Raw genomic sequence first — 57,671 nt, 5'->3', positions numbered from 1 at the left:
GCGCAGCGGTAAGGGTGAACTCGACTGAGGCGTCATCGGTGATCGCTGCCGCAGGGTTAGAGCCTGCGCCATCGGAGTCGAGAGTCCCGGTCAGCACCGCAATTTCGGCGGCGTTGGAAGACTGCAACTGTTGGGTATACGTGCCGTCTCCGTTGTCGATCAGTGTTCCGATCAGCGTTCCGGCAGAGGTGGCCAGCGTCACCGGGAAACCGCCGGTTGTTATGTTGTTGCCGTTAATATCCTTCAACTGAACCGTCACCAGCGTCGTCGTCGTGCCATCGGCGTCGATGGACACATCTGCGGCGGTGATCGTCGCCGTCAGGGGCGAGGGTTTGGTGCCGGGCGTGGACGAAGCGAGGTAGTTATTCAGCGCGTCAAGCAAACCGGACGTCGCGGCGTTGCCGCTGACGCTCGGCTCCTGAACGCCGACGCCCGTATCCTGGTAGGTCCGAGGGGAACCGACGAATTGCAGCGCGTAGCTTTTCTCGAAACCGGTGCTGAGCACGTAACTTGACCCATCGACCGGGTCGGCGACGGGATTGCCGGACGCGTCGGCCCCGATCAGGCCGATGGCGTACGCCGTGCTGCCCTGCGTGTCGCGCCAGTTCACTGCGGCCTTGAATGTCGTGGCCGTGCCGTTGGTGTAAAGGAATGTGACATCGACCACGTAGTCGTTGCCCTGAGAGCCGCCGAACTGACCATTATCACTGATCTGCGAAATCACCGCCGAGTCGATGCCAAGCGTTGCAAAGGTCTGCGCCTGAGTCGGAGCATGGGCCTGATTGCTGTATTCGCCGATAAAGCCGTCTTCGAACCCCACGCTGACACGGTTTTGAGCCTGGGCAGAGAGGGCCGTCACCATCAGAATAACGGCGGCCATAAGCCAGGACAAAACCCTAAAAATGGTGCGAGATCCGTTCAGGCGAGCACTGCAATACATACGTCTTTTCCTTTTTCGGGACTTCGCGCCCGATTGTCATTTCAAGGGGCCACCGGATCGGCGGGCCCAGCATTTGATACGCCCGTGCCAAGACACGCGGCTGCGCACCGGTCGTGCAGGTAGCCACCGTCACGACACGACAAAGACGCCGCCCCCGAAGGGACTGCTGCTGAGACGCTATTGGTTTGGAAATTACTGCCCTGCCCTGCGGATGACGGACGTCACCGCGACGCGCACTCCAGAGCGTAAATTTCGCCTAACACTGCCTCAATTCGCATCGCTAAGCGCGACGTCATTTTAGTTGCGGGAATAAGCCCAATCGCGGTCAAATCGTGGGTGCGAAGAGACTCAAAAATCCTGTATACCTGTGCGGAGATAATCTCGATTTCTTTGCAAAAGGTAAATCGCAGCGGATTCTTTTATGGTTTCATGATTGTTTTTATAATGTTACGTGTCCGGTAGCGTTTGCAGAACTTTAGAAGAACAGACATGCAGGATTTGGAACTTCCGACAAAGCTACGCGGGATCCGCCAGCAATTCGGCTGGTCGCAGGACGAGCTTGCCGATGCCTTGTCGATCGCCAAATCGACGCTGGTGCGATGGGAGAATACTCAACGTCCACTGGCCGAACGGGCCATTTCGCGACACCACCCGAACCGCGCCTTGTCCTACTTGCTCGCCATGGTCGACGAGGACATCCTGTCCAACATTCGCGAATCCGACGGGCTGGGTGGTCTGTTCTACGGCGAGGATTACCGTTTGGTCGCCCTGACCTCCGGAATGGTGCGGCGCTATCCCCTGACGCGCGCGGTGGTGGGTTTTTCATCCTTGCCCTTCGTCCGCGGGCGGGCCGCGCAGTTCGTCACCGAGAACATCGACAAGATCAGGCAGATCCCATCCGTGCCCGGCTCCGGCGCTGTCTGGCGCATACCGAAAGACTTCTCGATGATCGTGCAGGATGGCTGGACGATTTCCTTCAACGCGATCGGCAACCAGCTGGTGTTGGCGGACGTCGAGGTGATGAAAGAGGGAGAAGAGCATCTTCACGAAGAAGCGCCCGGCGAGTTCTTCAGTTTGCCCGAACTGAGGCCGGCTGTTTGAAGACTGCTGTCCGATGGCGAAAGCTGACGACCTGTTTGATGGTGTTACTGAAGTTTCCCCGAAAGAAAGTTAATGACTCCATTTTGACCTAATAGCGGACCTTGGCAGCAGACTGAGCCAAGGTCCGCTTAGGGCCGAACGCGACAGACCGGCCCTTGGCGCTCGCATATCTACCGACTCTACAATCGCGAGCGCATCTCCAGTTCGACGTCGAGGTAACGCTCGGTGCTGTCCACCTTCGTATGGCCAAGCAATAGCTGCACTGCTTTAAGATTGCCGCTCTTCCGGCAAATCTGCGCAACTTTGGTGCGGCGCATGGAATGGGTGCCGTAGCCGCTCAGCTCAATACCGATGGAGACCACCTAGTCGTGGACGAGGCGAGCATATTGCCGCGTCGCAATGTGGAGCCGTTCGTGAAACCGATCAGACCCAAAATGCTCCGACCCGACCATCGCCGGGAATTCGAGCCAAGCTTCGATTGCCTTTTGGGTCCCTTCGGCGATCTCGAAGCTGACGGGCCTGTTTGTCTTTCTCTGAACGATCGCAGCGCGGTGCTTGACCCGCCCGCCGCGTGGACGTCGGCGACCTTGAGCCGCACCAAGTCGCAGCCAAGCATTTTGCTGTCGATGACGAGATTAGAGAGCGCCAGTTCTCGAGTCCGATGGGCAATCTCCAGCCAAACCCTGATAGCCCAACCCTGCTTCGGTTGCAGCGGACGGTTCTGGCCGACGCTGCCCCCTTGCTCCAAGCGCGACGGCAGGCACGGATTGCTGGTAGGTTGGCGGTAAGCATGGCGGTTCCCCCACTCCACCGGTCCCACCACGTCTTCGGAAGGTCACCGACGCCCAACGATACCATCGATTAGCGGCTAAGGTCCGCTTCGAGCCCAAACTGTCAGCTTCGAGCGCAGGTGACTGCGCAGTTGCGGCACCGGCAAACCAGTCGTTCACGGCACTCACCGGACATCAGGAAAAAGCGCCAATGTCGCACCGCAGCTTCATCCGGCTTCCGCTCGCCTGACATTATCACTTTCTAGCGCGCCATTTAAATGAATTCGAAAACTTGGAAGGGCCATGCAAGCTCGCATTCCACCCGATATCGCCTAATCAGGGTGTCAATTGCGAACGACATCTCCTCCGACATTCGCAATGAACCTATTGTTCTCTCCCGGCACAAAGAATGCGCCGTCGACCCGAACGCCGGCACCCTCGTTGTTCTGTATCACATTGCCCTCAAAGCGGGACAATTTGCTTCCGGTATGCAGCTCAATGCCGTGCGCGCCGCTTTGACGGATTTCGACCTGTTCAAAACCGCCTTGCGCGCCGCCTGAGAACACGGCGCCGGATTTGGCGGCATTCACGATTTCGACGGCCGCCAGTGCGACGTCAACACCGGGGCCAACCGCCATCATCCCATGATCTGCGGTTGTATCGATACGGCTGTCGCGCAGGTCAAAGGCGCTGGTGTCGCTCAGCACGATCGCCGGGCCGGCCGCATCAACCATTTCAAGACCCGATCCCACGGCGTGCGCCGCCCCGTTCATAAAGATATGCGAGCCGTTTTGTTCAAACCGCCCGCCTTCGATCCGCAGCCTATGTTGATCCATCGCGGTTTCGGACCCGACAATGGCCAAACCAAACTTGCCACAATCACGAAAACTGTTGTTGGTCACCTCGGCCGATGCAGCGCGCGGCTGAAAATTGTAAAACAGCAGGCAGGCCTCGCCGACATCGGCAATGCCGTTCTCTGTCACAACAAGTGCGCCGTCCTGCACCAGACCTTCGATCCAGATGGCATGAGTCCCAATCTCGGTGAACAGATTTTGATTCAATTCTAGGCCACCGGCATTGGTCTGATGAAACCCGACGCGCACATCGCTGATCTGGTTCTCGGACAGGCGGGCGACGACGCCATCAACAAGCCGGAACGCGTTTGACGAGCTTCCGCTTAGCGTGTTTTGGGTGAACTCTACTGTGGCCTTGCCCTGAGACGCGCCAGACACAGAAACAATGGATTTTTCGGTGTCGGACAACACGCTGTTCGACACGCGCAACAGGCCGGTAAACCCATCCGCCACGATGCCATGCTGTCCGCCGCGCAGAGTTGTGTCCGCGATTTCGAGCCGCGCTGATCCGCCTAAAACAACGCCGCGCCCCTTTGCTGTTTCGATCAAACTGTCCCTGACCACCAGCGCCCCGCCTTGCATGTCCAGCGCAGTGCCCGCCTCGGCCATTCGCAGGCTCACCCCTGCCAACACTCCCCCATCCGCAGACCAAACCATTCCGGCTTCACCGTCCGATGTAATAACCACCTTTTCTGGCGCGCCGCCGAGGCCAACAATCTCGACCGGCTTAGAGATGTCCCAAGACCCGGCATATTGGCCGGGCTCCAATGTGATCCGCCCACCGGGTTCAACCTCGGCCAAGGCGGCTTCAAGGCTGGGCACGTCCGCGGTCGGGGATGCGCCAACAATGATAGGCAAGGGCAGTGCTTCGACCGCGCCGAAAAACCCCGGCATTTCCAAGTAATATGCGCTGTTTGTGGGTTCATAGACCACACTTGCAGGACCTTCTGAAAACATTACCCGCAGGCCCAGCCGCTGGCCTTGCCAGTTCTCCTGCACGCCGCTGTCATCCGTGAAGACGGCTTGCACCGCGCCGTCCCTGATACGCAGGCTCAACGATCCGAAATCACCTTCAAACCGCGCGCGAAAACTGGGCAAGGCCGTGCGCTTCATCGCCACAGGTGCGGCCTCGCCAGTGAACTCTACCTGCGCCAAGCCCCTCTCAGGCGGCAAAAAGGCAAACCGCTGTACAGCGCCCTCGGCCTCAAAGATGCCCCGCAATGCGGCCCCGTCACGTTCAGCATAAAGCGGGTAGCGGGCACCTGAAATGGTCACGCTGCCCCCAAAGCCATCGCTTTGTTCGTCCGGCCAGATCACCATTTGCACGGGGAAATCGAAATCTTCCCCGGCCGTGTAAATCCCGCTCATCCGCGCCTCGAACTCCTGAGCGATCCCCGGCACCGCGGACCACAACACCAGCCCAAGACCTAAAGCACAGCGTAGAAAGCCCATCACGGTTGCTCCTCCAGCATATCGCGCACTTCTTTCAGGGCGCTGTTCTCATAAAGTTCAAACGGGGCGCCGCTTAGATCGGGCAGCGGTCCGCCAGATGCGGCGAACCGGCCTTCCAGTCGGTCAGGATTGGCGGCTATGCGCACCTCTGCGTCCGACCGCAAAGCCGAACGCGCCCAATTGCGTACATCTTCACCGCTGCCGCCGTCGGTTGCGAAGACCACGTGCACCGGCTCTCCCAACCTCACGAATTCAAGCCCGGGTTCTTCACCGCATTGGTACCGGCTGTAGGTATCCTCTTTGATCTTAGCCAACTCGTTCCAGTGCCACTTCGAATACTCTCTCTGGCCGCTGTTTTCAGGATAACGGTCCGAACCGATCCAGACATAAAAGTCACCTGAACAACGCACGGTCAGCTGACTGTAAAGCTCATAGGGAGAAGAGCTCGCCTCTTTCATTCGACGGTAGCCTGAGTCGTAGCTCGCCGGGCAGCGCGCCTTTAACGCATCGATCTGGCCATTTTGGTACGTATTGCGCTCACTCTCGCAGCTTGCCCAAGCCTCTTGTTCGGCACCGTTACTCAGGTATCCAAACAGAACATAGGCTTCCTGCGCGCCAGCCTCTTCCTCAGCCACGAACTCCTCGACAATGCTGCGTAAATTCGCATCCGCACGCGCCGTCAGATTGATCGAGGCACTGCGCGCCTTGCGCTCTTCGGCCATGCGTTTGTCTTGTCTTAGCTTGGCAAAGGGCGTCTTGGGCGTTTCGACCTTCGGCGCGGTTTCACGGCGCGGTAGGTTCGCCCGATCTCCCATGGGATTATCCGCATCAATACTGCGCGTGTCACTCGTTTCGGCTCGTGCTGCTACGCGCAGGCGGGACGGTTCCTTTGCCACCGCCGCGCGCCGCAAGGGTGCCACAGGCGTAGCGCCATCCTCTGACGCCTCGGCGTCCTGTGGCGCGTCGATTTTCTCTTTCAAAGTCTCTTCCGGCGTTTTGCCCTGCAACGCCTGTTTCAAATGCGCTGTGTCGTCCTGCACCTCGCCCGCGGCGCTGTCCTGAACCTGATCGTCTGCTATTGGTTCGTCGTCCCGAGAGTAGCGCGCCATGATGGCCTCTTTTTGCAGGTCTTTGCGCTTTTCCTCGCGTTTGAAGAACCGCGTCGTGCGGTGCATCTGCTCCTGAAAAATCTGGTGATCATAGGTGACCGCCTGTTTTTCCGCGTCCCCCACCGCCTTATGCAGCGCATCGCGCGCCTGCCAAAAGGCCTGAAGGTCTGGGTCCGGCCGTCCATAGCGGCTTGGATACGTATCCCAGTTCAGTCCCCCTGTTTCCAAATCGTCCAACTCCCTCATGAAGTCGTCAAAAATCGAACTGGTTTTGCGCCACGCATGATCCTGTAAGCCTGTCACGCTCTGCCGTGCAGCCTCCACACGCGCGGCCATCGCTTCCAGCCGCGAGACATAGCGCTCCGCCGTCAGCCCGCCGCGCCACAGCCCAAGCGCAGCCCCCTTGCTGCCCAGCCGCACCAGCACGCCCACCAGCGCGTTCTGCATCACGTCGACATCGTTGATCTTAGACATCAAATCGCCTACGGCAGCCTCTACCACCGCATCGCTTAGCGCCTCATCCTCCGCTTCAAGCTGGGCCATCTTCGCCTCCAGCTCATCGGTGATCGGCGCCTTTCCGTCAGCCTCGGCCAGCGCCTTGTTGCGTGCGGCGGCAAGGTTCAGCTCATAAGGCAGCAACTTGATCTCAACCTTGGCCCGCGCCCGGTACTGATACTTCTTTGATCCCTCGACCTGTTTGAACTCGACGCTGAGAATGCGATAACTTTCTTCCTTACCATCGAACTCCAACGCCGCTTCGGTGGCCTGCTCGCCCCCATAGACACCTTTATATTCGCGCAAATGCGCCTCGGCTTTTTCAGCCGTGGGAAAGCGTAAGGTCCAGTCGGTATAGCGAGTCACCGTGGTCGGCTCTAAAATCGGCGCGCCGGGCGCATTCACCTCGGGGTTGGTTTGTGCGGCCACCGGGAAGGCGAACCAAAGCACCAAAAGCCAAAGTGCTACCCGCATGTTATTCCATCGCCTCGATCGTGATACCGTGATCAAAAGACGGCACGGTTGGCGCGGTCGCCTCTGGTGCGGCGGCACCATCTCCCAAGGTCAATCCTGCCTCGGGCGTGCTCAACACCGGGGTGGCCAAGTCAGTGCCCTGACCGCGCAACCGCTTGGCCTCGGCAAGTGCAGCTTCTTCTGCACCACCTGCAAGGATCGCGCGCACGATATCTGGGCGGTGAAACGCAGGCATCGCGTCAATCACCGACCGAGCCCGACCATCTTCCACTGCAGACAGCGCCCGGATGCCCGCCAAAGTTCCGTCATAGAACCCGGCCGTCGTGGCAACGACCCAGTTCTGCCCTTCAAGCAGCGTCATCTCTGCCAATTTCGCCCCGGTTTCAGTGCTGTAAAACGCATGTACGCCCGATCCACGCCCCAGAAACAAAACCTTTCCCCCAGACAATAGCGCGACGCGCGTGCCACTGAATGGCAGACTCAGATTCCCGATGAGTGCGCGCAAATCCTGCGGCACTTCGGCCTGCAGGATACCCTCTTCGTTCGCCCCTTTTGGCCGGATGGCCAAGCTACGCGCATCAATGGCGATGCTGCCCTCTTCACCGTCGAAATATACCGTGTCCGCGCCATCGGAAGATATCTGTATCGCCTCTGCAAACTCTTCCGGTAGGGGCAGCTTGGCCGGGTCTATCTGCGAAACACCCATCGTCGCGGGGTCAAATACATAAAGCGCCGTGTCCGAGGTGGCGATAAACACCTTGTCCCCTGCGGCTAACGCGGCCACGCTCCAATATTCCCGCTCTGGGTTGACGCCAAATCGTTTTATCTCGCGCCCGGCCTCAGGGTCATAGATCATCACCGGCGTGCCTTCGCTGCCGATGATCGCCAGATGCCGCGTGCCGCGGACGAAGGCCAGCTTGTCGATGGGTGGAAAACTTTGCCCCTGCATTTCGGCGCTTTGCACCTGTTCATGCACCATATTGCCCGTCGCCCGGTCATAGACCCGCATTCCGGCATCCTGCACCAGCGCCATGAGAGCCCCGTCATCGCTGAACGCGACCGAGCTTGGCGCCGTCCAATCACCGGGCAGAGACGCGCCGGAGGTGCCCGAAAACAGCACGGCGGCCTGCTCTACATTGTCGGGGTTCCACCATCTGTAAGCCCCGAAATAGGCGGTCCCATTCGGGCCAATCTCAACCCGCTTACGTCCGGGCACGACCTCCGCCTTCTCTTGGCTCAAAAACGTGCCAGTCTGCCCCGGCGCAAATGATATCACATCGCCATCCTGATGCGCGCCCCAGACCCGGTCGCCCAACGCTGCCAAAGCGTGAAAGCCCTGATCCTTGCGGCTCACGACCTTACCCGTCACCACGTCCCAGACCAAGGTTCGCTTGGCCGTGCTGACCACCAGATGCTTTTGCTCAGCGTCCAATACCATTGCCGTGACCGGGCCAAAGCCAATCCGCTTGCGCAGCAGTTCTTGGCCCGTGGCGACCTCATAAAAGGCTACCGATCCGTCAAGAGTTCCCACCGCCAGCACCGCACCACCCGGCAAAAACGCTGCGCGCTGCAAATCGGGCACTCGCATCTGGCCCATGAAGCCACCCGTTTCGATATCCCACACCGTAACACCACTGAGCGGACTGGCCTTGCCGTCTTCGCTTTCGTCAATCCACGTGGCCATCAGCCCCGCCTCGGGCTCGAACGCAAAGCCCCCGACCGTTGCGAAATCTTGCCGGAAATAGCTTTGCGGCACCCCGATCTTCACCATCGGGTCCCGCGGCGCAGGCTTTAGCACCGCCATATCCAGGCTCAGATCTACCGGCACGGAGGTGCCATTCAACGCGATGACCCCCCATTTTCCACCTAGCTTCACCGGGGCCAAGCCTTTGGCGTGACGCCAGAAATCCTCGAACTGAGGCTCTGCCGCATAGCTGCCATCGCGCAGCACAAAGCCGCGCTTCTCTCCCACTTTCACACCCGCCGCGCCATCTGAAAAGCTATAGGCCTGATCATACTCTCCTACGAACCGCTGCCTGCCCTCGGCATCAACAAACACCCATTTGCCTTGTGCATTGCGCACCGGGGCCAATCCCTCAGTGAAATCCCTCATCGCCTCGTAGGACGGCCACATGACCTCATCGAACCGGTGGGTTTCCACATGATAAAGGCCCCAACGCCCATCCTTTTTGCCTGCCGCGAGTTGGTCTTCGGAAACTTTGCGCACCGCCTCGAACTGCTCTTTCACCGCGACCAGACGCTCTGAGCAGCTTAGGTATCCGAATTGGCCATCGCGTTGAAACGCCGCCATCCCGTTGCTTGGCCCATAGACCCGCATAGCGCCGTCGCTGCTGGCATAGACTGTGTCACCTGCGGGAAATTCATCGTCGAAAATATAAGGTCGATCGCCGATCTGGCCGGTAATGCAATGACCTTCATTGCCGCGCAGCGTATCAATAGGCAAAGGGCCGTAAACCCGCGCGCCAAAGCGATCCAGCACCATCCAACCATCCGAAGTTTTTGCCGGAATTCGCTCTGCCCAACGTCCAATTGCCTGATAGCCAATCGCAATCGCCTCGCGCCCGTCCAAATCGATGATCCCCCAGCGCCCGTCACGTTTGACCGCGATATGCCCATCACTGGCCGCGCCGAGCGCTTCGAACTGCGGTGCCACACGCCATTGGCCGTCAGCGCCCATCAGCCCCCATTTATCGCCCTGCCTCAGCGGCACGGCCCCGTCAAAGGCAGCGCCTGCATCATCATAGGCAGGGTCCACAACCCAGCGAAATCCGGACTGTGCATGAGCTTCGGTCGTCATCAGCATCACCGCCGCGAAGACACCCCAGACGGCTTGGCAAAGGCTATTGCCCCAAGACCAACCGGACATCCGTCTCTTGTTTTTCAAGATGCAAACCTTTCGTCTGTCCAAGCAATCCGGGTTCCAGTCTTGGCATTCTGAACCTCAGCGCAACCCTACGGAAGCATATCCTCGAGTCTGAAAGGCATGTCTGATTGCTCCAAGATTACCGAAATTTTAGGATTGCGGCCGGGGCGTCGGTTAGGCATTGGCCCAGCAATTTCAAAGCAATAGGCGGCAAAAATAGTGTCGTTCTGGAACAGGTCGTGGATCTGCGAGTATCCATCTGAATGACAGCGCATGAGCACATGACCTGACTGGTTCGCGCTTGCAGCGAAGGTCCGCTTCCCGGCCATTTCGACCAAGTCCGCTTCCGGCTAACAAGTAATTCAATAAGAATTAAGGCCGTTGCCCGCACAACAGCAACTGCATACCCGAAACCTGGACGGACAACACAAATATAACTTTCAAGACACACAGCAATTCGGCAAATCGCTGGGCGCCGCGCGATATTTCACGTGTTGAACCCAGATGAACACAAACCTCGATCCTTGAGGATCAGAAGGTATTAAAGCCATAGCGAACCAGTCAACGAACTGATGCGGCTGAAATGGCTGTTGCAAAAAATCGCAATCAATCGCGCCTCTTATTGGCTGGAAGGATGGTGGGTAAGCCCCAAAAACAACTTCAAATAGTTGTTTTTAAAAGCATAGTGGCGGAGACGAAGGGATTCGAACCCTCGAGACGGTTTCCCGCCTACTCCCTTAGCAGGGGAGCGCCTTCGACCACTCGGCCACGTCTCCGCCGACCCGTTTAGAGAAGGGGGCCTTGGGGAACAAGGGCTTTTATGCGCGACACGCTGGATTTACGCGAAACGCGGCTTCGACCCGGCAACGCAGGCATCGAACGAAAATTATACCAGAAAGCCCTGTATATCTGTCCGCCGACCCGCCAGTATCGGACCCGGGCAATACAATAAGGGGCAAAGACAATATGATCGTAGCGGAATCCATTGGCTTCGCGGCCACGCACAGCATCACCGAAATATTGGGAGAGCTGCCGGACTACGAAGTCTCTCATGGATCGCAGCATTTTGAGCTGAAACACCCGGTCGGTCACCCGCCTCAGTCACCTGAAGACTTCGTCGCCAGCATGGTGGCCGCAGAGGCTGCAGGGCGCACGCCTGTGGCCGTTCACACGCTGATCTCTCCGCAGTTGTTGAAACCCGCCTGTGACGCGGCGGGGGTCGATTACTGGTTGCTGGTGCGGGAACCCCTGGCCCAGATCGAAAGCTGCTATGCATGGATCGCCCGATCTGTGCTGAATGGTCAGGCTGGGCATTTCCAGCAGGTTCTTCAGCAATCCCTAGGAGAACTGACGCAAAGAAAAATTCAGGCCAACCTGCCGAACTGCCTCTTCTTCTTCGCTTGCCACCATGTGCTGAGCTTTAATTTCATCGCGCTCGGCATGGGGGCCAGCCCGCAGAAGATGGAAACGCTGATGTCGGACGAGGCCCAGTTCCGCACAGCCTTTTCCGTGCCCGAAGACGTGGCCATCCCACATTTTGATGATGCATCGGTCCACAGCGCCTCGCATCGTGCGGCGGCAGATCTGGGCGCTTTGGCAGAGCCTGAGCGTGAGACGATCCGCGACACCTACACGCTGAATCTGGGCGGCAAGACCTATCGCCTGACCGATATGATCAAGCTGTTAGGCTACTGACCGCCCGGGCGTTGCGTCAGGCGTTGAACAGGAAATGCAGGACGTCGCCGTCCTTGACGACATACGCCTTACCTTCCGCACGCAGCTTACCAGCATCTCGCGCGCCCGCTTCACCATTGTGCGTGATGAAATCGTCGTAGGCGACGGTTTCGGCCCGGATGAACCCCTTTTCGAAGTCCCCGTGGATCACACCCGCAGCCTGAGGCGCGGCGGTGCCATGACGGATCGTCCAGGCCCGTGCTTCTTTCGGGCCGACGGTGAAATAGGTTTCCAGATGCAGCAGCTCGTACCCGGCCCGGATCAAGCGATCCAGACCCGGCTCTTCCAGCCCCATCTCGTCCAAGAACATCTCGGCCTCGTCCGCATCCAGCTGGCTAATCTCTTCTTCGATCTTGGCGCTGATGATGACGTGGGAATTGCCCTGTGCGGCGGCCATTTCGGCGACAGCGGTCGAATGCGCATTGCCCGAGGCGCTCTCATCCTCGGCCACGTTGCACACGTATAGCACGGGCTTCGTAGACAACAGTTGCAGCATCTTCCACGCCTTGGCGTCTTCGGCGTCCACCTCGACGACACGGGCGGGTTTGCCGGCTTCCAGCGCCTCTTGCGCGGCGGCCAGAAGGCGATCCTGCTGCAGGGCTTCCTTGTCGTTCCCCTTCAGCTTGCGCACCAGATTGGCGCGGCGCTTCTCGATGCTTTCCAGATCGGCCAGCATCAGCTCCATCTCGATCGTTTCGGCGTCAGAGACAGGGTCTACGCGGCCTTCGACATGGGTGACGTCGCCATCTTCGAAACAGCGCAGCACATGGGCGATGGCATCCACTTCGCGGATGTTGGCCAGAAACTGGTTGCCCAGACCTTCGCCCTTGGACGCGCCTTTCACCAGACCGGCGATATCCACAAACGTCATGCGGGTTGGGATGATCTCTTTCGATCCGGCGATGGCGGCCAGCTTGTCCAGCCGCGCGTCCGGTACGGCCACTTCGCCGACGTTCGGTTCGATCGTACAGAACGGAAAGTTGGCGGCCTGAGCGGCAGCCGTCTTGGTCAGTGCGTTGAAGAGAGTGGATTTGCCGACGTTCGGCAGCCCCACGATACCCATCTTAAAGCCCATGAGGCCCCCCGGAACTTGCGTGTCCCGCGCTAATTACGCGCGGAGCGCCAAGGGTGCAAGCGGTGGCTCAGACGTCCCAGTCTTCGGGATCACGCAATTCGCCGATCGCCATCCAACCGACCCGCGCCCGTGCGATCCGTGTATCGCCCCACGTGCGGAACACGATGTCAAAGCCTTCGTCATCAATGCAATCGGCGGTTACGTCCGCGCGCACGTTGGCGGAATTGTCGACGTCCCACATCGACAGGGAACAATGCACGACAGGACGACGGTTGAACCGTTCAGAGAAAATAACCCTCTGGCGGCGTTCACGGTGTCCGTCGCCCGTCCACATCTGTCCGCCATGCTGAAAATCGGAAAACAGAACGGAATCGCCCTGATCTACGCCTATCCGGTTGTTGTTCAGCTTTTCCATCACTGTCGCCCTGTGTTGACCTGAAAAGGTTAACGCAACAATTCCGGCAACAATCGGGCGTAGATTAAGGAAATATCCGGGCGACAGAGACAATCCGCAGGGATGGGGGCTCTGCCCCCAAACCCCCGAGGGTATTTGCCGACCAGAAGAACAGGGGCGCGCGACGCTGCTTTTTCTGGTTCAAAATACTTCTGCCAGCGGCATTCGCCGTCAGGCGAACGAAAAAGGCCCCAAGCAGTGCTCGGGGCCTTTTGAAATCGATCGGAACTGATCAGAGGTTGGCTTGGTTCGGGTCCAGCCCAATGTGGCCGCCCACGGCAACCATGTCCGCCAGAAGCTTGGCCGCGCTATCCGCTGCGTCACCCGACGCGTTGGCATGCGCTTCTTTCGCTTCCTTGACCCAATCGTTGTAAACGTCCTGGGTCATTTCCTTCTGATGCAGCGCGCGTTCGGCGAGAACGGTGACGCCCTCGGCCGAAATCTCGGCGAAGCCGCCGGTGACGACATAGTCGTCATCACCGTCAGGGCCCGACACGTGCAGAACGCCGGGACGCAGCGTGGTGATCAGCGGGGCGTGACCTGCCATCGCTGTCAGATCACCATCCGCGCCGGGGATCTGCACCTGTGCCGCGGTACCGGAGGCAAGGCTCCGTTCCGGGGACACGAGGCTGAAGTTGAGGGTATCTGCCATCTGTCAGACCCTTACGCTGCTTCCGCCGCCAGACGCTCGGCCTTGGCTTTCACTTCGTCGATGCCGCCAACCATGTAGAAGGCCGCTTCGGGCAGGTGGTCGTATTCGCCGGCCACAACTGCTTTGAAGGATGCGATCGTGTCTTCCAGCGGAACCTGAACACCGTCAGAGCCGGTGAACACCTTCGCAACGTCGAACGGCTGGGACAGGAAACGCTGGATTTTACGCGCACGCGCAACGGTCAGCTTATCCTCTTCCGACAGTTCGTCCATCCCGAGGATGGCGATGATGTCCTGCAGCGACTTGTAGCGCTGAAGGATACCCTGAACGTCACGGGCAACCTGGTAGTGTTCTTCGCCGATCACCTGCGGGTCCATCAGACGCGAGGTAGAGTCGAGCGGGTCCACAGCCGGGTAGATACCCAGTTCCGAAATGGCACGGTTAAGAACGGTCGTTGCGTCAAGGTGCGCAAAGGTCGTTGCAGGTGCCGGGTCGGTAAGGTCGTCCGCGGGAACGTACACAGCCTGGATCGAGGTGATCGAGCCGTTCTTGGTCGAGGTAATTCGTTCCTGCATCGCACCCATGTCGGTGGCCAGCGTCGGCTGGTAGCCCACGGCCGAAGGAATACGGCCCAGCAGAGCGGACATTTCCGAACCTGCCTGAGTGAAGCGGAAGATGTTGTCGACGAAGAACAGAACGTCGGTACCGGTGGCGTCGCGGAACTGTTCCGCCAGCGTCAGACCGGTCAGAGCCACACGTGCACGTGCTCCCGGCGGTTCGTTCATCTGACCAAAGACCAGCGCGATTTTGGAGTCGGGCAGGTTGTCGGGCGTCAGAACGCCGGATTCGATCATTTCGTGATACAGGTCGTTCCCTTCACGGGTCCGCTCACCCACACCGGCGAACACGGACAGACCCGAGTGCACCTTTGCGATGTTGTTGATGAGTTCCTGAATAAGAACGGTCTTGCCCACGCCGGCACCGCCGAAGAGACCAATTTTACCGCCCTTGGAGTAAGGAGCCAGCAGGTCGATCACCTTGATGCCGGTCACCAGCACCTCTGCCTCGGTCGCCTGATCGGCGAAATCGGGGGCCGGTGCGTGGATCGGGCGATGCTCATCCGCGTCGACCGGGCCTTTTTCGTCAACCGGCTCACCGATCACGTTCAGGATGCGGCCAAGCGTTGCGGTGCCAACGGGAACCGAGATCGGGCCGTCGGTGTCGGTCACTTCCTGACCGCGAACCAGACCTTCGGTTGCGTTCATTGCGATGGTACGCACGGTGTTTTCACCGAGGTGCTGTGCCACTTCAAGAACCAGTTTCGTGCCGTTGTTGTCGGTGGTCAGTGCGTTCAAGATCGCCGGCAGGTGATCGTCGAACTGCACGTCCACAACGGCGCCGATGACCTGGGTCACTTTGCCTTTTGCGTTTGCCATGTTTCGTCTCCGGTTCCGTTAAAGCGCTTCCGCGCCCGAGATAATTTCAATCAGTTCGTTGGTGATGACGGCCTGACGCGACCGGTTGAACTCGATCGTCAGCTTGTCGATCATGTCACCTGCGTTACGCGTCGCGTTATCCATCGCCGACATCCGGGCACCCTGTTCGGACGCGCCATTTTCCAGCAGAGCTGCAAAGATCTGGGTCGCCACGCCGCGGGGCAGCAGGTCGGCCAGAATGGTTTCTTCGTCAGGCTCGTAGTCGTACTGCGTGCCTTCGTCCGCATCCTCTGCCGCCTCGAAAGACGCAGGGATGATCTGCTGTGCAGTCGGCTTCTGGGTCACGACGTTTTCGAACTCTGCGAAGAAGATCGTTGCGACGTCGAACTCGCCTTCGTCGAAACGGTTCAGCAGGTCCTTCGCGATGTCTTGTGCATTGCCATAGCCAATGCGTTTGACTTCGCTCAGGTCGACATGACCGACAAGCAGATCAGCGTAGTCACGCTTCAGCTGTTCGCGGCCTTTTTTGCCGACCGTCAGGATTTTGACCGTCTTGCCCTCAGCCTTCAGGCTTTGGATCTTCTGTTTGGCCAGTTTGACGATGTTCGTGTTGAAGCCGCCGCAAAGACCGCGTTCGGCCGTCATGACGACCAGCAGATGCACATCATCTTTGCCCGTGCCGCGCAGCAGCAAGGGCGCAGAGTCAGACCCACCGACAGACGCAGCCAGCTGACCCAGAACGGCGTTGAACCGTTCTGCGTAAGGGCGTGCGTTTTCGGCAGCTTCCTGTGCCCGCCGCAGTTTTGCGGCGGCCACCATCTGCATGGCCTTGGTGATCTTACGAGTCGATTTGATCGACTCGATCCTGATCTTTAGGTCCTTCAGAGAAGGCATAAGCGTTCCCCCTTAGGCGAAGTCTTTGGCGAAGTCTTCGATTGCGGCCTTCAACTTGTCAGCAGCGTCGCCTTTGATTTTCGGATCTTCGTTGGTGATCCAGTCCAGAACGTCTTTTTTCTCGTTCCGCATGTACTTCAGCAGGTCCGCTTCAAAGCGGGCCACTTCGGACACATCCAGTTTGTCGAGGAAGCCGTTCGTACCGGCAAAGATCACCGTCACGATTTCAGCGTTGGTCAGCGGTGCGTACTGCGGCTGCTTCATCAGCTCGGTCAGACGCGCACCACGGGCCAGCAGACGCTGGGTCGAGGCGTCGAGGTCAGAACCGAACTGAGCGAACGCTGCCATTTCGCGGTACTGCGCCAGCGACAGTTTCACCGGGCCAGCCACGGACGACATTGCAGACGTCTGAGCGGACGAACCCACACGAGACACCGACAGACCGGTGTTCACGGCCGGGCGGATACCTTGGTAGAACAGTTCCGTTTCCAAGAAGATCTGACCGTCGGTGATCGAGATCACGTTGGTCGGAATAAACGCGGACACGTCGCCACCCTGGGTTTCAATGACGGGCAGAGCCGTCAGAGAGCCGGAGCCGAAGTCTTCGTTCAGCTTGGCCGAACGTTCCAGCAGGCGCGAGTGGAGGTAGAAAACGTCACCCGGGTATGCTTCACGGCCCGGCGGGCGACGCAGCAGCAGGGACATCTGACGATACGCAACAGCCTGCTTGGACAGGTCATCATAGATGATCAGCGCGTGCTTGCCGTTGTCGCGGAAATATTCGGCCATTGCGGTCGCGGCATAGGGTGCCAGGAACTGCATCGGTGCCGGGTCGGACGCGGTTGCGGCCACGACGATCGAGTATTCGATCGCGCCGGTTTCTTCCAGCTTCTTCACCAGCTGCGCCACGGTCGAACGCTTCTGACCGACAGCGACGTACACACAATACAGCTTCTTCGACTCGTCGTCGCCAGCTGCGTCGTTGTAGGACTTCTGGTTCAGGATCGAGTCGAGCGCCACAGCGGTTTTACCCGTCTGACGGTCGCCAATGATAAGTTCACGCTGGCCACGGCCAATCGGGATCATGGCGTCGATGGCTTTCAGGCCGGTCGCCATCGGTTCATGAACCGATTTACGCGGGATGATGCCCGGCGCTTTGACGTCGGCGATGCGGCGCTCTTTCGCTTCGATCGGGCCCTTGCCGTCCAGCGGGTTGCCCAGACCGTCAACGACGCGGCCCAGCAGTGCTTCACCAGCGGGAACGTCCACGATGGAGTTCGTACGCTTAACGGTGTCGCCTTCTTTAATATCGCGGTCGGAACCGAAGATCACGACGCCGACGTTGTCGGCTTCGAGGTTCAGCGCCATACCCTGGATACCACCAGGGAATTCGACCATTTCACCGGCCTGCACGCTGTCCAGCCCGTGCACACGGGCAATCCCGTCACCGACGCTGAGCACACGGCCCACTTCTGCAACTTCGGCTTCCTGACCGAAGTTCGAAATCTGCTCCTTGAGGATTGCAGAGATTTCGGCTGCTTGGATTCCCATTATCCGACCTCTTTCATGACATTCTGGAGAGAAGCGAGTTTCGATTTGACCGACGTGTCGATCATTTTCGAACCCACCTTTACGATAAGACCGCCGATGAGCGTTTCATCAACGGAAGTATTCAGTTTCACATCTTTCCCAACCTGAGCCGAAAGAACTTTGGCCAGTTTGGTTTCCTGCGTCTTGGTCAGGGCTTTCGCGCTGACGACTTCTGCAGTGACTTCACCTTTGTGTTCGGCGATCAGCGCGGTCAGTTGATCGACCAGCTGGGGCAGAACGAAAAGGCGACGCTTCTCGGCCATCAGGCCCAGAGTGTTCTTAAGCACGACCGGCAGCTGCATCTTGTCAGCCAGCGCGGCAACCGCTTTGCCCTGCGCCTCACGGGAATACACCGGAGAGGAGATCAGGTCGCGAAGGTCTGCGCTGTCATCAAGGGCGGCACTCAAATCAGAGACACCGGTTTCGAGCTGGGAAAGCTCATTATTATCGCGGGCAATTTCGAAAATCGCGGTGGCATAGCGTTGCGCGATGCCGGAGGAGATCGAAGCTGGTTCGGACACGTCCACCCTTCCGATATCTTGGCCCCGTTCTGCGCAAGGTTTGCGGAGGCAGGGGGCGTTAAGCCCGGGCCGAGGCCTGAGCGGTAAAATCGGCGTGGGTTTAGCAGAGCCCTTCGGACCTAGCAACCCGCTATACGGCACCTTCTGAAGCCGATGAAAAAACAGGCTATTCAGGGGGCTGCGGATGGGTCGCCGGGCATATTACGACCCGCGCCCTGCCCCTTGGGAAAGGGCTAAAGGTTTCCGATTCCTTTATCTTTTTCACGTTTCCGGCACCTGTTGCCAAATGATGGGCGCGCAGTTCACGCGGCCAGTTACCGCAAACAGCATACGCTAACATTTCGCGACTGCGTCATTTCGCACCACAAAGCCTTGGTCACGGCCTGTGATGTCAGTTCTAATTTTTGCCATATTCCCCTGCCCCACCGGATAAAGTGTTGAGTTTCAGGGGCAAATTGTGGCGGAAACAGTTCGTTTCCCCGCAGAATGGCCCTAGCCCGGCCCCTCGCGCTACGTAATACTATCCTAAAGGACACCATTGGGTGCACCTCAATTTATGCAAGCTGGGGGGCGAGCATGGGATTTTTATTTCTTATTCTATTGGCATCATTGCTGGGGTCCGGTCTGGGCGACGATAGCCCGATCTTAGAAGAGTCCGGCGACGACCCAAATCCGCCACAGCCCGAAGACCCTCTGTTCTGGGAAGGCACCGCTGGCCCCGACACGTTCGAACATGATGGCCGTGGCATCATCAGCGGCCTTGGCGGCAACGACACGCTAGAGGTCGGCGGCTACACCCGGGCCGAAGGCGGCTCTGGCGACGACAACATCACTGTCAACGACATCTCCAAAGGGTTCGGCAACTCTGGCGAAGATACGATGATCGTGCGCAACGCAGGCATCGGCGACGGTGGCCCGGGCGACGATATCATCAGCGCCTACAACCAGTCCAAGGCCTACGGCGGCGGCGGCGAAGATACGATGTTCGCCAACCGCTATGCCGAAATCACCGGTGGGTCTGGCGATGACACCCTAACTGCGGCGAACTTTGCCAAGGCGGGCGGATCGTTGGGTGACGACACCATCGTCGTGCGTGACAGCGCACGCGGCTGGGGTGGCGTAGGCGAAGACACGATGACCGCGTCCGACGAGTCGACGATCGTCGGCGGATCGGGTGATGATGTCCTGAACGTGCTGGGCAATTCCTTGGCCCGTGGTCAGTTGGGCGATGATACCTTCGTCTTGTACGACCAAGCCGAAGGGTACGGTGACTCCGGCAACGACGACTTCACCATCGGCGCGAATTCCACTGCTTATGGCGGCGTCGGAAACGACACCTTCAACGACAACGGCAATTACTATGGCGCAGGTCGCGGCACCGGCTATGGCGGTGCGGGCAATGACGAATTCATGGGATACGGACACGCCGATTACTATGGCGAATCCGGTGACGACACCTACGAAGCCGCTGTCGCGATTGCGGCCGACAAATTCTATGGTGGTCTGGGCGAAGACGTGGCCCGGTTGGGTCAGGGCGGCTGGGCCGAGGGCGGTCAGGGCACCGACAGCCTGACCACGGATACTTCGGGCACGGTCACAGGGGACTCGGGCGATGACTCGATCACCATGACCCGGGCACTGTCGGTCGATGCCGAACTGGGCGTTATCGAAAACCCCGAAACGGACGCGCGCGTGGTCGCCACCGGCGGTGCAGGCAAAGATACCTTTACGCTGGACGATTCCATCTTCTCGGCCAACGTCAGCTTTATCGATGGCGAAGCGCCCGAAGCAGGGTCCACGGCCGAAGCCGATTATATGTCCAAGTTGATGCCATCCGCATTCGATGTGGGTGAGATCACGGATTTCGATCCGGCCGAAGACACGCTTGTCGTGGAACTGCCTTCTGGCGACTACGACCTCAGCTCGATCACCACGGCAAATCCGCCGGGCGAAACGGCTGTGAACCTGATCATCACGCTGTCGAACACAGTGGATGCGACCGCGCCAGACGTCGTGCGCACGCTCAAGCTTAGCGGCATCGATAGCTTCGACGCTGATAGCATCCTGCTGGTCGCCAAACCGCTGGAACCGCCAGTCGTGCTGCCGCCGATCCCGCCGGTCGTCGTGGACCCTGTTCCGGTCGTCTAACGTTATACCTTCCGGGCCGGCTCTGCCGCTGGCCCGGCAAGACCCTCCAGCACTTTCAGCCCCGACCGTTTCCGCACCCGTTCACCCGGGCCGCTTGGCGAATGCACCCGCTTGGTCGCTTCGACCATCAGGACGCCGCCGGACAGGACCACCGAAAAGCTTGCCCCCAGTTTTTCCCAGAACGGTCCCGTCTTGCGCCAGAACCTGCGGTGCGATGGCGGCTGGTAAAGTGTATGCGCATGGCGTTCCGGCAAGAACGAATGGCGTTTCAACTGCGCTTCAAGCTGGCTTTGGGAATAGGGCCGCCCGTACCCGAACGGCGTACGGTCGGATCGTGACCACAGGCCGGACCTGTGCGGCACGATGAAAACGGCCTTGCCCCCCGGCCCCAGCACGCGAAAGCTCTCCTCCAGCACGTCCGAAGGGTTTTCCGAGGTCTCAAGCCCGTGCAACAGCACCAAGCGATCCACATGACCTGTCTCGATCGGCCAGCGGGTTTCGTCACACAGGACCGAGATATTGGGCATCCCCTGCGGCCAGGGCATCACGCCCTGCGGCCCCGGCATCAACCCGATCACCCGTTTGGCGTCAGCCAGATACGGACGCAGCAGCGGCGCGGCAAAGCCGAAGCCTGCAACCGTCAACCCCTGCGCCTCGGGCCACATATTGCGCAACTCGGCCCGCACGTGGGTCTGCGCCGCGCGACCCAAGGTCGAGCGATAGTAGAAGTTGCGCAGGTCCTGCACGTCCAGATGCATTGCAAGTCGCCCGTTGATGGGTTTCGATAGACCGACAATAGCAACGCGAAAAGGTTTTGCCATGCCCCTCGACATCGTCACGGTTCCCTGCCGGTCCGACAACTACGCTTATCTGGTCAAAGGTGACGACGGGGTCTGCATCATCGACGCACCCGAAGCCGCGCCTATCATCGCCGCCGCCAAAGACAAAGGCTGGACCCCCGGCGTTCTGATGATCACGCATCACCACCCCGACCACACCGAAGGCACCGCCGAACTGCGCGAGGCGTTTCCCGGCCTGAAGGTCATGGGCCCCAAGGCGGAAGAGGATAAGATGCCCCCGCTGGATATGGCCCTGACCGAAGGCATGAACGGCGGCAACGGTGACGCCTACACGGTGCCGCTGGACGTACCCGGCCACACGCTGGGGCATATGGCATTTCACTTCCCCAATGCGGGTGTGATTTTCACGGCGGACAGCCTGATGGCTTGGGGCTGTGGTCGCGTGTTCGAAGGCACGATGGAGATGATGCACGCCACCATGCAAAAGCTGGCCGCACTGCCGCCCGAAACGATGATCTATTCGGGGCACGAATATACGTTAGGCAACATGAAATTCGCGCTGAGCATTGAGCCGGATAATCCGGATCTTCAGGCCCGTGCCGAAAAAGTGAAGTCTTTGCGCGATGCGGGCAAACCGACCGTCCCCGTCAGCCTTGCCGAAGAGCTGGCGACGAACCCCTTTCTGCGCTGTCACGTAGCTGCAGTTGCTGCTGCCGTTGATCTGCCCGATGCCCCTGTAGAAGAGGTCTTTGCCGCCGTCCGGATGCGCAAAGACAACTTCTGAAACGCCGCAAACTCGGGCCGAAAAGCTGTCAAGCAGATAAAAGTGATGCGTACGCAGAAGAAAACCCTTGAAGAAAGCCCCGTATAGACCAAACTTTAATTCTATGAGGCCATGGTTGAGACCGGGGCCTGTCCCCGCGCTCCACCCCAGATCATAAAGGAGCATGCGAGTGCCCTCATTCTCGAATACGCTCGAACAGGCAATCCACGCTGCCCTGGCCCTGGCCAATGCGCGGCGCCATGAATTTGCAACGCTGGAACATCTGCTTCTGGCGCTGATCGATGAACCCGACGCAGCCCGCGTGATGATGGCCTGCTCGGTCGATATCGAAGACCTCCGCAAGACGGTACTGGAATTCGTGGAAGATGACCTGTCGAACCTTGTCACCGATGTGGACGGGTCCGAAGCCGTGCCCACGGCTGCCTTCCAGCGCGTGATCCAGCGCGCGGCGATCCACGTCCAATCTTCGGGTCGGACCGAAGTGACCGGCGCCAACGTGTTGGTCGCGATCTTTGCAGAACGCGAAAGCAACGCCGCCTACTTCCTGCAAGAACAGGATATGACCCGCTACGACGCCGTGAACTTTATTGCACATGGTGTGGCGAAGGATCCGGCGTTTGGCGAAAGCCGTCCGGTGACCGGATCGGACGACGAAGAAGAAGCCATCGCCCAGGCCGTGAAGGCCGAAGAGGCGGATGGCAAGGAATCCGCGCTGGCCAAGTATTGCGTGGACCTGAACGCCAAATCGCGTGAGGGCGACGTCGATCCGCTGATCGGCCGCGCGCACGAGGTTGAGCGCTGCATTCAGGTGCTGTGCCGCCGCCGCAAGAACAACCCGCTTCTGGTGGGGGATCCGGGCGTGGGTAAAACCGCCATCGCCGAAGGTCTGGCCCGCAAGATCGTCTCTGGCGAAACGCCCTCTGTTCTGGCGAACACCACGATCTACTCGCTCGACATGGGCGCGCTGCTGGCAGGGACCCGCTATCGCGGTGATTTCGAAGAGCGCCTGAAAGCCGTCATGACGGAACTGGAAGACCACGAAGACGCGGTTCTGTTCATCGACGAAATCCACACCGTAATCGGTGCGGGCGCGACCTCGGGTGGCGCGATGGATGCGTCGAACCTGCTGAAGCCCGCGCTTCAGGGTGGCAAACTGCGCTGCATGGGTTCGACCACTTACAAGGAGTTCCGTCAGCATTTTGAAAAGGACCGCGCGCTTAGCCGCCGGTTCCAGAAGATCGACGTGAACGAACCTTCCGTGGATGACGCAGTGAAGATCCTTCAGGGCCTCAAGCCTTATTTCGAAGATCACCACCAGATCCGCTATACCGCCGACGCGATCAAAACGGCGGTGGAGCTTTCGGCACGCTACATCAACGATCGCAAGCTGCCGGACAAGGCCATCGACGTGATCGATGAAGCCGGGGCCGCGCAGCATCTGGTCGCGGAATCCAAGCGTCGCAAGACCATCGGCACCAAAGAGATCGAGGCCGTGGTGGCCAAGATCGCGCGCATCCCCCCGAAGAACGTCACCAAGGACGATGCAGAGGTTCTCAAGGATCTCGAAAAGTCGCTCAAACGTGTGGTCTTTGGTCAGGACAATGCGATCGAGGCGCTGTCTTCGGCCATCAAACTGGCACGGGCCGGTCTGCGCGAACCCGAAAAGCCCATCGGCAACTACCTGTTCGCCGGGCCTACGGGCGTCGGGAAAACCGAGGTCGCCAAGCAATTGGCCGACACGCTCGGCGTGGAACTGCTGCGCTTCGACATGTCGGAGTACATGGAGAAACACGCCGTATCGCGCCTGATCGGTGCCCCTCCGGGCTATGTCGGCTTTGATCAGGGTGGCCTGCTGACCGACGGCGTCGATCAGAACCCCCATTGCGTCCTGCTTCTGGACGAAATGGAAAAGGCCCACCCGGATGTCTACAACATCCTGCTGCAGGTCATGGATAACGGTCAGCTGACAGACCACAACGGTCGGACCGTCAGCTTCCGCAACGTGATCCTGATCATGACCTCGAACGCTGGTGCCACGGAACAGGCCAAGGCGGCCATCGGGTTCGGGCGGGACCGTCGTGAGGGCGAAGATACCGCCGCGATCGAACGGACCTTCACGCCTGAATTCCGCAACCGTCTGGACGCCGTGATTTCCTTCGCGCCGCTGCCGAAGTCGGTGATCATGCAGGTGGTCGAAAAGTTCGTCCTGCAGCTCGAAGCACAGCTGCTGGATCGCAACGTGACGATCGAACTGACCAAGCCTGCCGCCGAATGGCTGGCCGACAAAGGCTACGACGACAAGATGGGCGCGCGTCCTCTGGGCCGCGTGATCCAGGAAAACATCAAGAAGCCGCTGGCCGAAGAATTGCTCTTCGGGTCGCTGTCCAAGGGCGGTGTGGTCAAGGTTGGCGTCAAGGACGGCAAGATCGATCTGCGGATCGACGGGCCGGACAAGCCGCGCCTGTCGGGGAACAAGCCCCCGCTGCTGACCGCGGACTGATGGTAAACTTTTGGACAAGGGCGGGGGGCATCCCCGCCCTTTTTCTATGCCTGACAGCCCCGGCACAGGCTGAACCACGCCTTGCGATGCCGGTCGACTGCGATCTGGGCGACACCTGCTATATCCAGAACTACATGGACCGTGACGCTGGACCCGGATCGCGGGATTTCACCTGCTCTGGTCTAAGCTACGACACCCATAAGGGTACCGATTTTGCGCTTCCGTCTTTGGCCGCGATGGACCGGGGCGTCGACGTTCTGGCCGCCGCGAAAGGCGTTGTTCGGGGTGTGCGGGACGGCATGATCGACAAAGCCTACACCCGCGCCGAAGACGCCCGGATCGACGGGCGTGACTGTGGCAACGGGCTGGTCCTGCAACACGACGACGGCTGGGAAACGCAGTACTGCCACATGAAGCAGGGCTCGGTCCGTGTCCGCAGCGGTCAGGTGATCGAGGCCGGGACAGTGTTGGGCCAGATTGGCCTTTCCGGGCGCACGCAATTCCCGCACCTCCATATCTCGGTCCGCCACAACGGCCAGCCGGTCGATCCCTTCACGCCTGACGCCCGCGCCGACACCTGCCGAAGTGGTGAGGCGCGCACCATGTGGATTGACGACATCGCCTATGAACCCGGAGGGATCGTCAGCGCGGGGTTTGCCGATCAGGTGCCCAGTTACGACACGATCAAGGCCGGCACGGCGGGTATCGACGCGCTAAGCTCTGACGCCCAAGCCATTGTCCTTTGGGGCTTTGCCTACGGCGGCCAGCAGGCCGACGTGATGGAGTTGGAGATCACCGGCCCTCAGGGCCGTGTGTTCCAGACCCGCCAGCAGGTGAAAAAGGATCAGGCGCAGTTCTTCCGCGCCGGCGGCAAACGCCTAAAATCCCCACTGCCCGCTGGCACATACACTGGCATCGTCACGTTAGAGCGGAAAGGCCGCATCGTTTCCCAGAAAACGGTCGAAATTCCCCTGCGCTGACCTGCGCGCCTGCGTCGCGGTCTGTCAGGAAGATTCTTACTGAAGTTATATTCACATTCTGATATGTGCATACTTAAGTGTACGTATTGGAGGAGGCCTCTTCGGCCTTGGGATATATGGAAATCAAGACGATCACCGAGACGTTGTCAGTCTCTCCCCAGATCAGCGCTGACGATCTTCAGGCGATCAAGGACGCAGGGTTCCGCGCCGTGATCTGCAACCGACCTGACGGCGAAGGGGCCGATCAGCCCACATTCGAAGAAATCGACGCTAAAGCCGAAGCCCTTGGGTTGGTCACCTATTACCAGCCCATCACGTCGGGCAAGGTAACAGACGAAGACGCGACCACCTTTGGCCTTGCGCTTGACAGCCTGCCCGGTCCGGTTCTGGCCTATTGCCGCACCGGGACCCGCTCTGCCACGTTGTGGTCCCTTAGCCAGGCCAAGGTCATGACGACCTCTGACATCCTCGCCCGGACCAAGGCCGCGGGCTACGACATGGCCGGCGTGGTTCGGCGTATCGTTAACGGCGGCAAGACGCCCACCGACACCGGCGACGCGCATTTCGACGTGGTGATCGTCGGCGCGGGGGCCGCGGGGATTGCCGTTGCCGCCAGCCTGAAATCCCGCAAATCCGATCTGAACATCGCGCTGATCGATCCGGCCGATGTGCATTACTACCAGCCCGGCTGGACTATGGTGGGCGGTGGTATTTTCGACGCCGAGGACACTGCGAAAACCATGGGCAGTCTGATCCCCAAGGACGTCCACTGGATCAAATCGGCCGTCGCCGCGTTCGAACCCAAGGACAACGCCGTGGTTCTGGATGGCTGTCGGGTGGTGAAATACGACCGCCTGATCGTTTGTCCGGGGCTCAAGCTGGATTGGAACAAGGTCGACGGTCTGGTCGATACGCTAGGGCGCAACGGGGTGACCTCGAACTATCGCTATGATCTGGCGCCCTATACGTGGGAACTGGTCCATGGCCTGAAAGAGGGCAAGGCGATCTTTACCCAGCCGCCCATGCCGATCAAATGCGCGGGCGCACCGCAGAAGGCCATGTACCTGTCGGGTGACGCTTGGCATCGCAACGGCACGCTCAAAGACATCGACATCCATTTCATGAACGCAGGCGGCGTGCTGTTTGGGGTCAAGGATTACGTCCCCGCGCTTGAGCAATACATCAAGAAATACGACGCCACGCTGAACTTTTTCCACAATCTGAAGTCTATCGATGGCCCGGAGAAAAAGGCGACCTTCACGGTCTCCAAACCCGACACCAACGTCACCGAAGTGACGGTAGACTTCGACATGATCCACGTCTGCCCGCCGCAGGTCGCCCCTGATTTCATCCGCGTGTCGCCCTTGGCGGATGCGACGGGCTGGGTCGACGTCGATCAATCCACGCTGCGCCACAAGACGCACGATAATATCTGGTCGCTTGGTGACGTGATGAACGCCCCCAACGCCAAAACCGCCGCAGCCGCGCGTATGCAGGCCCCCGTCGTGGCCGACAACGTCATCGCCGACATCGACGGTCGGTCGCCAGTGGCTCAGTACAACGGCTACGGCTCTTGCCCGCTGACGGTCGAACGCGGCAAGATCGTGCTGGCGGAATTCGGGTATGGCGGAACGCTGCTGCCGTCCTTCCCGAAGGCGTTGCTGGACGGCACCAAACCGACGCGGGCAGCCTGGCTGTTGAAAGAGAAAATCCTACCGCCGGTTTATTGGAAAGCAATGCTGCGCGGCAAGGAATGGATGGCCAAACCCGAGAAGGTATCCGCCAGCTAAGCCACCGACGAAGTCGAATTTAAGGGGCGCGTCAGCAGTGGCGCGCCCTTAGCGTTCGGTGAACTTCAATTCGATCCGGCGGTTGGCGGCGCGGGCTTCGGGGGACGATCCTTCGGCGATCGGCTGGTACTCCCCAAACCCGTTGGCCGACAGGCGATCCGCAGGGAAGCCAAGGAAATTCACCATGTAGAGAACGACCGACAGCGCCCGACCCTGGCTAAGTTCCCAGTTGTTCTTAAACTCTCCCTGCCCCGACAGCGGCACATCGTCGGTATGACCATCAACGCGCAGCATCCAATCGATGCCATCGGGGATTTGGTCCGTCAGCGATCGCAACGTCGCGGCGATACCGGTGATCTGGCTCCGCCCCTCGGGTGACAGGTCGGCGCTGCCCGGATCGAACAGAACCTCGGACGAGAATACGAAGCGGTCGCCGACAATCTGCACGCCGTCCTGACCGGCAAAGACATCCCGAAGCTGGCCAAAGAATTCGGACTTATAGCGTTCCAACTGGTCGCGCTCTGCCTCAAGCCGCAGCCGCTCCGCCTCTTCCAGCTGACGCCGGCGCCGTTCTTCGGCGGCCTTCTGCGCCAGCGCCTGATTGAGGTCGGTCCCAAGCGACTGGATCTGCACCTGATTGGCCGCGTCACGTTCTTTGTAATCGTCGAGCAGGGCCTGCAGTCCACTAAGCTGTGTACGCAACTCGGCCACCTGACGGTTCAACAGCGTGGTACGGCGGGCCGCGTTGGCTGAGACCTCGCGCTCGGCCTCCAACGCCTGATTGGCCTGTTGCAACAGCAGCGCACGTTCCTGTGCCTTCGATAGCTCGGCCTGCGCCAATTCCTCTGCCGTCAGCTTCGCCGCCAAGGCCGCAGCCAGCCGCTGCTGCAAATCCGCGACCGACGCATCGGTGCTTTGCGCGGCCTCCAACTGAGCCTGCAGCGTGGCCAGTTGATTTTTCTGCGCGGCTTCTGCTGCGGCCATCAAGGTCAAAGTTTCTTCGGCGCGGCGACGTTCTTCTTCCAAGGCCAGCGTCATGGCCGTCAGTTCCGCATCAGCGGATTTCAAACGCTCCCGCAGGGCCTCTGCCGCTGCAGCCTCGGCAATCCGGGCCTGTTCCTCTTCGCTCAATTCGGTTTGCAGGTCAGCGATACGGTCACGCAGGGTGCCCTGTGTGGCCTCTGCCGCGTCCGCCTGATCCTGAAGGGCGGCAACCCGATCACTTAGCGCTCCAAGCTCCGCGTCGCCTTCTGCCGCGCGGCGGCGCATATCTTCGATCAGTGCCTGAAGCGCTTCGCGGCGGGCCGCGGCAAGGCGGGCGGCCTCAGCCTCTGCGTCAACTTCCGCCCGGGCTTGGGCCAGTGCCAATTGCAGGGCATCCCGCGCGCTGATCAGATCGTCCCGGTCACTTTGCAGCGCATCACGTTCTGCCGTGACATCCGCCAGACTGGCCTGAACGTCATCGCGTTGGGCCGTCAGATCGGCCACCGTCGCCTGCGCATTGTCCCGCTCAGCCGTTAGTTGAGTGACCGAGGCCCGCGCGGCGTCGCGCTGCGCCAGAAGGCTGGCCACCTGAGACTCAAAGCTCGTGATATCGGCGCGCGCCTGTTCCAGCGCACGGTCTTGTTCGGCCCGCTGCTGTGTCAGGGACGCGATCAGTGCAGATTGCGTGGCCAGATCGTCCTGCGCCTGTTCCAAGGATTGCGTGGTCTGGCCAAGGTTCGCCTCTAGCCGGGCAGAGCGGTCGCGTTCCAAGCCCAAGGCGCGGCTAAGCTGCGACACCTCAGAGGTCAGTTGATCCAATTCGCTTTCTTGCCCGCTGATGGTTTCGCGCAGCACGAACTGAACGACCATGAAGATCGTCAGCACAAAAGTCAGCACCATCAGAAGACCGGTGACCGCGTCCACGTAGCCGGGCCAGATGGCCCCTTGAAACCGGTTGCCGGACCGCCGCGACAGGGCCATGGATCAGCCCTCCTCGGTCCGGGGTTTCCTTGTGACACCGGGTTGCGCCGCCAGCGGGCGCGGCTGTTTGGCGGGCGCGACACGTTGCGCCGCCAAGGTGCGCCCCAGCCCGGCGATATCGGCACGCAGTTCGGCCATTGTTTCTTCGCGGCCCGCCGAAATCTCTTCCAAAATCCGCAGCATCTGCACGTCGATTGACCGCAGACGCATCCGGCTTTCTGCGTCCAGCCCGTCCCCGGTGCCCGCCTTTTCCAGATGACGCACCAGCGCATCCTGACCGTCCGCCACACGGCGCAGCGTTTCGTTCAACGGGCCCTGATCACTTGACCGGTGCAGCAGACGTTCGACCGTATCCGCCAGATGGGCCACCCGTTCATCTGCCATGTTCCGGCCCAGCTCTGACTGGGTGAACATATGCTGAAGCGCGTCGGTCTGTTCATGCATCGTTTCAATCAGGGCAGAGATCGCATGCGTATCGGCACTGCCTTCGCCCTCGCCCGCAGTCAGACCAATGCGCGTTATCGACGACAGCCATTCTTCAAGCTCACGGTAGAACCGGTTCTGACCGTGGCCTGCGAACAGCTCTAGCAAGCCGACGATCAGCGACCCCGTCAGGCCCAAGAGGGACGACCCGAAGGCGACGCCCATTCCGCCCAGCTGCGCTTCAAGCCCCTGCATCAGGCGATTGAAGACATCCGTCGCGGCCTCGCCTTCTTGCGGCGCAAGGCTGCGGATTGTGTCGACCACGGCAGGCACCGTCGTTGCCAGACCATAGAAGGTGCCCAAAAGGCCCAAAAATATCAGCAGATTAACCAGATACCGCGTGATTTCCCGCGCCTCGTCCACGCGCGTCGCGACAGAGTCGAGGATCGACGCGGTAGAGCTGGACGACAATTGCATCCGTTTGTTCCGCGACCGCAACAACGTTGCCAAGGGCGCCAGCAATTGCGGCGCGCGGACCCCGTCATCGTCGACCGTGCCGCGCGCGAAGGCTTCAATCCACCGGACAGAGGACACCAATTGCGCCACCTGCCAGAAACAGGCGATGACACCGATCAGAAAGACCAGAAAGATCAGACCGTTAAGATAGGGGTTCGCCTCGAAAATCGGCAATACGGAAGGCGCGGCAAAGACACCTGCAGTCGCAGCTAGACCCAGTGCGATCAGCATCATGATGATCTGTCGCACGGGTTGGGAAAACTGCGGCTCGGCCTCGCGGTCCGGCTGTACCATAGGGACAGGTCCTGACACGTTAATATTTCGCGTCAGCGTAAGCGGTATCCAGCGTTAAGCCAAGCCATTATCCACTATATCTCGTACTCTGACCGATAAGTGATTCAGGTCCGCATCGCCAATCCCAAGCTGCGTCAGATGCTCTGCGGTCTGCCACAGGTAATCACGGTTTGGACCCTTGCCACCATGACACCGCGCAATGATCTGCGCCTGATCTTCCAGCGTCAGCGACCCGGTGTATTGCGGATGGCTGCGGTCCACGACGTAGGCCAGCGCCTGCACCGTGCGGCCATCGTCCAACGCAACCGGCAGCACCTCTTCCCGGTAGGCCGAGGAGACGAGTTCCCGTTCCCGCAACGCGGCCAAAATCGACGCCTCGTCAGACCGCGGGATCTGGAAAGCCACGCCGCGACACTGCGCGCCCTCTGCCGCGTCCAGCGCAAGAACCAGCCCCGGCTCTTCCGGGCTGCCACGATGGTGGATCGAGGTCATGCAGAACGACCGGGCATAGCCGTGAAGGGTCGCCAAACCCCGATCTGCCGGAGTGAATTCCGGGTTCCAGATCAACGATCCGTAACCAAATACCCAAACTGCCATTGCACTGGTCCTTTCCGCGCCTTGGCCTATAACGACAACATCCGCGCAGCAAGAGAGGCCGCTGATGAAACGTCTGTTGATCGTCATTCTTGTGGCCGCGGGGCTTTGGTCTGCCTATTGGTTCGTCGGCGCATCAGGAACGCGCAGCGCCTTGACCAGCTGGTTCGATCAACGCCGTGCCGACGGCTGGGTTGCCGACTACAGCGATTTCGGCGTGCGCGGCTTTCCCAACCGCTTTGACGCAACTTGGCGGGACCTAAGCGTCGCCGACCCGGCGACGGGCATCGCACTGGACCTGCCGATCTTCCAGATCCTCGCGTTGTCCTATCGTCCCAACCACGTGATCGCTGTAGCCCCTCACGAATTGCAGATCGCCACGCCCGAGGAAAAGTTCACGCTGACCAGCGACCAATTGCGCGCGTCGCTACGCCTTCAGGCGGGCACGGCGCTGGTGCTGGAACAGGCGCAAATGGAAGGGACGAACCTACAACTCTCCGGTTCGGATACCGGCGCCTTGGATCAGCTGAACCTAGCCACGCAGCGCACCGGCGACACGACCTACCGATATGGGATCGAGGCGACCGGCCTGACCCCCCCGGTCACGATGCTGCGCGATCTGCTGGGCGATACCGCCCTGCCCGACCGGATGGAAACCGCGCAACTGGACGCCACCGTCACCTTCGACAAACCGTGGGATCGCAGCGCCTTGGAAACCGCGCGCCCGCAGCCGCAGCAGATCGACCTGACGAACCTATGGGCAAAATGGGGCGTGATGGAGATCCGCGCGACGGGCGATCTGACGATGGATGAACTGGGCTTTGCGTCGGGCACGCTGGCGGTGCAGGCGACAAACTGGCAGGACATGGTCGCCATCGCACAGCAGTCTGGCGCGCTACCGGAAAACGCGGCCAAAATGGTAATGGGCGTCTTGGGGATGGCGGCGCAATCTTCGGGCAATCCCGACAAGTTGGATGCCGAAATCACGCTGAGGAATGGTCAGGCCATGCTCGGGTTCATCCCGCTAGGCCCCGTCCCCCCGCTGAGGCTGCGTTAACGGCAGTAGCTGCCGGATCGATACCGCGCGGTGTCGAAATGGAAATGATCACGATGAAACCGGTTCGCGTCAGGGCCCAGAACCGTGCCGAAAGGGCCGCAGGCGGTGGAATGCATGCGCCGCAGGACCGCGCCGTCCCGTTGCGTCCCCCAGCCTTCCAGCACCGAGATTTTGGAGCCATCGCGCAGCGTGAACCCAGCGATATCAATGGCCCGACCTTTCGCATGTTCGGACAGTTTCGCCCCCGCCTGATTGTTGCGCGTCCGGCAGGCGTAATGGGCCACCACACGGATTTGCGACACGCCCCCGCCGCGACGGCCAACGGCGGGCTTCATACCGCGATCAATCCATGTTTTCAGCGATTTGGCAGTCGTACAATCCATTACCGCATGGGTGCTAAGCGTCACCGTCGATACCGAACTGACCCGCACGGCCTGATCGATACCACAGCCTCCGGGGCCACCCACGACGCCGACCGCTGTTCCTTGGATATCAAGATCACCACAGACCGCGCCCTTGCGCCGCGCGGCTTGTTGCTTGCGCCCCTGCTCTTCGACCTGTGGGCTACGCTCTTTCGGGCGCAGCGCGCCGAACAGCCGGAATTTCTTTTTGGGTTTCGCCTCTTGCGGAACACCCACCGTCGTGGTGGCACCGGGATCACGAGGACTGGCAGCATCGACGCTAAGCGCACCACCGCGCAACACAGGTCGCAGAGAAGTTTGCGGAGGCTCTGCCCAGACCGCCCCGGCCCAGATGGCAACGATCAGGATCGTTGCCGCGCGCATCATGACTTTGCGTTAGCGCGGCCAAAGTTTGGCGCGTCCGTATCCTGCCCCGCTTCGATGATGCCGCGACGAATTGCGCGGGTCCGGGTGAAGTAATCGAACATCTGGTCGCCTTCGCCCGTCCGGATCGCGCGTTGCAGAGCAAACAGTTCTTCGGTGAAGCGGCCAAGAATTTCCAAGGTGGCGTCCTTGTTATTCAGAAAAACATCGCGCCACATCGTCGGATCGGACGCTGCGATCCGGGTGAAATCCCGGAAACCCGCGGCCGAAAATTTGATGACCTCTTGATCCGACACGCGGTTCAGGTCGTCTGCGACACCCACCATCGTATAGGCGATCAGGTGAGGAATGTGGCTGACCACGGCGCAGACCTGGTCATGATGCGCCACGTCCATACGTTCGGTGTTGGCCCCAAGTGCCTGCCAGAACGCTTCTAGCTGCGCGGTCGCGGTGTCATCGGCGCCATGGGGTACGATCAGGCACCAGCGGTTGTCGAAAAGCTCGGCAAAACCCGACTCGGGGCCGGAATGTTCCGTGCCCGCCATCGGGTGGGCCGGAACGAAATGCACGCCCTCGGGCAAATGCGGCGCGACAGCGTCGATCACCGCGCCTTTGACCGACCCGACATCAGACACCGTGGCCCCACGCTTGAGGACCGGGGCGATGTCTTTGGCGACCTGTGCCATAGCACCTACCGGCACGCAAAGCACCACAAGGTCCGCGCCTTCAACCGCCTCGGCCGCGCTGTCGTAGACGGCGTCACACAGACCGATCCGGCGCGCCGTGTCCCGCGTCGCTTCGGACCGGGCATATCCGGTCACTTCGTTCGCAACGCCAGCCCGCTTGATTGCCCAGAACATCGACGACGCGATCAGGCCCAACCCGATCAGCGCGACGCGGTTGTAGATCACGCTCATCGCGCGCCGCCTTTGAACTGTCCGATCGCATGGGCCACCCGGCGACAAGAGCTTTCGTCCCCGACCGTAATCCGCAGCCCTTGGGGCAGACCATAACCGCCGGTCTGACGCACGATCAGACCCTGAGATTTCAGGTAGGCATCCGCCGCCTGCGCTTCTTCCGCGTCAGCGAACCGCGCTAGAATGAAGTTCGCGCAGGACGTGTCCGACGGCACACCATGTTCGGCCAAGGCTTCGGCCATCCACGCACGCAGGCGCGTGTTGTTGTCGCGCGATTTCTCCACATGCGCCTGATCGCGCATCGCGGCTTCGGCCACGGCAAGCTGCGTGTTCGACAGGTTGAACGGCTGGCGCAAACGGTTCAGCACATCGATGATCTCGGCCGGGCCGTATCCCCAGCCGATCCGTAAACCGCCAAGACCGTAGATCTTGGAAAAGGTCCGCGTCATCACGACATTGGATGCATTATCGACCAGCGCCGCCCCACCGTCGTAGCCTTCGACATACTCTGCATAAGCGCCGTCCAGCACCAGAAGGCACTGTTTGGGCAGGCCGTCTGCCAGCTTGGCCACCGCATTCCCGCCGATCATCGTACCGGTCGGGTTGGCGGGGTTCGCCAGATAGACCAGCCGTGTCTTGTCGGTCGCAGCGTCAAGAATCGCGTCCACATCGACGACCCGATCACGTTCCGCCACTTTGACCGGCGTCGCGCCGACCATGTTGGCGAACATCGGGTACATGGAAAACCCGTGTTCGGTATAGATTACCTCGTCCCCCGGACCGGCATAAGCCTGCGCCAGAAGGCTAAGGATTTCATCAGACCCGACACCACAGATAATCTGGTCCGGGTTCAGCCCATGCTGGTCCCCGATCGTCTGTCGCAGCGACGCGTGGTCGGTGTTGGGATAGCGATGCAGATCATGGCCCGCGCGCACATAGGCGTCCCGTGCCGCTTCGCCCGCCCCATAGGGGTTTTCATTGGACGACAGTTTAACCACATCCGAGATCCCTTCGATCTTGGACGCGCCGCTTTTATACAGCTCGATCTCCATAATCCCCGGCTGGGGTATGATCTGGTTTGCCATGACGATCCCACCTGACGTTCGGGTTTGTCTTAGCTTGCAGGAACGCGAAGGGCCAGTGCGACCGTGCCGCAGCTTGGGATAAACCGGCGCTGCGTCAGTTGGGTCAGGCCAAACGCTCCAACACGTTGCGGAAAGCCCACGGATTTTCTTCGTCCAGGTCCTCTGGGAACTGGGTCTGACGGTCGGTCAACGGGGTCCAATCGGTGTAATGCCCTTCGACCGGACCAAGATAGGGCGTCTGAACCTCAAGACAGCGTTTGTGATCCATCTCGTCCGCTTCGACGATCCCGGCCTGCGGATTTTCCAGCGCCCAGACCATGCCCGCCAGCACCGCCGACGTCACCTGAAGCCCGGTCGCGTTCTGATCTGGCGCAAGGTCCTTGGTTTCATCGTTTGACAGACGCGAGCCGTACCACAGCGCGTTCTTGGCATGGCCAAACAGCAGCACCCCCAACTCATCGATCCCGCCGTGTTCGATCTCGGCCACATCAAGAATGTGGTGCACGTCTTGAATTTGGTTCGATCCGAACATTTCGTGCAGCGACAGAACCGCGTCATCACAGGGATGATAGGCATAATGGCAGGTGGGCCGGAACTCGGGCGCCTCTGCCGGGCCGACAGTGTAATAATCCGCGATCGAGATCGCTTCGTTATGCGTCACCAGAAATCCGAATTGCGGGCCCGGCGTAGGACACCACGTGCGAACCCGCGTCGCAGCCCCCGGCTGTTCCAGCCAGATACCAGCCTGACAGCCCGTAGCATGGGTATGCGCATTCGAAGGCATCCAGCGTTCCGCCGTGCCCCAGCCAAGCTCTGCAGGCTGAAACCCTTCCGCGATGAACCCTTCGACCGACCAAGTGTTTACGAAATGCCCCGGGTGGCGCTGTTCGGTCCGAACCTGCGTGTCGCGCTCTGCGATGTGCACGCCTTTGACGCCAAGCCTCTGCATAAGCGCTGCCCAGTCGCCTTGGCTTTGCGGGTCCGCGGCGACCCCGGTGTCCTTGGCCAGCATCAAAAGCGCGTCTTTTACGAACCAAGACACCATGCCCGGATTGGCGCCACAGCAGCTGACGGCAGTCGTGCCACCCGGATTGGCCGCCTTTTCGTCCCGCATCGCCTGGCGCAGCGCATAGTTGGTCCGCGCGGCGTTGTCTTCGGTGTCAAAGTAATATCCGGCCCAGGGTTCGACCACCGTGTCGATATAAAGCACACCCATTTCCCGACAGAACCGGATCAGGTCCAGCGACGAGGTATCGACCGACAGGTTCACCACAAAGCCCTTGCCCGGTTCGATCAACCCGCCCAACAGATCGCGGTAATTGTCGGACGTCACCGCCTGATCCACATGCCGATAGCCCGTCTTGGCGATATCGTCAGACAGCGCCTTGTTCGGCTCTACGATCACGAGCTTATCGCGATCGAACTCAAAATGCCGTTCGATCAGGGGCAGCGTCCCCCGCCCGATAGAGCCGAAGCCGATCAGCACAATCGGGCCATCGATACGAGCGTAAACAGGGTGGGACAAAGCAGTCTCCTTCAGGCTGGATGATCAGACAGCTAGCGCCCCCTGATCCTCAGTCCATGCATCGCGTAGGGCTACAAGACAAGCGCTGGCGACCGACTGACCACGTCTTTCCGGCGATCACGAAGATGTTGATGCGGAATTAAACAAGAACATCGGTACCCCGATTGATTTTGCCCAGACAAGAACATAATGTGAACAAATGCCAATGACGTTGAACGAAAAACTTGCCATCCTGTCCGACGCCGCGCGGTATGACGCGTCCTGCGCGTCCTCTGGAACCACGCGTCGCGACAGCCGCAAGGGTGGGCTCGGCTCGACCGAAGGGTCAGGCATCTGCCACGCCTATGCGCCGGACGGTCGATGCATATCGCTGCTAAAGATCCTGATGACGAACTTCTGCATCTACGATTGCGCCTATTGCATCAACCGCGTCTCATCCAACACGCCCCGCGCGCGATTTTCGCCAGACGAGGTCGTGACCCTGACGCTGGAATTCTACCGTCGCAATTATATCGAAGGGCTATTCCTGTCCTCGGGCATCATCCGGTCCCCCGACGCCACGATGGAAGACATGGTGCGCATCGCCCGCAGCCTGCGCGAAGAGCATGGGTTCAAAGGCTACATCCACCTGAAGACCATCCCCGACGCGTCGCAAGATCTGATCGATCAGGCCGGGCTATACGCCGACCGCCTGTCGATCAACGTGGAGCTTCCGACCGAACAATCCGTGCGCACCTATGCGCCGGAAAAATCGCCGGAAACCATCCGCACCGCCATGGCGCGCGTCAAATCCAAACGCACCGCCAGCAAGGATCGCACCCACACCGGCAAGCGCCCGCCAAAGTTTGCGCCAGCAGGCCAGTCGACCCAGATGATCGTCGGCGCCGATGGCGCGACGGACCGGACAATCCTGTCGCAATCCACACGGCTTTATGGGTCCTACGGGCTGCGACGCGTCTATTATTCCGCCTTCTCCCCCATCCCCGACAGCAGCGCGATGTTACCGCTGATCAAGCCACCTTTGATCCGCGAACACCGCCTGTATCAAGCGGATTGGCTGATGCGGTTCTACGGCTTTGACGTGACCGAGATCACGCAGGCCCGCAACGATGGAAACCTTGACCTGCAGATCGATCCAAAACTGGCATGGGCCCTGGCGAACCGACATCTGTTCCCGGTGCAGGTCCAGACCGCCGACAAGGCGATGCTGCTGCGTGTTCCGGGGTTCGGCACCCGCACCGTGGGGCGTATCCTTGCGGCACGACGCCACCGAACGCTAGCCTACGACGACCTAAAGCGGATCGGCGCGAACCTGAAGAACGCCAAGCCGTTCATCACCCTGCGCCACTGGTCCCCCGGCGCGCTGACCGACAGCGCCGACCTGCGCGCCCGCTTTGCCCCGCCACCGGAACAACTGTCGCTGTTCTGACTCATGCACACGATCAACCTGCCCCGCATCGGCACGGACAAGGCGTGGCGCGACGCCGCCCGCCTGCACCTGAGCCTTGGGTCGACACCCGAAAGCCTGCTTTGGCAATTCGATACCCCCGATCAAAATGACCTTTTCGCGGGTACGGCGCCGCCGCCTGCGCGCCCGTCACAGCAGATCACCCTGCCAAAAGAGGCCGTGTCCCTGCTGACCAAGGTCGTCTGGCACGCGGATCCCGAACGCTTTGCCGCCGCCTATCGGTTCCTCTGGCGTCTTCGTGACCGGTCCAGCCTGATCCGGGACAGCGCCGATCCCGATCTGATCCGCCTGCGCGGCATGGAAAAGAACGTCCGCCGCTGCGCGCACAAAATGAAGGCCTTTGTCCGCTTTCGCGACATTGCGCCCGGCACCCAAGGCCGTCGCCGCTTTGCCGGGTGGTTCGAACCGACGCATCACACCGTCGAACCCACCGCGCCGTTCTTTGCCCGCCGCTTTGCCGATATGGACTGGATGATCGTCACGCCCGATGTCACCGCGATTTTCGACAATGGCCGCCTGAGTTTTGCGCCCGGTCAAAGCAAACCCGACCTGCCAGAAGACGGCGCCGAGGAGCTATGGGGCACCTACTTCTGCAATATCTTCAATCCGGCCCGCGTGAAGATCAGCGCCATGACCTCTGAAATGCCGCGCAAATATTGGAAAAACATGCCAGAGGCGCGCCACATACCCGACCTGATCGCCGGGGCCGAGAAGCGGGTCAAAGAGATGGCGGAAACCGCGCCAACTCTACCCCCACTACGCGCCGCCGCGGTAAAGCGCAGCCTGCCCGAAGGGCGCGACCTGCCCGACCGCGCAGCCCTGCTGGCAAAAGCAGCCGAGGCGAACAAAACCGTGCCAGACGGCTATGGCCGCATTATCCTTGGGGAAGGCCCCTGCCCCGCACAACTGATGGTCGTGGGCGAACAACCGGGCGATATGGAAGACCGCGAAGGCCGCCCCTTTGTCGGGCCAGCGGGCCAGATGTTCGACCAGACCGCGCGCAGGGCCGGTCTGGATCGGGACGCCGCGTACGTGACCAATGCGGTCAAACGCTTCCGCTACACCATGCGGGGCAAGCGCAGGCTGCACCATCCGCCGGATCGCGGCGACATCCAGCATGGCAAATGGTGGCTGGACTACGAGATTGCGCTGACACGCCCCAAGCTGATCCTCGCCATGGGCGGTACGGCGGCCGAGGCGCTGACCGGATCGCGACAGGGGCTGATGAAGCGGCGCGGTATGGTGGAAGAAACGCTATACGGTCCGGTTCTGCTGACCCTGCATCCGGCCTATATCCTTCGCTTGCCCGACCGGGATCGGCAGGCAGAAGCACAGGATTGGTTCCGAGACGACCTGACAGAGGCCGCACGGGCAATCTCCTGATTACCCCGGCCCCAAGCCGTTAGACGGCCAGAGCAATGAAAAGGCCGCCCGAAATAGGGCGGCCTTTGAATGTTTCGCTGAAGAACTGACTTAGTTCTGAGCGTAGTATTCGATAACCAGGTTCGGTTCCATCATGACCGGGTACGGCACGTCGGACAGCGACGGGGTGCGCACAAACTTGGCGGTCATCTTGGAGTGGTCGGTTTCCAGATAGTCGGGAACGTCACGCTCGGGCAGCTGAGTCGCTTCGAGAACCAGAGCCATCTGCTTGGACTTCTCGCGAACTTCGATCACGTCGCCTTCCTTCACGCGGTAGGAGGGGATGTTGACGCGCTTGCCGTTCACCAGAACGTGGCCGTGGTTCACGAACTGACGGGCTGCGAAAACGGTCGGCACGAACTTGGCGCGGTAGACGATGGCGTCCAGACGGCGCTCCAGCAGGCCGATCAGGTTTTCACCGGTATCGCCTTTGGTCTTTGCGGCGTCAGAGTAGATGCGCTTGAACTGCTTCTCGGTCAGGTCGCCGTAGTAGCCTTTCAGCTTCTGCTTGGCGCGAAGCTGCAGACCGAAGTCGGACATTTTGCCTTTGCGGCGCTGACCATGCTGGCCGGGGCCATAGTCACGACGGTTAACCGGGGATTTCGGACGACCCCAGATGTTTTCGCCCATCCGGCGGTCAATTTTGTACTTGGCAGACGTGCGTTTGGTCACGATCTGATCTCCTTCGTTAAGGTTTCGAAGGGCGTTGTCCTTTTTCCGGATTTGGCCGGAATGACAGGGTTCCCCTTGCGGGGGCCACCAACACCAATGAAGCCGCGCTTATACTGCGCGCAATTTCAGAGTCAACAGGCCTTAAGCAGATAGGTCTAGGCCGCTTCGTGCTGCATGATCGCAGCCTCTGCCTGGCTAAGGTTACGACGCACATAACCACCATAGGTCATCGGGTCTTCCCCGATATCCGGCATACCCGTCAACAGGCGCGCGCGGTCATGATCCGAAAGGGCGCTAAGGGCCGCACTTGCCGGATGGAAGCTTTCCGTTTCCACACCGTTGGCCCAGATCACCTGATGCGACGGCAACAGAAGATGGACGTATGTCACTTCTTTCAGCCGGTTATCCTGTTGCACGGACTTGCCGTTCACCAAATCGCGGGCGCGCACCAACACCTCTGGCGTGTTGAACAAGGTCTGAGCGATCCGGCCCTTCACCAGCAAACGATGCTCTGGTGACACCAACAGTTCATCATCGGGCCGGTCGATCCCAAAGGCCCCGGCACGCACGCGGATCGGCCGCAACTCCGGCATGGTGTACAGGCGGGCGCCGGTCATGCGTCGCGCACCGGCCCAGAACACCTCTTGCGGGCCGTTGTCCTTGGTCAGAACCTTGTCACCTTCGCGTAGGTCTTCGACCATGACCGCGCCATAGGGCGTGGCGATCTTGGTGCCCGGAGTGAAACAGATAACCCCACCCGTCTGCGGGCGGTTCCGGTCGCGCCGGCGATCCGCTGCGCGATGGGACACGACCCAAAGGTCCCGCCGCTGTGGCGGAATTTGATCGACGAACATGATCAACGGGGCGATTCCGTTGCCCAGATCGATCAAGGTGGCCGCGTAAGATTTGTGGCCGTCCGTCACGACAAAGCCGCCGTCCATCAGCGGGTCGTCTTCATAAAGGTCCTGACCAGTGACGGTGCCGGGGACAGCATCCCCGACCAGTCGGCGCACCATGCGCGCCGCACGTTTTCGGATGTTCCGCTCTTCCTCCGCCATATCCAGCCGCAGCACATCGCCCGGCCCGTCCACGCGGATGGTCTCGCCATGCCATGTCCAGCCTGCCCCGATTCTAAGCGCGTGCACCCCGGCTGCGCGCAGACCGTCCAGTTCCGTCTGTGACCATGAGATGACGAACGTGCCTTTAAAGCCCGTTCCCATTGCCTGTATCCTGCCTTCCCAATTTGGGGTTCTGCTCTGCCAGCCTTTTTCGGCCAGTCATATTGAGGTCAGGTTAGCAAATTTTGGAATATGTGGGAAGCCCAGAGGCTTAATACCTAAAATTTATGGGAAATGTTTAACGCCCCTATAACCTGGCCACCGCGCTGACCTTTGAATTCGGGGCCAAGGTAGGTCAGTCCGTAAAAGGCACGCCAGCGGTCTTTCTGCCAGTGGACACCCGCACGGCCTCGGCTGCGCAAGTCGGACAGTTGGTTCCGAGAGGCCGGTAAATAAAGACTTTTTCCGACTTTCGCGACATCTCCGCCCAGCACAAAGGTAAAGCCGTCTCCTGCCATCCGGACGCTGCGATAGCGGTAGCCGGTCACCGGATCACGTACCAGCAGCTCTCCCTGCCCGGCGGGGCCGACAGACAGGTCGAACCCAACCCGAACAAGGTTTTCAACACCGCTCCGCACCTCGGCAAAGGGCCGGAGGCGCGCAGCCCCACCCAGATCGAAGCTGCGCCCCGCTTCGGCCACCACTGCGCCGTGCAGACCATTTGGGATCTGCCCTGCGATAACCTGAGGGGACGCGACATGGTTGAACCGCGCCATTTTGTGCAGGAACCGTTGCAGCTCTAACAGCCGGACCTGAGGACCAGTGATCACCGCGTCCGCCCCCACCGCAAAATCCCACGCCTTGTGCCCAAAATGCGTGTGCAGACCAAAGCTGAGCGATTGGGCATAGGGGCGATCCCCGGCGTTTGGCAGTTTCAGACGGCGGGGGGCAATGATTTCCCCCAGAAAACGGACCTCAACGATCTGGCCCGGCATCGCCGGCAGCCTGCCGGTCCATTCGGGACCAAAGACAAAACTGGCGGCCAAGGATCCGGTGCGCCACCGATCCCGACGATCACCGATCACGTCATTAGCGTTCAGCCGTCCGTGCCCCAAGAACGATAAGCCGAGCCCCTGCGCATCGGCGGGCAGGCTGGCGTTAAGAAGAAGAATCAGGGCGAGGACAAAGCGCATGGGTTACATCCGAAAAGCCACCCATTGATACGTCCGTGGAAAAGCGCCGCCAAGATGGTACAGCGCAGCGATCTGGAAATGTCACCTTTGCGCCGCGCGTCAGGTGATCTCTCGCTCTGCCTCTTCCGGTGGCAGGATGTTGAAGGTGTTCAAAGTCAGCGAAACAAAGCCGTAATAGCCGATGAGGGCCACCAGATCGATCAGCCGGTCCTTGCCCAACACGCTGATCGTCCGGTCGTAAAGGTCGTCGCTGATCTGACGTTCAACGGCGGCCTGGGCCGCGTATTCATGCACCGCTCGTTCTTCGTCGGCCTCATAAGGCGGGGCCGTGCCAGCGCGGATCGCTTGGATCACCGCGTCCGACAGGCCTGCATCAACGGCCATTGGTTTGTGCGCATACCATTCGAATTCCGAACCCCAGACCTTGGCAGTGGTCAGGATCGCCAGTTCCGTCAGCTTGGGCCCAAGGCTGTTTTCGAACCGCAGATAAGACCCAAGGTTCTGCGTCGCGATGGCCAGCTCTGGTCGGTGAATCCACAAAGCCAAAGGCCCCCGCACCGCTTTGCGCTTGGAATTCGCGAAGGCGTCATGCGCCTCTTGTTGCTTAGCCGTATAGGTTGCGGGATCGGGCGGCATAAGCCGTTGCGCGGGCCAGTCGGTCATCGTCTCCTCCGTGAATGACTGACCAAATGGTGGACAGCTTGCCCGTCAAAAGTCAACCGACCGGTAAGTAAACTGACCCAGCAGGCAGGCTACCCCTCGCGGTGATGCAGGACCCGGCCAATCACGTTCATCAACAATTGCGCGGCCAAGATCGATGTCACACCACCAGGATCATGATCTGGCGACACTTCGACCAGATCCATGCCAACGATCTCTCCCTGCTGGGTCAGTCCGTCGATCAGTTCCAACACCTCGTAATACAGGAACCCCCCGTGGCTGGGCGTGCCCGTCCCCGGGGCGATAGACGGATCAAAAGCGTCGATATCGATGCTCAGGTAATACCGCTCTCCGGCTGGGATGCGGGCCAACAGGCCGTCGACCCCAAGTGCGCGCGCCTGACGGACCGACAGGATATCCGACCCCATCCCCCGTGCGGCGTCATAACCATCCTTCGCGGTCGAGGACACGTTTCGGATACCGATCTGGCTTAACCCCGAGACCCAGGGTTTTTCCGCAGCGCGCCGCATGGCGTTGCCGTGTCCATACCGCACGCCATGACGTTCATCGACGAAATCCAGATGCGCGTCGATCTGCACCAGATGCACCGGCTCTTCCCCATCAAATGCGTTGATGCAGGGGATATTTACCGAATGATCCCCCCCGATAATCACGGGCATCGCACCGGCGGCAAGGATGCGGCGCACGCCGTATTCGATGTTCCGATGGCTTTGCTCCGTATCGGTATGCACGATATCCGCATCGCCGATATCGACGATCGAAACCTTGTGCGGCTCCAGATAGGTGATGTCGTCTTCGTGGTCGTAGGCCCCCGCATGCCCGAACGAAAACAGGGTCGAGGCTTCGCGGATCGCCCGCGGCCCCATCCGCGCGCCGGTGCGCCACTGCGTCCCCGCATCGAAGGGCGCCCCCAGGATCGCCACATCAGCGTCAATCGTGTCCCAGTCTTCCACGTAAGGGTATTTGCCAAAGGTGCAGATCCCCACGAACGGCAGGTTCAGCCGTCCCCCGTCATAGCCATGCTTCATCGCCTATCCCCAAGTTCTTTCAGAACATTAGGGCATATCACCGCCGATTTGTCGCCTGTCATATCCGGCGCTAGCCCCTTTCCTGCCCGGCAGAAGAAGCTATGGTGTCTAAAGCGCCAGTTTCGGACGCAGAAAAGGGACATTTTGATGAGCGGACTTCTTGCCCTGTTGGATGACGTGGCGGCCATTGCCAAGGTGGCGGCGGCCTCGGTCGATGATGTGATGGGTCAGGCGGTCAAGGCGTCGTCCAAGGCGGCAGGCGCGGTGATTGACGATGCGGCCGTCACCCCGAAGTATGTCCACGGCTTTAGCGCTGACCGCGAACTGCCCATCGTGTGGAAGATCGCGCGCGGGTCGCTGTTCAACAAGATCGTCATCCTGCTGCCCATCGCGCTGGCGCTGTCGGCTTTTGCGCCTTTTCTGATCTATCCCCTGTTGATGCTCGGCGGCGGGTACCTGTGTTTCGAAGGGGCTGAAAAGGTCTGGCACGTGATCAGCCCCGCGCACCACGATCAGGCCGAAGCCGTTGAAAAGAAACTGGTCGAGGGCGCGCATCTGGAAGAACAGAAGGTCAAAGGGGCGATCAAGACGGATTTCATTCTGTCCGCTGAGATCATGACCATCGTCCTGTCAGCCCTGCCCGAAGGCCAGCCGTTCTGGCTGGAGGCTGCAGCGCTAGGCGTTGCTGGGATCCTGATCACCTTGGTCGTTTACGGCGCCGTTGGGCTGATCGTCAAAGCCGACGATCTGGGCCTTGCCATGGCAGACCATGGCCGGTTTGCCCTGACCCGCAGGATGGGCACCTTTATCGTGAACGCCATGCCCTATTTCCTGCAACTGCTGATCATCGTCGGCACCGCCGCGATGATCTGGGTCGGCGGATCAATCCTAGTCCACGGGCTGCACGAACTTGGCTGGCACTGGCCGTACGAGACGATCCACGACATTGCCGTCGCCGCGGCCAATACGGCCAGCGATACGGTACACGGCGCAATCGAATGGATAGTAACTGCCGGTCTGGACGGGATCATAGGCCTGATCGTCGGACTGATCCTGATCCCCATCGTGTCGTTCGCTATGTCCCTGTTCGGCGGCAAGAAAGCCGGCGCGCACTGAACCGCCGAAATCCTTGGGCGCGTCACTGCGACTTGCCCAAGGACTGTCCTGCCCCACCTTTCGGGAAACCCCGAATTGGAAGGACACCCCATGTCAAACAAGACACTTTTCATCACTGGCGCCTCGACCGGCATCGGCGCGGAAACCGCGCGTCAGGCAATTGCCGCAGGCTGGAACGTTGGCCTATTCGCCCGTTCAGAAGACAAGCTAAAAGCTCTGGTTGACGAGCTGGGCGACAAAGCCATTGCCCTGCCCGGGGACGCGACCAGCCTGAAAGACCAGCAGGACGCCGTCGATAAACTGGCGGACCATTTCGGCGACGTGACCGCCGCCTATGCCAACGCGGGCAAGGGCCTGTCCGCCGCAGGGACCATGAAGGGCGATCCCGAAGAATGGCAGGAGATGATCAACCTGAACATCATGGGCGTCCTCTACACCGCCAAGGTCGTCGCCCCCCGGTTTCAAGACAACAAAGGCCACCTGCTTCTCACCGGATCGGCGGCCGGGCGCGCGCATATCAAAGGTTCAGTCTACGGCGCGACCAAGTGGTTCGTACACGGGTATGCCGGCAATCTTGCGGAAGAGTTCAAGGAATGGGGTGCGCGCGTCACGGTCATCGCACCGGGCATGGTCGATACGCCATTCTTTGATGAAGCCAAGCCCGACAAGCTAAAGCCCGAAGACATCGCCCGCTCGGTCGTCTTCGCGCTAGAGGCCGATCCCCGCGCCACCGTGCGCGAGGTTTTCGTGATGCCATCGAATTAAGAACTTGGGGCGCCGGGGCTTAACGCCTCGGCGGCCCGATCAGGTCAGCCGCATTTGGAATGGCCGCAGGACGAACAGGTCATACAGCCTTCGATCATCTGCATCGAATACTGACCGCAGGACGGACAGGCCTTACCGCGCCCACCGTCCAAGCCCACAACCATCGCGGTCGGATCAGTTTTCAGGCCCGAGCCCTCGCCATCAATGAACCCGATCGAAATCAGGTGGGTTTCGATCACACCCCCGATCGCGGCAAGGATGGACGGGATATATTTGCCCCGGATCCAAGCACCCCCTCGCGGATCGAACACTGCCTTCAGCTCTTCCACGACAAAAGACACATCGCCCCCGCGCCGGAACACGGCCGAGATCATGCGCGTCAGCGCAACAGTCCAGGCAAAATGCTCCATGTTCTTGGAGTTGATGAACACCTCGAACGGACGTCGACGCCCGCCGACGATAATATCGTTAATCGTCAGATAGATCGCGTGCTCGCTATCGGGCCACTTCAGCTTGTAGGTGTTCCCCTCCAGCGTCTGCGGACGGTCCAGCGGCTCTTGCAGGTGAATTACGTCTCCGCCATCCACGGGCATGGGCGCGGGCGCATCCTCTTTCGCCGACTCGACCGACAGGACAGACCCCGTCACATCATTCGGACGATAGGTGGTGCAGCCCTTACACCCCTGATCCCATGCCGCCATGTAGACGTCCTTGAACGCCTCAAAACTGATGTCTTCCGGGCAGTTGATCGTCTTGGAGATCGAGCTGTCGACCCACTTTTGCGCCGCCGCCTGCATCTTCACATGCTCTAGCGGGGGCAGGGTCTGCGCGTTCACGAAATACTCGGGCAGCGGTTCGTCACCCTTCACGTCGCGCCACATCTGCACAGCGTAATCCACGACCTTCTCTTCAGTCCGGCTGCCATCTTTCTGCAGAACTTTGCGGGTGTATTCGTAGGCGAAGACAGGCTCGATCCCTGAAGAGACGTTCCCGGCATAAAGCGAAATGGTCCCTGTCGGCGCAACGGACGTCAGCAACGCGTTGCGGATACCATGTTCGGCCACAACGTCCCGCACGTCCTGATCCATCCCCTGCATCGTACCCGACGCCAGATAGGCGTCTTTGTCGAACAGCGGAAAGGCACCCTTTTCCTGCGCCAATTCTACCGACGCCAGATAACTTTCCCGCGCGATCAGACGCATCCATGCCTCGGTCTGCTCTGCGGCCTCGTCCGACCCGTAACGCAGCCCGACCATCAGCAACGCGTCCGCCAGACCCGTAACGCCCAACCCGATCCGCCGCTTGGCTTCGGCCTCACGCGCCTGCGCCTCAAGCGGGAAGCGCGAGGCATCGACGGTATTGTCCATCATTCGGATCGCGGTACGCACCAGTTCCGAAAGGGCCGCTTCATCCACCTTCGCGCCGTCTGCAAAGGGATCGCTGACCAGACGCGCAAGGTTCACGGACCCCAGCAAACATGCTCCGTAAGGCGGCAGGGGCTGTTCACCGCAGGGGTTCGTCGCGGCGATGGTTTCGCAATACGACAGGTTATTCGCCTGATTGATCCGGTCGATAAAGATCACACCCGGTTCGGCGTAATCATAAGTCGCCTGCATGATCCGGTTCCACAGGTCACGCGCCTGTAGCGTCTGATAGACCTTGCCATCAAAGATCAACTCCCATGCGCCGTCGGCCTTCACGGCCTCCATGAAGGCGTCCGTCACCAGCACCGACATATTGAACATGCGCAGCCGCGCCGGATCGGATTTGGCGTCGATGAAAGCTTCGATATCCGGGTGATCGCAGCGCATGGTCGCCATCATCGCCCCACGGCGCGACCCGGCGGACATGATCGTGCGGCACATCGCATCCCAGACATCCATAAACGACAACGGACCAGAGGCATCCGCCGCCACACCGGACACCGTCGCGCCCTTGGGCCGGATGGTCGAAAAATCGTATCCGATGCCACCGCCCTGCTGCATGGTCAGCGCGGCCTCTTTCAACATGTCGAAGATGCCGCCCATGTCGTCCGGGATCGTGCCCATAACGAAACAGTTAAACAACGTCACCTTCCGGCCAGTGCCGGCGCCCGCGGTGATGCGACCTGCGGGCAGGAATTTGAAATCCTCCAGCGCCGCGTAGAACCGCTTTTCCCAAACCTCAGGCTCTGACTCGACCTCGGCCAACGCCCGGGCGATCCGCCGCCAGGTGTCTTCGACCGACCGATCAAGGGCCGTACCATCCGCCTCTTTCAGGCGGTACTTCATATCCCAAACCTGTTCGGCAATGGGCGCGGCAAAGCGGGTCATCGGAATCACCTATCGGGCAGCTTGGTGGCAGGACAATCACCCTACACCGTCAGCTTGCGAACGACAATAAATGGTCTATCTTTAGGTCAGAATAACATGATCTGGGGGGATCATGGCACAGCACGTAAACATTTTGAAACTGAGCGTCGGCACCGAATCCATGGCCGATCTGGCTGCTTGGCAAGCGTCCCGCCGGGCATTGTCGGACGACGGCCTGCCGCGCCATGTGACCCGCATGTTCCCGAAACGGACCGAGGAAATCTTGGCCGGTGGATCAATCTACTGGGTGATCAAGGGCCTGATCCAGTGCCGCCAGCGCATCCTGCGTCTGGATGAGGTCGACCGCGGCGATGGCGTCCGCCGCTGCGGGATCGTGCTGGAGCCAGAGCTTCACGCCACCGCGGCCTCACCACGTCGGCCATTCCAAGGCTGGCGTTACCTAAAGCCCGAAGACACGCCGCCGGACCTGTCGAAACACCGCCAAAGCGAAGACGCGCTGCCCGCCGACCTTAGCCAAGCACTGGCCGAAATCGGCGTCCTCTAACTTCTTCTGGTTCGAAAATACCTGCGCCGCAGGCATCGGGCCTCAGCCCGATCAATCCACCTTCAGCCGGCTGCACAACTCGGCCAATACGGCGCGATCGGCATCGCTCATCTCGGCTGCGCGGGACCGGAACAGGGTCGCCTGCGATTTCAGGATCAGACCGTCTGCCAGAATTTTCAGGTGGTTCGCGCGCAAGGTATCGCCGGTGGTGGTGATATCGGCAATCGCCTCGGCTGTTTCGTTCTTGACGGTGCCTTCGGTCGCGCCCTGACTGTCCACCAGTTGATAATCCGCAACGCCTTGATCGCGCAGGAAGTCCCGGACCAGACGGTGATACTTGGTCGCGATCCTTAACCGGAACCCATGCCCCGCGCGAAAGGCCGAGGCTGCCGCATCCAGATCGTCCAGCACGTCCACATCGACCCAGCAATTCGGCACGGCGATGACCAGATCAGCCTGACCAAATCCCAGCTCTGCCAGAACTTCGACCCGTTGATCCCAAGCCGCCAGTTTTTCCTGAATCAGATCGGTGCCTGTCACGCCCAGATGGATGCGCCCGGCTGCCAGTTCACGCGGGATTTCACCGGCGGACAACAGGATTAACTCAACACCGTCGATGCCCTCGACCTTCCCGGCATATTCCCGATCCGACCCGGCACGGCTCAGCGTGATCCCACGCTCACCAAACCAGTCGAAGGTTTTTTCCATCAACCGCCCCTTGGAGGGGACACCCAGCTTCAGGCTCATGCTGTGTCCTCCAACTCGACGATCAGGCCCGGACGGACCACGCCACCCACCGCAGGGATGCCTTCGGGACGTCCGGCGCTTCGGCCCAGCACGCGGGTCAGCGCGTCATACCGCCCGCCCGAGGCCACGGGGGGCAGGTCAGGCCGCGCTTCGGCATAAAGGCCAAAGACGAAGCCATCGTAATATTCCATGTGCGTCCGGCCATACGCGGCCTCGAAATCCAGCACGGCGATATCGACGCCTTTCGCGTCCAATGCCGCAGCGCGCGCCGCCAGTCCTTCGACGGCATCCGAAATGGACGGCAGATCCACGGCGATATCGCGCAACCGCTCCAACGCGAACGGCAGCGTTTCGCGGACGGACAGGATCGCGTCGATCAGGCTCAATTGCCTGTCGCTGATCGGCGGCGTCTCTGCATCTTTGCGCAATGCCTCGATCCGCGCTTCGACTTCGCCCCGGCTGCGCAAACCGATGTTCGGGCCCGCATCAGCAAAAGGATCGTCCGCCGCCAGCAAGGCCACCCGGCTGGGCGGCACCGGAGAGCGTCCGGCAAACCGGTCCAGCAAGGTCCGGAACCGACGCGGCCGCCAGATGTGGCGCATCAATGCGGCCTTGCGGGCGTCGCTGGTATCCAGCCCCGCCACCGCAGCCATCAGTATGCCGATGTCGCCCGTTGCCGCCCGCAAAGCGATGCCCTTGGTCGCGGCGCGCACCAGTGTAAAGACCTCGGCATCCGATTGGGCAGGCTGTGCGCCATCGAAGATCTCGACCCCGACTTGTAGGTATTCATTCGCCCGCGCCTCGTCCTCTTCCTGACGGCGAAACACCTCTCCGGCGTAGGTATAGCGCGCGGGCTCTGCACCTCCGGCCATGTGCATCTGCACAACCGGCACCGTAAAGTCCGGGCGCATCATCTGTTCGCCGCGCAACGCATCCGACGTCACATAGGCGCGTCCCCGGATATCTTCGCCGTAAAGATCCAGAAGGGTCGCCGCAGGCAATAAGATCGGGCATTCCACCGCGACTGCGCCAGAGGCTTCAAATCCGGCCCGCAGTTCAGCCGCCCGCGCCCGCACTTTGCCGCGCAGTTCCGGCGTGTGTCCCTGCCAGACGGGCATCAATCGTCCCCTTTCAGAAGATCCAGAATATGCTGAACAATCTGATCGCGCGGAATTTCCGCCTGAGAGGGGCGTTCCTTCCACTCTTCCAGCGTCGCGTTTTCGGCAATTTTCTTGCCCAAGATCAGGTCCTTGACCTGTACCACGCCACGCTCTTTTTCGTCGGCACCTTCGATCACAGCGGCAGGCGAGTTCCGCTTGTCCGCATATTTCAACTGATTGCCAAAATTCTTCGGGTTGCCCAAATAGACCTCGGCCCGGATACCGGCCGCCCGCAGCTCGGCTACCATGGCCTGATAGTCCGCCATCCGGTCGCGATCCATCACCGTAACGACAACAGGCCCTTCGGCCTCAGACCCGATCCGACCCTTTTCACGCAGCGCGGCCAGCAACCGGTCCGCACCGATCGACACGCCGACCGCAGGCACCTTCTGCCCTGTGAACCGGGCCACAAGATCGTCATAGCGTCCACCGCCCGCGACCGACCCGAACTGACGCTTGCGGCCTTTTTCGTCGAGGATCTCAAAGGTCAGCTCGGCCTCGAACACCGGGCCGGTGTAATAGCCCAGACCCCGCACGACAGACGGGTCGACTTCGATCCGGTCAGGCCCGTACCCACCAGCCTCCAGCAGGGATGCGATCTGCTCTAACTCGTCCACGCCTTCGGCCCCAATAGCCGAGCCGCCAACAGCCGCGCGCAGATTGGCCAACGTCTCACCGACCGTCGCACCCTTGGACGTCAGAAACGCGATCACAGGCTCTGCCTGCGCGTCATCCAGACCCACTCCGTCGATATACGCACCAGAGGCATCCAGACGGCCCTTGCCCAATAGCTCGCGGACACCAGACTCGCCGACCTTGTCGAACTTGTCGATGGTGCGCAGAACATCGGCCTGCTGCGCGGCATCTTCAACGCCCATCGCCTCAAGCACGCCGTTCAGAACTTTGCGGTTGTTCACACGGACCAGATAATCGCCGCGCGGGATCCCGACCTCTTCCAGACAATCAGCCAGCAGCGCGCAAATCTCAGCATCCGCCGCAACGCTGGCCGTGCCGACGGTATCCGCATCACATTGATAAAACTGACGATACCGCCCCGGGCCCGGCTTTTCATTCCGCCAGACTGGCCCCATCGCGTAACGACGATATGGTGTCGGCAGATCATTGCGGTGCTGCGCATAGACGCGCGCCAAGGGCGCCGTCAGATCATAGCGCAGCGCCAGCCAGTCGCCTTTGCCGTCATCATCGGATTCCTGCCACGCGAAGACACCTTCGTTCGGACGATCCACATCTGGCAGGAACTTGCCCAGAGCTTCGACCGTCTCGACCCCAGAAGATTCAAGCGCATCAAAGCCATAGCGATGATAAACATGCGCGATCTTCTGCAACATCTCGGACCGTTCGGTCACCTCGGTGCCGAAGTAATCGCGGAACCCCTTCGGCGTCTCGGCCTTGGGGCGCGGGGCTTTTTTCTGTTTGGCCATAGGACCCTCTGCGCATTGGCTCGCGGCGGGGTCTAGCCCATGGCCCGTGTGGCGGCAAGTGTTGCGGCATTGGCGCGGGGTTGCCATTGCCATATAGGCTGGCGCACCATGGTTCAGAAACGCTGACAAGCAGGCTCAAAATGATCGAACTTCAGGAACAGATCGCCCATCTGGAACGCACCGTCGATGATCTGTCGACCGTCGTCGCCCGACAAGAACGTGAGATCGCGATGCTGACCCGCCGGATGCAGCTGCTGATGGAGCGTGAAGCAGAGCGCGAAGCCTCGCACGGCGACGCCGTCGTGTTCGGGGACGAACGGCCCCCGCACTACTGACCTACTTAGGTTTGGCTCCCATAGCGGCCGCTTCGACCTGTCCGTCGTGCAACAGAATATTACTCCACCGGCCGCCATTTCCAAAGGTTTCATAGACACTTAGGAATACGGTATCGCGCTGCAATGCCTTGATCCGCGCTCCGCAGGGCTTGTTACGGCCCACCTTGCACACGCGCCCTTTTACGCGGTCGTAGGCTTTGTCCGCGTCGCTTTTGGGCTGGATCGACGCGGCGGTGCCGTAGCGCAGAGCTTCGTGCATCTCAACATCGCCGAACATCACCATGGCCCCCGTGACCTGTCGTGCGCAGCCGTCGTCAAAGCCGGTAATATAGAAGGTGCGCGAGTTCATACCGTCCGGCGCCAAGTCGAAAATCCGGTATTTCGCGCCACGTTCAGGATACTGCGCAACGCGAGAGCCCATTTGCCCCTGCGGCAGATCGCAAATCCGCCCGATATTCCCGAAGGCCATGACCGTTCCCGGGACCATGTCCTTTTCCGGCCCCTTGGCTGCGGCGCGCGGCTGCGGCTTGGGTGCAGGTGTTGGTTCTGACGGTTGCCCAACGCGTGTTGCCGGTGCCGCATCTTGCGCAGGCTCTTTTCGTAGCAAGCCGAACAGCCCCGGCAATCGTCTAGCGGGTTCCGGAGTTTCCGCGACATCTTCGCCGAAATCTGACAAAGGCTCCGACGCCTCGTCAGAGACCTCTTCCTGCGCGGCCTCTTCAACGACCAGACCGGCCAATGCGATCTCAGCCGCTTCGCTTTCCGCCGATTTTTCCGGGGACAGGCGCTTCAGAAGCCCTAAAAATCCCGTCCGCTCTTTTGTCGTAACGTCTTCGACCGCTGCCTGCGCGGCCAAATCTTCGGCGTTGGTGACGCGATCGACACCTTCGGCACCTGCCACGATTTCAACCGCACCATCTTCTGGTGCGATCTGCTGATCGGAAAGCCTTTCGACCCCACCCAACGGCCCCTGACACGCGCACAGACCTAGCAGGGCGAAGGGCAGCATTAGACGGACCACTGCTCGTCCCCTCAATATTTTGTGAGGAGTGAATCAAATTTGATTCGGCCTGTCCAGTTTTTCGGGCCTGAGCGTCTGATCAGATCTCTTCGACAGCCATCACGCCATTCAGGCTTTTGATCGCCCCTTTGATCTGAGGCGTCACGGGAAAGTCTTGCCCGGCATCGATCTCGACCTCTCCGGGAAGGTCGCGATCCATCAGGCAGAAACTGATCGGCCCCTTGGCCACCTTAGCGGCGGTTTCTTGGGCGTTCTTCAGCACCTCGGCCACCGCCGTGATGGCATCGGTTGCCTCTACGAAGATCTTCAGTCCAACGCCGCCCACATCCGCGACGACCGTATCAAGGGGCGCGATACCCCGCGCCAAGAGCTTAAGCTGATCGCTCTCCATCGTCGCCTCGACCGTGCACACGATCATGGAGCCTGCATCCAAATAATCCCGCGCGCTTTCGAGCGTGTCAGAAAAGACTGTACATTCATACGCGCCGGTCGTGTCAGAAGCCTGCACAAAAGCAAAACGATTGCCGCGCGCCGATTTTCGTTCTTGCCGCCCGGACACAATGCCTGCGATTTTGGCAACCAACGGGCCGCCCTGCGCCAGCATCGTCACCTCGTCCAGCGTCTTGATATCCTTGCGCTTCAGCGCGCCGGCATAGTCGTCCAGCGGGTGACCGGACAGGTAGAAGCCAATGGCCTTGAACTCCTCCGACAGCCGTTCGGCGGGCAACCAATCCTGTGCGGGCGACAGGCGTGGTTCTGGCAGGTCTTCGCCCGCATCACCGAACAATGAGACCTGGTTCGACTGTTTCTGATCCCAGATTGCCGCCGAATATTGCACGAGCGCGTCCAGAGACTCGAACACCCGGCGCCGGTTCGGATCAAGCTGATCGAAGGCGCCAGCCCGGGCCATCATTTCCAATGGACGCTTGCCGACGCGTTTCAATTCAACCCGTCGGGCAAAATCGTAAAGGTTCACAAAGGGCTTTTCCCCATCGTCCGTTTTGCGCCCTTCGGTCACCAGCCGCATCGCGTCCAAACCGACGTTTTTCAACGCGCCCAGCGCATAGACCAATTCACCGTTCACAACTTTGAACGATGCCCCAGACCGGTTCACACAGGGCGGAACGAACGGCAACTTCAACGCCTTGCGGACTTCTTCGAAATAGACCGCAAGCTTTTCCGTCAGGTGGATATCGCAGTTCATGACGCCTGCCATGAACTCGACCGGATGGTTCGCCTTGAGCCATGCGGTCTGATACGAGACCACCGCATAAGCCGCCGCGTGGGATTTGTTGAACCCGTAGTTGGCAAACTTTTCCAACAGGTCGAAGACTTCGGACGCCTTCTTTTTCTCGACCCCATTTTCGGCAGCACCGGCTTCGAACTTGGGGCGTTCGGCGTCCATCGCCTCTTTGATCTTTTTACCCATGGCGCGACGCAGCAGGTCCGCGCCGCCAAGGCTGTACCCGGCCATCACCTGGGCGATCTGCATCACCTGTTCCTGATACACGATAATACCCTGAGTTTCCTCAAGGATATGATCGATCAAGGGGTGCACGGATTCGATCTCTCGCAGCCCGTTCTTGACCTCGCAATAGGTCGGAATATTCTCCATCGGGCCGGGACGATATAGCGCCACAAGCGCCACGATGTCTTCGATACAGGTGGGCTTCATGCGCTTCAACGCATCCATCATGCCCGAGCTTTCAACCTGGAAGACCGCAACCGTCTTGGCCGCGGAATACAGGTCATAGGTCTTTTCATCATCCAGCGGTATCAGGTTGATCTGGTTCTCTGCCCCCTCGGGGGGTTCATAAATTTCAGAACCGTCTGCAGCGATATGCAGATCGCGCCCGCCCGCATGGATTTGTTCGATGGCGTTTTGAATAACGGTCAGCGTCTTCAGGCCGAGAAAGTCGAACTTCACCAGCCCCGCCTGTTCGACCCATTTCATGTTGAACTGTGTCGCAGGCATGTCAGATCGCGGATCCTGATACAGCGGCACCAACCGATCCAAGGGCCTGTCGCCGATCACAACACCAGCGGCGTGGGTCGATGCGTTCCGCAACAACCCTTCGACCTGCATGCCGTATTGCAGCAGCCGGTCGACAACCTCTTCGGATTTCGCCTCGGCCCGCAGACGTTCTTCCTGCGCCAGCGCTTGTTCGATGGACACTGGCTTCACGCCTTCCACCGGGATCATCTTGGATAGGCGATCCACCTGCCCGTAAGGCATCTGCAGAACCCGCCCGATGTCACGCACCGCCGCTTTGGACAAAAGCGCACCGAAGGTGATGATCTGTCCGACTTTGTCACGGCCATACTTCTCCTGCACGTATCGGATCACCTCTTCCCGGCGATCCATACAGAAGTCGATGTCGAAGTCGGGCATCGACACACGTTCGGGGTTCAAGAAACGTTCGAACAGCAGCGAATACCGCAGCGGATCAAGGTCCGTGATCGTCAGCGCATAAGCGACAAGAGAGCCCGCACCTGACCCCCGGCCCGGTCCGACTGGAATGTCATGGTCCTTGGCCCACTGGATAAAGTCCGCAACGATCAGGAAGTAGCCGGGAAAGCCCATGCCTTCGATAATACCAAGCTCGAAATCCAGCCGTTCCTGATATTCCTCGACGCTGACAGCGTGTGGTATCACGGCAAGACGCGCCTGCAGACCTTCGTTTGCCATACGACGCAGTTCGCTGACCTCGTCATCCGCGAATTTCGGCAGGATCGGATCGCGGCGATACGCCATGAAGGCGCAGCGTTTGGCGATCTCGACCGTGTTTTCAATCGCTTCCGGCAGATCGGCGAAGAGGGTCGCCATTTCTTCTGCGGTCTTGAAGTAATGCTGCGGGGTCAGACGCCGACGCTCTTCTTGCTGATCGACATAGGCGCCCTCGGCGATACAGATCAGGGCGTCATGCGCCTCGTACATCTTGGACTTTGGGAAGTAGACGTCGTTCGTCGCGACCAGCGGCAGCTCCATCGCGTAGGCCATTTCGACAAAACCACGCTCGGTCGCGCGTTCATTCGCAGGCAGACCACCGTCACCGGGATGGCGCTGCAACTCGACATAAAGCCGGTCACCGAACATACCCTTCAGACGGTCCATCAGCGCCTGCGCGGCGGGACGCTGACCGCCCTGTAACAACATGCCCACCGGGCCATCGGCCCCGCCCGAAAGACAGATCACGCCGGCGGAGAATTCTTCCAACTCATCCAACGTGACCTGCGGCAATTGCCCCGGCTTGGTCAGGTACAGACACGAATTCAGCCGCATGAGGTTTTCGTACCCGGCCTCGCTCTGCGCCATCAGAACAAGCGGCGCGGGGGCCTTGGGCTTCTCACCGGGCTGCGTTGCGACAAAGGTCACATCGACCTGACACCCGATGATCGGCTGGATACCTTCGCCACTGGCCGTGACGGAAAATTCCAGCGCCGAGAACATGTTGTTGGTGTCCGTCACCGCAATCGCGGGCATCCCGGCATCGCGGCAAAGCCCCGGCAGTTTCTTCAACCGCACGGCGCCTTCCAGCAGGGAATATTCGGTATGGACTCTTAGGTGGATGAATCGGGGATCACTGCTCATGCCGTCAGGCTAATACGGATCGCGGACGGGCGGAACTGCTGTTGCACCTTCCGGCAAATCCGTTGATCATTTTTGCGATGAATGCGCCCGAAGTGACCCCTGAAATCCTGCCGCATGGCCCTGACGGCCTGTCGATCCGGCTTGGCCTGACCCCGGATCAGGCGACCCTTGGCGCGGTTCAGGCCCTGCGTTCGGCGCTGGAGGCGACGCCACCGCAGGGGGTTGAGGAAATCGTGGGCGCTTTGGCCTCCGTCTACCTTCGGTTCGATCCCACCCGCACGTCGCGGGCCGAGGTGGCAGCGGCAACAAGGGCCATCATCGACCAGACCGATTTGGTGGGGGCCACCCTGCCCCCACCATCCCGCCGCTGGACGATTCCCGTCGTGCTGGGCGCCGATCGTGGCCCCCAATTCAGCGAAACTGCCAAAGCCGCAGGCCTGTCCGATAGCGCGGCGCGCGATGCGATCCTGTCGACGCCCGTGCGCGTGCTGACCATCGGCTTTGCGCCCGGGCTGCC

General features: G+C 60.4%; 45 protein-coding genes, 1 tRNA gene and 1 pseudogene (2 of these 47 only partly in view). 15 read left to right on the top strand and 32 right to left on the bottom strand.

Annotated features, from left to right (window positions below; all coding sequences use genetic code 11):
• Positions 1-880 carry part of the coding region annotated (locus tag ACI3GR_RS12340) for a CLIPPER-2 domain-containing protein (protein ID WP_407494871.1) on the bottom strand (this coding region is incomplete at its 3' end). Its footprint begins 802 nt before the window's first position, so 880 of the 1,682 annotated nt are shown.
• A gap of 549 nt (positions 881-1,429) precedes the next feature.
• Here ACI3GR_RS12340 and ACI3GR_RS12335 point away from each other — a divergent pair.
• A complete protein-coding gene (locus ACI3GR_RS12335; RefSeq protein WP_407494869.1) occupies positions 1,430-2,041 on the top strand; it encodes a helix-turn-helix domain-containing protein in 612 nt (203 codons plus the stop codon).
• Positions 2,042-2,206: 165 nt separating this feature from the next.
• Here ACI3GR_RS12335 and ACI3GR_RS12330 read toward each other — a convergent pair.
• The 5 genes and pseudogenes from ACI3GR_RS12330 to ACI3GR_RS12310 form a co-directional block, all read right to left on the bottom strand.
• Positions 2,207-2,833, bottom strand: a pseudogene (locus ACI3GR_RS12330) (tyrosine-type recombinase/integrase); the annotation flags it as partial.
• Between the two features lie 322 nt (positions 2,834-3,155).
• Positions 3,156-5,117, bottom strand: coding sequence for a right-handed parallel beta-helix repeat-containing protein (locus tag ACI3GR_RS12325; RefSeq protein WP_407494868.1), 1,962 nt, complete (start codon positions 5,115-5,117; stop codon positions 3,156-3,158).
• Entirely contained in the window at positions 5,117-7,276 is a 2,160-nt protein-coding gene (locus tag ACI3GR_RS12320) for a hypothetical protein (protein ID WP_407494867.1), read from the bottom strand. Before ACI3GR_RS12320 ends, ACI3GR_RS12325 begins: the two co-directional genes overlap by 1 nt.
• A complete protein-coding gene (locus ACI3GR_RS12315) occupies positions 7,197-10,082 on the bottom strand; it encodes a WG repeat-containing protein (RefSeq protein WP_407494866.1) in 2,886 nt (961 codons plus the stop codon). Before ACI3GR_RS12315 ends, ACI3GR_RS12320 begins: the two co-directional genes overlap by 80 nt.
• A gap of 683 nt (positions 10,083-10,765) precedes the next feature.
• Positions 10,766-10,855 (bottom strand) — tRNA-Ser (locus ACI3GR_RS12310).
• 190 nt (positions 10,856-11,045) lie between these two features.
• Here ACI3GR_RS12310 and ACI3GR_RS12305 point away from each other — a divergent pair.
• Positions 11,046-11,774 (top strand): hypothetical protein, encoded by a 729-nt coding sequence (locus tag ACI3GR_RS12305; RefSeq protein WP_407494864.1) that lies wholly within the window; start codon positions 11,046-11,048, stop codon positions 11,772-11,774.
• A gap of 16 nt (positions 11,775-11,790) precedes the next feature.
• On the opposite strand, the gene ychF is transcribed toward ACI3GR_RS12305, so the two are convergent.
• The 7 genes from ychF to ACI3GR_RS12270 all read right to left on the bottom strand — a co-directional run bounded on the left by ychF (position 11,791) and on the right by ACI3GR_RS12270 (position 18,441).
• On the bottom strand, positions 11,791-12,888 hold the full coding sequence (ychF, locus tag ACI3GR_RS12300; RefSeq protein ID WP_407494862.1) for a redox-regulated ATPase YchF: 1,098 nt from the start codon (positions 12,886-12,888) through the stop codon (positions 11,791-11,793).
• Positions 12,889-12,955: 67 nt separating this feature from the next.
• Positions 12,956-13,303 (bottom strand): H-type lectin domain-containing protein, encoded by a 348-nt coding sequence (locus ACI3GR_RS12295; protein ID WP_407494861.1) that lies wholly within the window; start codon positions 13,301-13,303, stop codon positions 12,956-12,958.
• Positions 13,304-13,574: 271 nt separating this feature from the next.
• Positions 13,575-13,994, bottom strand: a complete 420-nt coding sequence (locus ACI3GR_RS12290) for a F0F1 ATP synthase subunit epsilon (protein WP_407494860.1) — start codon at positions 13,992-13,994, stop codon at positions 13,575-13,577.
• Positions 13,995-14,005: 11 nt separating this feature from the next.
• Positions 14,006-15,430: a F0F1 ATP synthase subunit beta gene (gene atpD / locus ACI3GR_RS12285; protein WP_407494859.1), complete on the bottom strand. Its 1,425-nt coding sequence runs from the start codon at positions 15,428-15,430 to the stop codon at positions 14,006-14,008.
• Between the two features lie 18 nt (positions 15,431-15,448).
• Entirely contained in the window at positions 15,449-16,324 is an 876-nt protein-coding gene (locus tag ACI3GR_RS12280) for a F0F1 ATP synthase subunit gamma (protein WP_407494857.1), read from the bottom strand.
• Between the two features lie 12 nt (positions 16,325-16,336).
• A complete protein-coding gene (atpA, locus tag ACI3GR_RS12275; RefSeq protein ID WP_407494855.1) occupies positions 16,337-17,875 on the bottom strand; it encodes a F0F1 ATP synthase subunit alpha in 1,539 nt (512 codons plus the stop codon).
• Complete coding sequence (locus ACI3GR_RS12270; RefSeq protein WP_407494854.1) at positions 17,875-18,441, bottom strand: F0F1 ATP synthase subunit delta; 567 nt, start codon at positions 18,439-18,441, stop codon at positions 17,875-17,877. The genes atpA and ACI3GR_RS12270 overlap by 1 nt, the downstream gene beginning before the upstream one ends.
• A gap of 570 nt (positions 18,442-19,011) precedes the next feature.
• Between ACI3GR_RS12270 and ACI3GR_RS12265 the strand changes: the two genes are divergently transcribed.
• The gene (locus ACI3GR_RS12265) at positions 19,012-20,583 is read left to right on the top strand and encodes a hypothetical protein (RefSeq protein WP_407494853.1); all 1,572 of its coding nucleotides are present in this window, start codon (positions 19,012-19,014) and stop codon (positions 20,581-20,583) included.
• A gap of 2 nt (positions 20,584-20,585) precedes the next feature.
• Here ACI3GR_RS12265 and ACI3GR_RS12260 read toward each other — a convergent pair whose 3' ends face one another.
• A complete protein-coding gene (locus ACI3GR_RS12260) occupies positions 20,586-21,341 on the bottom strand; it encodes a class I SAM-dependent methyltransferase (RefSeq protein WP_407494916.1) in 756 nt (251 codons plus the stop codon).
• Between the two features lie 61 nt (positions 21,342-21,402).
• Between ACI3GR_RS12260 and gloB the strand changes: the two genes are divergently transcribed.
• From gloB to ACI3GR_RS12240, 4 genes are all read left to right on the top strand, one after another.
• On the top strand, positions 21,403-22,167 hold the full coding sequence (gene gloB / locus ACI3GR_RS12255) for a hydroxyacylglutathione hydrolase (RefSeq protein ID WP_407494851.1): 765 nt from the start codon (positions 21,403-21,405) through the stop codon (positions 22,165-22,167).
• Between the two features lie 169 nt (positions 22,168-22,336).
• Positions 22,337-24,667, top strand: coding sequence for an ATP-dependent Clp protease ATP-binding subunit ClpA (clpA, locus tag ACI3GR_RS12250; RefSeq protein WP_407494850.1), 2,331 nt, complete (start codon positions 22,337-22,339; stop codon positions 24,665-24,667).
• An 86-nt stretch (positions 24,668-24,753) separates the two neighbouring features.
• Positions 24,754-25,647 (top strand): M23 family metallopeptidase, encoded by an 894-nt coding sequence (locus tag ACI3GR_RS12245; protein ID WP_407494849.1) that lies wholly within the window; start codon positions 24,754-24,756, stop codon positions 25,645-25,647.
• 116 nt (positions 25,648-25,763) lie between these two features.
• The gene (locus ACI3GR_RS12240) at positions 25,764-27,437 is read left to right on the top strand and encodes a bifunctional protein tyrosine phosphatase family protein/NAD(P)/FAD-dependent oxidoreductase (RefSeq protein WP_407494914.1); all 1,674 of its coding nucleotides are present in this window, start codon (positions 25,764-25,766) and stop codon (positions 27,435-27,437) included.
• 48 nt (positions 27,438-27,485) lie between these two features.
• Here the strand turns inward: ACI3GR_RS12240 and ACI3GR_RS12235 are convergent, their stop codons facing one another.
• The 3 genes from ACI3GR_RS12235 to ACI3GR_RS12225 are packed head-to-tail and all read right to left on the bottom strand — an operon-like array spanning position 27,486 to position 31,232.
• Positions 27,486-29,402, bottom strand: coding sequence for a peptidoglycan -binding protein (locus ACI3GR_RS12235; protein WP_407494848.1), 1,917 nt, complete (start codon positions 29,400-29,402; stop codon positions 27,486-27,488).
• Positions 29,403-29,405: 3 nt separating this feature from the next.
• Positions 29,406-30,635, bottom strand: coding sequence for a biopolymer transporter ExbB (locus tag ACI3GR_RS12230; protein WP_407494847.1), 1,230 nt, complete (start codon positions 30,633-30,635; stop codon positions 29,406-29,408).
• A 54-nt stretch (positions 30,636-30,689) separates the two neighbouring features.
• Entirely contained in the window at positions 30,690-31,232 is a 543-nt protein-coding gene (locus ACI3GR_RS12225; protein ID WP_407494846.1) for a gamma-glutamylcyclotransferase, read from the bottom strand.
• 64 nt (positions 31,233-31,296) lie between these two features.
• Between ACI3GR_RS12225 and ACI3GR_RS12220 the strand changes: the two genes are divergently transcribed.
• The gene (locus ACI3GR_RS12220; RefSeq protein ID WP_407494844.1) at positions 31,297-32,286 is read left to right on the top strand and encodes a DUF2125 domain-containing protein; all 990 of its coding nucleotides are present in this window, start codon (positions 31,297-31,299) and stop codon (positions 32,284-32,286) included.
• Here the strand turns inward: ACI3GR_RS12220 and ACI3GR_RS12215 are convergent.
• From ACI3GR_RS12215 to ACI3GR_RS12200, 4 genes are all read right to left on the bottom strand, one after another.
• Entirely contained in the window at positions 32,283-33,074 is a 792-nt protein-coding gene (locus ACI3GR_RS12215) for an extensin-like domain-containing protein (RefSeq protein WP_407494843.1), read from the bottom strand. The two genes, ACI3GR_RS12220 and ACI3GR_RS12215, sit on opposite strands and share 4 nt — an antisense overlap.
• A complete protein-coding gene (locus ACI3GR_RS12210) occupies positions 33,071-33,988 on the bottom strand; it encodes a prephenate/arogenate dehydrogenase family protein (protein WP_407494842.1) in 918 nt (305 codons plus the stop codon). The genes ACI3GR_RS12215 and ACI3GR_RS12210 overlap by 4 nt, the downstream gene beginning before the upstream one ends.
• Complete coding sequence (hisC, locus tag ACI3GR_RS12205; RefSeq protein ID WP_407494840.1) at positions 33,985-35,073, bottom strand: histidinol-phosphate transaminase; 1,089 nt, start codon at positions 35,071-35,073, stop codon at positions 33,985-33,987. The genes ACI3GR_RS12210 and hisC overlap by 4 nt, the downstream gene beginning before the upstream one ends.
• Before the next feature lie 103 nt (positions 35,074-35,176).
• Positions 35,177-36,598 (bottom strand): homospermidine synthase, encoded by a 1,422-nt coding sequence (locus tag ACI3GR_RS12200; RefSeq protein WP_407494839.1) that lies wholly within the window; start codon positions 36,596-36,598, stop codon positions 35,177-35,179.
• Positions 36,599-36,803: 205 nt separating this feature from the next.
• Between ACI3GR_RS12200 and ACI3GR_RS12195 the strand changes: the two genes are divergently transcribed.
• Positions 36,804-38,027 (top strand): putative DNA modification/repair radical SAM protein, encoded by a 1,224-nt coding sequence (locus ACI3GR_RS12195; protein WP_407494838.1) that lies wholly within the window; start codon positions 36,804-36,806, stop codon positions 38,025-38,027.
• Positions 38,028-38,030: 3 nt separating this feature from the next.
• A complete protein-coding gene (locus tag ACI3GR_RS12190; RefSeq protein ID WP_407494836.1) occupies positions 38,031-39,449 on the top strand; it encodes a UdgX family uracil-DNA binding protein in 1,419 nt (472 codons plus the stop codon).
• Between the two features lie 90 nt (positions 39,450-39,539).
• On the opposite strand, the gene rpsD is transcribed toward ACI3GR_RS12190, so the two are convergent.
• The 5 genes from rpsD to ACI3GR_RS12165 form a co-directional block, all read right to left on the bottom strand.
• On the bottom strand, positions 39,540-40,160 hold the full coding sequence (gene rpsD, locus ACI3GR_RS12185; protein WP_407494835.1) for a 30S ribosomal protein S4: 621 nt from the start codon (positions 40,158-40,160) through the stop codon (positions 39,540-39,542).
• 155 nt (positions 40,161-40,315) lie between these two features.
• Positions 40,316-41,380 carry a Hint domain-containing protein gene (locus ACI3GR_RS12180; protein ID WP_407494834.1) on the bottom strand — a complete coding sequence of 355 codons (1,065 nt, stop codon included), beginning with the start codon at positions 41,378-41,380 and terminating at the stop codon, positions 40,316-40,318.
• 116 nt (positions 41,381-41,496) lie between these two features.
• Positions 41,497-42,411 carry a lipid A-modifier LpxR family protein gene (locus tag ACI3GR_RS12175; protein ID WP_407494833.1) on the bottom strand — a complete coding sequence of 305 codons (915 nt, stop codon included), beginning with the start codon at positions 42,409-42,411 and terminating at the stop codon, positions 41,497-41,499.
• Positions 42,412-42,510: 99 nt separating this feature from the next.
• Entirely contained in the window at positions 42,511-43,074 is a 564-nt protein-coding gene (locus ACI3GR_RS12170) for a carboxymuconolactone decarboxylase family protein (RefSeq protein ID WP_407494832.1), read from the bottom strand.
• Positions 43,075-43,163: 89 nt separating this feature from the next.
• On the bottom strand, positions 43,164-44,120 hold the full coding sequence (locus tag ACI3GR_RS12165) for an agmatinase (protein ID WP_407494831.1): 957 nt from the start codon (positions 44,118-44,120) through the stop codon (positions 43,164-43,166).
• A 147-nt stretch (positions 44,121-44,267) separates the two neighbouring features.
• Between ACI3GR_RS12165 and ACI3GR_RS12160 the strand changes: the two genes are divergently transcribed.
• Both ACI3GR_RS12160 and ACI3GR_RS12155 read left to right on the top strand, forming a co-directional pair.
• On the top strand, positions 44,268-45,236 hold the full coding sequence (locus tag ACI3GR_RS12160) for a DUF808 domain-containing protein (protein WP_407494830.1): 969 nt from the start codon (positions 44,268-44,270) through the stop codon (positions 45,234-45,236).
• A gap of 90 nt (positions 45,237-45,326) precedes the next feature.
• Positions 45,327-46,001: an SDR family oxidoreductase gene (locus tag ACI3GR_RS12155; protein ID WP_407494829.1), complete on the top strand. Its 675-nt coding sequence runs from the start codon at positions 45,327-45,329 to the stop codon at positions 45,999-46,001.
• A gap of 44 nt (positions 46,002-46,045) precedes the next feature.
• Here the strand turns inward: ACI3GR_RS12155 and ACI3GR_RS12150 are convergent, their stop codons facing one another.
• Positions 46,046-48,313, bottom strand: coding sequence for an adenosylcobalamin-dependent ribonucleoside-diphosphate reductase (locus tag ACI3GR_RS12150; protein ID WP_407494828.1), 2,268 nt, complete (start codon positions 48,311-48,313; stop codon positions 46,046-46,048).
• 112 nt (positions 48,314-48,425) lie between these two features.
• On the opposite strand from ACI3GR_RS12150, the gene ACI3GR_RS12145 reads away from it, so the two are divergent.
• On the top strand, positions 48,426-48,857 hold the full coding sequence (locus tag ACI3GR_RS12145) for a DUF1489 family protein (protein WP_407494826.1): 432 nt from the start codon (positions 48,426-48,428) through the stop codon (positions 48,855-48,857).
• Positions 48,858-48,908: 51 nt separating this feature from the next.
• On the opposite strand, the gene hisG is transcribed toward ACI3GR_RS12145, so the two are convergent.
• The 3 genes from hisG to hisS are packed head-to-tail and all read right to left on the bottom strand — an operon-like array spanning position 48,909 to position 52,206.
• A complete protein-coding gene (hisG, locus tag ACI3GR_RS12140; protein ID WP_407494825.1) occupies positions 48,909-49,604 on the bottom strand; it encodes an ATP phosphoribosyltransferase in 696 nt (231 codons plus the stop codon).
• Positions 49,601-50,722 carry an ATP phosphoribosyltransferase regulatory subunit gene (locus ACI3GR_RS12135; RefSeq protein ID WP_407494824.1) on the bottom strand — a complete coding sequence of 374 codons (1,122 nt, stop codon included), beginning with the start codon at positions 50,720-50,722 and terminating at the stop codon, positions 49,601-49,603. Before ACI3GR_RS12135 ends, hisG begins: the two co-directional genes overlap by 4 nt.
• On the bottom strand, positions 50,722-52,206 hold the full coding sequence (hisS, locus tag ACI3GR_RS12130) for a histidine--tRNA ligase (protein WP_407494822.1): 1,485 nt from the start codon (positions 52,204-52,206) through the stop codon (positions 50,722-50,724). Before hisS ends, ACI3GR_RS12135 begins: the two co-directional genes overlap by 1 nt.
• A gap of 140 nt (positions 52,207-52,346) precedes the next feature.
• On the opposite strand from hisS, the gene ACI3GR_RS12125 reads away from it, so the two are divergent.
• Positions 52,347-52,541, top strand: a complete 195-nt coding sequence (locus ACI3GR_RS12125) for a SlyX family protein (protein ID WP_407494820.1) — start codon at positions 52,347-52,349, stop codon at positions 52,539-52,541.
• A gap of 1 nt (position 52,542) precedes the next feature.
• On the opposite strand, the gene ACI3GR_RS12120 is transcribed toward ACI3GR_RS12125, so the two are convergent.
• Positions 52,543-53,562 carry a hypothetical protein gene (locus ACI3GR_RS12120; protein ID WP_407494818.1) on the bottom strand — a complete coding sequence of 340 codons (1,020 nt, stop codon included), beginning with the start codon at positions 53,560-53,562 and terminating at the stop codon, positions 52,543-52,545.
• A gap of 79 nt (positions 53,563-53,641) precedes the next feature.
• Positions 53,642-57,154, bottom strand: coding sequence for a DNA polymerase III subunit alpha (gene dnaE / locus ACI3GR_RS12115; protein WP_407494816.1), 3,513 nt, complete (start codon positions 57,152-57,154; stop codon positions 53,642-53,644).
• 41 nt (positions 57,155-57,195) lie between these two features.
• On the opposite strand from dnaE, the gene ACI3GR_RS12110 reads away from it, so the two are divergent.
• Positions 57,196-57,671, top strand: partial view of a 5-oxoprolinase subunit B family protein gene (locus ACI3GR_RS12110; RefSeq protein WP_407494814.1) — the 5' portion only. Its footprint extends 307 nt past the window's final position; only the first 476 of its 783 coding nucleotides appear in the window; the start codon lies at positions 57,196-57,198; the stop codon falls past the right edge of the window.

This window comes from Pseudooceanicola aestuariicola (assembly GCF_045763785.1).
GTDB lineage: Bacteria > Pseudomonadota > Alphaproteobacteria > Rhodobacterales > Rhodobacteraceae > Pseudooceanicola.
This window is presented reverse-complemented; position numbering and strand designations above follow the sequence as displayed.

Excerpts from the sequence above, each read along its gene's own strand:
- ychF (WP_407494862.1), bottom strand. The coding sequence starts at position 12,888 with ATGGGCTTTAAGATGGGTATCGTGGGGCTGCCGAACGTCGGCAAATCC.
- hisC (WP_407494840.1), bottom strand. The coding sequence starts at position 35,073 with ATGGCAAACCAGATCATACCCCAGCCGGGGATTATGGAGATCGAGCTG.
- ACI3GR_RS12225 (WP_407494846.1), bottom strand. The coding sequence starts at position 31,232 with ATGGCAGTTTGGGTATTTGGTTACGGATCGTTGATCTGGAACCCGGAA.
- ACI3GR_RS12215 (WP_407494843.1), bottom strand. The coding sequence starts at position 33,074 with ATGATGCGCGCGGCAACGATCCTGATCGTTGCCATCTGGGCCGGGGCG.
- ACI3GR_RS12335 (WP_407494869.1), top strand. The coding sequence starts at position 1,430 with ATGCAGGATTTGGAACTTCCGACAAAGCTACGCGGGATCCGCCAGCAA.
- ACI3GR_RS12175 (WP_407494833.1), bottom strand. The coding sequence starts at position 42,411 with ATGCGCTTTGTCCTCGCCCTGATTCTTCTTCTTAACGCCAGCCTGCCC.
- atpA (WP_407494855.1), bottom strand. The coding sequence starts at position 17,875 with ATGGGAATCCAAGCAGCCGAAATCTCTGCAATCCTCAAGGAGCAGATT.
- ACI3GR_RS12125 (WP_407494820.1), top strand. The coding sequence starts at position 52,347 with ATGATCGAACTTCAGGAACAGATCGCCCATCTGGAACGCACCGTCGAT.
- ACI3GR_RS12145 (WP_407494826.1), top strand. The coding sequence starts at position 48,426 with ATGGCACAGCACGTAAACATTTTGAAACTGAGCGTCGGCACCGAATCC.
- hisS (WP_407494822.1), bottom strand. The coding sequence starts at position 52,206 with ATGGCCAAACAGAAAAAAGCCCCGCGCCCCAAGGCCGAGACGCCGAAG.
- ACI3GR_RS12220 (WP_407494844.1), top strand. The coding sequence starts at position 31,297 with ATGAAACGTCTGTTGATCGTCATTCTTGTGGCCGCGGGGCTTTGGTCT.
- ACI3GR_RS12155 (WP_407494829.1), top strand. The coding sequence starts at position 45,327 with ATGTCAAACAAGACACTTTTCATCACTGGCGCCTCGACCGGCATCGGC.
- ACI3GR_RS12265 (WP_407494853.1), top strand. The coding sequence starts at position 19,012 with ATGGGATTTTTATTTCTTATTCTATTGGCATCATTGCTGGGGTCCGGT.
- ACI3GR_RS12195 (WP_407494838.1), top strand. The coding sequence starts at position 36,804 with ATGACGTTGAACGAAAAACTTGCCATCCTGTCCGACGCCGCGCGGTAT.
- ACI3GR_RS12170 (WP_407494832.1), bottom strand. The coding sequence starts at position 43,074 with ATGACCGACTGGCCCGCGCAACGGCTTATGCCGCCCGATCCCGCAACC.
- hisG (WP_407494825.1), bottom strand. The coding sequence starts at position 49,604 with ATGAGCCTGAAGCTGGGTGTCCCCTCCAAGGGGCGGTTGATGGAAAAA.
- ACI3GR_RS12295 (WP_407494861.1), bottom strand. The coding sequence starts at position 13,303 with ATGGAAAAGCTGAACAACAACCGGATAGGCGTAGATCAGGGCGATTCC.
- ACI3GR_RS12245 (WP_407494849.1), top strand. The coding sequence starts at position 24,754 with ATGCCGGTCGACTGCGATCTGGGCGACACCTGCTATATCCAGAACTAC.
- ACI3GR_RS12180 (WP_407494834.1), bottom strand. The coding sequence starts at position 41,380 with ATGGGAACGGGCTTTAAAGGCACGTTCGTCATCTCATGGTCACAGACG.
- gloB (WP_407494851.1), top strand. The coding sequence starts at position 21,403 with ATGCCCCTCGACATCGTCACGGTTCCCTGCCGGTCCGACAACTACGCT.
- atpD (WP_407494859.1), bottom strand. The coding sequence starts at position 15,430 with ATGGCAAACGCAAAAGGCAAAGTGACCCAGGTCATCGGCGCCGTTGTG.
- ACI3GR_RS12135 (WP_407494824.1), bottom strand. The coding sequence starts at position 50,722 with ATGCCCGTCTGGCAGGGACACACGCCGGAACTGCGCGGCAAAGTGCGG.
- ACI3GR_RS12190 (WP_407494836.1), top strand. The coding sequence starts at position 38,031 with ATGCACACGATCAACCTGCCCCGCATCGGCACGGACAAGGCGTGGCGC.
- ACI3GR_RS12290 (WP_407494860.1), bottom strand. The coding sequence starts at position 13,994 with ATGGCAGATACCCTCAACTTCAGCCTCGTGTCCCCGGAACGGAGCCTT.
- ACI3GR_RS12160 (WP_407494830.1), top strand. The coding sequence starts at position 44,268 with ATGAGCGGACTTCTTGCCCTGTTGGATGACGTGGCGGCCATTGCCAAG.
- ACI3GR_RS12150 (WP_407494828.1), bottom strand. The coding sequence starts at position 48,313 with ATGACCCGCTTTGCCGCGCCCATTGCCGAACAGGTTTGGGATATGAAG.
- dnaE (WP_407494816.1), bottom strand. The coding sequence starts at position 57,154 with ATGAGCAGTGATCCCCGATTCATCCACCTAAGAGTCCATACCGAATAT.
- ACI3GR_RS12280 (WP_407494857.1), bottom strand. The coding sequence starts at position 16,324 with ATGCCTTCTCTGAAGGACCTAAAGATCAGGATCGAGTCGATCAAATCG.
- ACI3GR_RS12165 (WP_407494831.1), bottom strand. The coding sequence starts at position 44,120 with ATGAAGCATGGCTATGACGGGGGACGGCTGAACCTGCCGTTCGTGGGG.
- ACI3GR_RS12315 (WP_407494866.1), bottom strand. The coding sequence starts at position 10,082 with ATGTCCGGTTGGTCTTGGGGCAATAGCCTTTGCCAAGCCGTCTGGGGT.
- ACI3GR_RS12320 (WP_407494867.1), bottom strand. The coding sequence starts at position 7,276 with ATGGTGCCGCCGCACCAGAGGCGACCGCGCCAACCGTGCCGTCTTTTG.
- ACI3GR_RS12230 (WP_407494847.1), bottom strand. The coding sequence starts at position 30,635 with ATGGTACAGCCGGACCGCGAGGCCGAGCCGCAGTTTTCCCAACCCGTG.
- ACI3GR_RS12325 (WP_407494868.1), bottom strand. The coding sequence starts at position 5,117 with ATGGGCTTTCTACGCTGTGCTTTAGGTCTTGGGCTGGTGTTGTGGTCC.
- ACI3GR_RS12305 (WP_407494864.1), top strand. The coding sequence starts at position 11,046 with ATGATCGTAGCGGAATCCATTGGCTTCGCGGCCACGCACAGCATCACC.
- ACI3GR_RS12240 (WP_407494914.1), top strand. The coding sequence starts at position 25,764 with ATGGAAATCAAGACGATCACCGAGACGTTGTCAGTCTCTCCCCAGATC.
- ACI3GR_RS12210 (WP_407494842.1), bottom strand. The coding sequence starts at position 33,988 with ATGAGCGTGATCTACAACCGCGTCGCGCTGATCGGGTTGGGCCTGATC.
- ACI3GR_RS12260 (WP_407494916.1), bottom strand. The coding sequence starts at position 21,341 with ATGCATCTGGACGTGCAGGACCTGCGCAACTTCTACTATCGCTCGACC.
- ACI3GR_RS12235 (WP_407494848.1), bottom strand. The coding sequence starts at position 29,402 with ATGGCCCTGTCGCGGCGGTCCGGCAACCGGTTTCAAGGGGCCATCTGG.